Source organism: Acidimicrobiales bacterium (assembly GCA_036491125.1).
Classification (GTDB): domain Bacteria; phylum Actinomycetota; class Acidimicrobiia; order Acidimicrobiales; family AC-9; genus AC-9.
The window spans coordinates 55,888-112,039 of record DASXCO010000181.1 but is presented as its reverse complement, the minus strand read 5'-3'; the positions used below and the strand labels follow the sequence as shown (position 1 = coordinate 112,039).

The following is a 56,152-nucleotide window of genomic DNA, read 5'->3' as shown; positions in this document are numbered from 1 at the left end:
GGCCGGACTCCACGAGCGTCGCCGCGTGGCTGAGCGCGGTGAGGATCTTGAGCTGATCGGCGTCGTGCATGGCGCCGCACGGCCCGTTGGATTCGTCGGCCAGGTGCAGCAACTGGCTGTCGCGAATATGCACCATCACATGCCCTGCGCAGTGGCCCTGACTGCGCACCACGTTCACGGCCCCGTCGCAGAACGACCACCCCGTCAGCGAGAGTGGCCCGATATCAAGCCGCTCGATGGGTTCATCTTCAAAGGTGGTGGTTGTCGCACCGAACGGTTGGAGCGGCTCGAAGATCGAGACGAGTTGGGCCGCCATCTCCTCGGGGTGGTCGTAGCCAGGTAGCACGCCAACGAGGCGACGCAAGGACGTAGTCCAGTAGGCGAGTGGATCGCGCATCTGGGCAAGTTCTTTGGCCGGCACGAGATGTTGCACCGTGGCGCGGTGGTCGTCTGCCAGCTGATCGGCCAGGTCATTGTTGCCGATGTGATCGACATGGCCGTGGGTGGTCAACACCACGAGATGTCTCCAGGCGCCGATGTCCTGAGCCGCGGCGCTCAGGACATCGCGGAAGGCTCTTGTGGCTCCCGTGTCGATGAGGAAGAGCGTGTCACCCGTCAGGTGAAGAATTGAATTGGCGACGTCAGGCTGCCCCTTGGGCGCAATCAACTCCTGGCCCTGGACCAACAACGTCGCCTGATCGATCTCGACTACCTCACCTAATGCCACGAGAGGCTCCTTTCGTCGGGCGCCATGTCCCTGCCCACTCAACGATTCGTACCTGAACGATAGAAGCCGCGAGAGGAGCACGCCGGCAGGTCCGGCGGTAGCGCCGCTGTCGTCGAGCTGACCGGACTACGTAGATTCGATTGGTGGCGCACCCACATGGCACCTTCCGTCAGCAGCCCTGGCGCAGGAAGATCGCTTTGGCCAATGCCCCCCACTCGTAGGCGACCCCATAGAGGACACTCTTTAGGTCTCGGGCGGGGACGACAAGCAGCTGACCCGTGTAACAGCGCTCGAACAGCAGGCGGGCCCTCGTGGCTTGAGTAGTGGTAGGCACGATCATGATGCGGCGCCAATTGCGCTCGGCTGCCAGGTGCCCCACGTAGCGGGCCTCTCCTTGAGTTGTAAGCGGATCAGGCCGGAAGCAGAGAATGTCGATTCCTGGTTCCGGCTGAGGGCACGGAACTTCGTGGGGAACGGTGGTAGATACGACGACCACTCTGGAGTAGCCGGCTCGTGCCAGGGCCAGCGCCTTGTCCCGACGGGGGATACTCGTAGCCAACGCCACGATGGCGTCCACGCGACCTGGCGGGTCAGTTGCAGGCCAGACAAAGAGCCTGAGGCTTGCTCCAACGATCGCCACGACGGCGCCCAGAATGACCACGACTGCCGCACGTCGCCATCGTCTGACGTTAGCGAAGCGCATCACCTGCTATCCCAGGACGGGCTGCCCACCGGTGCCTCTCTGCGTCGATCGCTCGATGGAGTCAAAGAAGCTGCAGCGGCTCCCCTCGACTGCCGCGCAGTACCGGGCGATGATAGGTCGGGTTTTCCCGCTTGAGCATCGACTCGGCCCGAGCGTGGATCACCTCGTCGGTCTGTGTGCTCTGCGGCAGGATCCAGAAGTCATCGGCCTCGACCGCGGCGACAACCTGCCCGGCGACCTCAGCTGGCTCGGTGTAGCGGACCTCGATGCCTGCCGCCTCCATCTGGGCCTCGAGGTCCTCGATAGCCAGATAGGGCGCATTTCGCGGCTTCTCCTTGGCCAGATCCGCCGGGCGATTGCGCCATGAGCTGAAGATCCCTGTTCGCAAGATGTGGGGCCCCGGAAACAGCACCGAGACGCCGATGGGTGCGCCGGCCTCCTTGAGTTGGGCGTAGAGGCACTCGGTGAGGGTCGCGACGGCCGCCTTCGTCACGGCGTACTGGGGGGTGCCGGGAAGCGGTGAGACCCCACCGTTTCCCGACGAGGTGTTCACGACGTGGCCCTCCTCACCGCCAGCGATCATGGCGGGGACGAAGGCGTTGATGCCGTGGATCACGCCGTAGACGTTGACCCCGAAAGCCCAGTGCCAATCATTGAGCTCGTGCTCCCAGAGTGCCCCTTCGGCGCCGACACCGACTCCCGCATTGTTGCAGAGCAGATGGATCGCCCCGTATCGCTCGAGGGTGCCATCTCGCAGTGCCTCGACCGACTCGTAGCTCGCCACGTTGGTCATCACCCCAGTCACCTCGAGCGATTGCGAGCGCAGCGCCTCTACGGCATGGTCGAGAGCGCCCTGCTCCACGTCGGCGAGCACGACCCGCATCCCCTCCCGCGCGAAGCGCTCCCCCATGGCCCGACCGATCCCTGCGGCCCCGCCGGTGACAACCGCGACCCTGCCCGTCAAGCTCTTCATCCGGACCTACTCCTCGCGCTCGGACAAGAGCTCGTCATAGCGCTCGTGGACGAACGGGCAGTGCGACTCTCTAGGCACCGTACCGTCGATCTCTCCCGGCTGGACACCGCGACCTCTGGAGGACGACCTGGCCCGACTCACGGACGAACAGGTCCACCATCGGATCGAGTCGGGACGCGCGCACGATTGACCTCTTGCTCTTTCGACTCTCTCGAGCCTAACGATTCTCACGTCCAGCCGCTTGCTGGTGGTCGCTAACGGGCTGAAGCAAGTACATCCTCTGCCATGCCTGAGTAGACCTGGTGGGCTCGACGGAGTTCGTCATGAGATATGCCCTATTCGACTACTAGCGGCCCGCTCGGGATGAACGTCTGATCCGACCCTGGAGCGAACACAGGATCCACCCTCAAGGGTGATGTTCGTCCAGCCGCTGCTCTCTACGGTTCAGAGAAACGCACTCGACGTCGTCGCCGTCCCATGATCGAACTACCCCGGCGTGAGGCCATCGCGAGAAGGCTGAGACTCTCTCCGAACATGGTCAGAACCCACGAGCAGAACGTGCAGGTGAGGCTCGGCGTCCGTTCGGACGTCGCTCCTGTGTCGGTGGCGCTCGAAGCTCGCCCGCGCCCCGGATACCGGCGGCGTGAACTGTGAGCAGGGCCGGCTTGAAACCCAGTCTGACCTACGCCATATCAGGCACACCGGGCAGAAGGGCAGAGGCCCGGCTGCGGTCGCTCGCGAGGCAGATCGAGCTCAGAGTCTCGTGCTTCGCTCGGCGGCGAGATGCCCTCAAGGCAGCAACCGATGGAGCCGGGTGGGCATTCGCTCTTCTCGTCGCATCCATCGTGCGGTTCAACTTCGAGCCGAGTGGTGACCAGCTCGAACGTGTGGCGCTGTTTCTTCCCTTCGTCGTACTGACGCAAGTGCTCGTTGGTACCGCTTGTGGGCTCTACAGCGGGCGGTGGTGGTTCGCCAGCTTCGAGGAGGTCGCGGCCCTGTCGAGCACGGTCGCGTTGACCTCGGCCGCAGTTGCTGGGCTGGACCTGTTGTGTGGCCTGGGAGGTGGCCCGCGTCTGGTGCCCGTGAGCACGATCATCGGGGGCGGCTTCGTCGCCGTCGTCTGGATGTGCGCCGTGCGTTATCTCTGGCGGCTCCGCCGTGACAGCGGATACCGTCCGGACGGGAAGGGCAGCACGCGGGTTCTCGTGTTCGGCGCCGGGGAGGGCGGCTCGGAGGTGATCCGGGCGATGATGCGGGATCACCGGGGGCGCTATCTGCCTGTGGCCATCTTGGACGACGATCCGGCGAAGGGAAACCTCCGGATCATGGGCATTTCCGTCGTGGGTGGGCGGCTTGCATTGCAGGACGCGGTGCAGCGGCTTGGCGCACGCGTAGTGCTCATTGCCATACCGAGCGCTGGCAGCCGGCTCGTTGCCGAGATCAACCGGTTGGCCTCCGAGTGTGGGGCTCAGGTCAAGGTGCTTCCCAGAGTCAGCGAGCTCGTCTATTGCAGCATCGGGCTCGCCGACATCAGAGACCTGACCGAGGCCGACTTGTTGGGACGGGAAGAGGTTCATACCGACGTCCCCGCCATCGCTGCCTACATCACCGGCAAGAGAGTGCTTGTATCGGGTGCCGGGGGATCGATCGGCACCGAGCTGTGCAGGCAGCTCCATCAGCTGGCTCCGGCCGAGTTGATCATGGCCGACCAGGATGGGTCTGCACTGCACGCCGTGCAGCTCTCTGTCGATGGGATCGGCTTGCTGGACTCACCTGATCTCGCCGTCCTCGACATCCGCGACAGGCGTCGAGTGCATCAGTTGCTCGAGCAGCGTCGTCCCCAGGTCATCTTCCACGCTGCCGCTCTGAAGCATCTGACGCTGCTCGAGCGCTATCCAGACGAAGCGCTCAAGACGAACGTGTTGGGGAGTCTCAATCTGCTCGAGGAGGCAGCTGCGTTCGGGGTGGAGCGATTCGTCAATATATCCACCGACAAGGCGGCGGACCCGATCAGCGTCCTGGGCTACTCGAAGCGACTGGCCGAGCGCCTGACTGCTCACGTAGCGGCGGTCGCCACAGGCACCTACCTGAGCGTGCGATTCGGCAACGTTCTGGGCACGCGGGGCTCAGTACTGACGGCCTTCGAGGCCCAGATCGCAGCAGGGAAACCTATTACCGTCACTCACCCCGAGGTGACCCGCTACTTCATGACGGTGGAGGAGGCAGTCCAACTGGTCATCCAGGCTGGAGCCATTGGCCGTCCCGGCGAGTCATTGGTGCTCGACATGGGAGAACCCGTCCGGATCGCCGATGTCGCTCGCAGGCTGGCAGAACGAGCCGATCACCAGGTCGACATCGTCTTCACTGGGCTCCGGCCCGGGGAGAAGTTGCACGAGGTCCTGTTCGGCCAAAGGGAAGAGGCGAGCGGTGGGGCTTTCCATCCACTGATCTCGCATGTCCCCGTTCCCCCATTGGATCCCGAAGCCGTGCGCCATCTCGACGCACATGTTGACTCGGGCGCGCTGATCTACACCCTACGAGAGATGTGCGGCCATCCTGCCGCAAACGAGATCGGGCTGGAACACCAGGTCCAGCTCACCCTGGCTGGCGCAACAGAGGTCGAGGAGGGAGCCACGCGTGGTGTCCACTGAGCGACTCAGCAGACATCTCCCAGCCACAGACGGCGGATTCCTCCACGCTCCCGCCATCTATCGCGGAAAGCGCGCTTTTGATTGGAGCGTGCTGATCAGCGTCAGTCTTCCGGGCCTCATGCTCGGTCTGATCTGCGGGCTAGCAGTCCGACTGACTTCTCGTGGTCCCGTCCTCTTCCGCCAGGAACGTGTGGGCCTGAGGGGGTCCTCTTTCCGCGTCTACAAGTTCCGAACGATGTGCCACCGCCCCGAAGGCAACTCCTTGTTCCCTCGAGAGGATGACATCACCCCGGTCGGTCGGTGGCTGCGCCGCCTCTCACTTGACGAGCTGCCCCAGCTGCTGAACGTCGCCCACGGTGACATGAGCATTGTCGGGCCCCGACCAGCTCTCTCCTTTCAAGTTGAGCGCTTCACCGAGCGACAACGACGACGCCTCGCAAGCCGCCCCGGACTCACCGGGCTGGCTCAGGTTAGGGGCCGAAATGCGCTGGCTTGGTCGGAGCGAATCGAGCTGGACCTCGAGTACATCGATCGGCAGTCCCTTGCACTTGACCTGTCGATCCTGACCTCCACGGTCCCGACTGTATTGCGAGGTTCTGGAGTTGGGGGCCATCCAGTCGATGATCCCTTTGCACATAGCGACACGGCGAAGTCGGGACCATGACTCTTGCGCATCGCAATCGACCACCAGGACTGCGGAGAGCGCTGAAGTGATCAGGCCGATTGAGATTCAAGATCCGGAATGGGATCTCGTGGCTGGTGACTTGCCTCCGGAGCCGTATTGTGACCGGACCTATCTGGCGGCGGTAGCGGCGGCGGACGGTACTCGCCCGCTATTGATCCAGGCTCAGGGCTCGGACTGGTCGGCTGTCTACGTGATCGTACTCTGCCCACTGTCGAACGGAACGCTCATGGCTCGGACTCCCGAGTACGGCGGCCCGTACATTCGCAGCCACGGACCAGTGGGGAAGGCGGCGGCGGAGCTTCGTCGACAGCTGGACGAGCACATACCCTCGCTCGGAGCAATCGAGGAAGTGGTTCTCCTGAGTCCGTGGCTCCCGGACCGTAGGGCGATCGCGGAGGCGTGGTCCTGCAAGCCAGAGAAGGAGATCTGCCTGGTTCGGCTTCGCGAGCTGCCGAAGCTCTGGGAGGCGATGCAAAGGCGGCGCCGTCGCTATATCCGTCACATTCGGCGACAGGTCCCGACCTCCGTATCCGACTTCACGTTGGACGGTGCGGCCCGCTTCTCCGTCAGATACACCGCAGCGATGGACCGCCTCGACGCCAGCCCGCGGTGGCGCTTTGGGCCCGAGTACTTCGATAGCCTCGCAACCCGCGCTGGTGGCCACTTCATGCTGGTCGAGGTCGAGGGAGAGGCTGGCGGTGCAGCCGGGCTCTTTCTTGTTGTTGGAACACGGGCCGCTCACTATCTGGCCGCGCGCTGGGGCGCAGAGGCGGGGGCATCGAATTTCGCGCTTTGGCACGGACTCGAGCGACTGCGCGACGCGGGTGTCGATGAGGTGCTTCTGGGCGGCGGCCTGACCAGCAGGCCTAACGATTCATTGCTGGGTTACAAGGTCAACTTCGGCAGCTATACGACATGGCTACACCTCGGCGGGAGAATCTACAGCGCCACCTCCCTTCGTGAGGCCATCGACAATGGCCAAGTCCGTCCGCCCCCAAAGTCATCGCTGACTCTATGAGACGGATCCATCTATCCCCTCAACACGTCGGCGACGAGGAATGGCGCCTCGTCTTCGATGCTTTCGTCGACCTGGGTAGCGGTCCCGCCTCCGGTGAGGTGGGGCTTCGAGGGTCGCGAGCCCAGCTTGACGGTCCAAAGAATCGACTAAGGAGTCACTACCTTGGCCACTGACCCAACAACGGCACAATCACAATTGGCCGGCTGCATGCGCGTGTTGAGGCGAAGGAAGCTGTTGATCGCGCTGGTGGTCGTGCTCGGTGTGGCGGGCACGCTGGCCGTCTCGTTCCTGCAGACACCCAAGTACACGAGCACCGCCCAAGTTCTCATCCAGCCGAGCGGCACACCCCAGGCACTGAGCCCCAACAACACGATCCAGCTCCAGCCGTCCGACATCGACACCCAGGTTCAGCTCATCACGAGTGCTCCGGTCCGGGCCGCGGTGACCCGGCAGGTGGGTCCCGTCCCGACGCCGTCAGTACAGGCTGTGGGCCAGACGGACGTCATCAGCATTGCCTCCACGAGCACCGACCCACGCCGCGCCTCCGCCGTGGCGAACGCCTTTGCAACTAGTTACGTGGGTGTCCGACGTACCCAGGCCGTGGACGCCCAGCTCGCGGCGGCGGCGGAGATCCAGGGCAGGATCAGTGACCTGGGTCGGCAGATGGCGGCACTTTCGCCCCAGGACCCCGCGCAGAGTGCGCTTGCCGACCAGCAGGCTGCGTTCAGAACCCAGTTGGGGCAGCTTCAGGTCAACAGCGCAGTCGAGACGGGTGGCGCCCAAGTGGCGTCTCCGGCCTCGGTTCCAACGTCTCCCAGCTCGCCGCGAATCTTGGTGAATGCCTTGATCGGCCTCGTTGTCTCGCTGATCGTCGGAATCGGGCTGGCCTTTCTCCGTAACAGTCTCGACGACTCGATCCAGACAAAGGAGGATCTCGAACGCGCCGCCGCCCGCGTTCCCGTCTTGGGACTCATTCCGAGGGTCGCTGGCTGGAGGAAGAAGTCCCAGGCCGGGACTATCTCCCTGAACGACCCGCACGCGCCTGCGGCCGAGGCCTACCGAAACCTGCGCACCGCTATTCAATTCCTGCATCCCGACAGCCCGATACGCACCCTGCAGATCACCAGCTCCAGCGCTTCAGAGGGCAAGTCCACGACAGTCGCCAATCTCGCCGTCACGATTGCGCGTGCTAGTCAGCGGGTCATCATCGTCTGCTGCGACCTGCGCGCTCCCCGTATCCACGAATTCCTTGGTTTGACGAACGAGTTCGGCTTCACGTCCGTGTTCCTGGGCGAGCGTCAGCTCGAGAACGCCCTTCAGCCCGTCCCCGGTGAGAATGGTGTGTCGCTGCTCGCGGCTGGCCCGATGCCGCCGAACCCGGCGGAGCTTCTCGCCTCGGAGCGCACCACGGACCTGCTGATGAGTGCCAAATGCCAAGCAGACGTAGTTCTTCTCGACTGCCCTCCGGTACTGCCTATGACCGACGCCGCTGTCCTGTCGCGCTCTGCCGACGCCACCCTTGTCGTCGCATCTTCGGGCAAGACGAGGGCCAAGGAGGTCGGACGGGCGCTCGAGGTGCTGCACCAAGTAGATAGCCCAGTGGTCGGCACCATTCTCAACAAGGTTGTCGGGCAGGCCGCCCACGGATATGGGAGCACCTACGGGTACCACCGACCCCCGCTACACGAGGTGAGCAACGGATCCAGCGACGGGCATTCCGTTCCCGGGCCGGTGTTCAGGAATACCTCGTCCTCTCCCAACTATTCATTCAGCCCGACCTCACCACGAGGCGAGTGACCCGAAGATGGCTACCGACATCTTTCCCGAAAAGGTGGCGTACCGGGGAAAGCGCGCCCTTGACTGGACGGTGCTGATCGGCGTCGGCCTGCCCGCCCTGCTGCTCGGTGGGGTGTGCGCGCTCGCAGTGCGACTGTCGTCGCCCGGACCGATACTGTTCCGTCAGGAGCGTGTGGGCCTCGGCGGGCGGTCGTTTCGCCTCTACAAGCTCCGCACAATGTTCGATCGTCCCGACAATTCGCTATTCCCCACGCCAGACGAGATCACGCCGGTCGGCCGGCTCCTGCGTCGCCTTTCCCTTGACGAGCTACCTCAGCTGCTGAACATCGCCCGCGGCGATATGAGCATCGTCGGGCCGCGACCGGCACTGGCTCTTCAGGTCCGCTGCTACACCCAGCGGCAACGAGGACGCCTTGCGAGCCGCCCCGGCCTCACCGGGCTGGCACAAGTACGGGGCCGGAACACGCTGGATTGGTCGGAGCGAATCAGGTTGGACCTCGAATACATCGATCGGCAGTCCATCGCACTCGATCTGTCGATCCTGGCCTCCACGGCCTCGGCAGTTTTGCGGGGCTCTGGTCTCGAGGCCACCAACCTCGATGATCCTCTGGCAACGGGCGATGTTGCGAATCCGGGGTGAGGCAGCGATGGCACGCGTCCCGCACCGGAGGCAATCAGGGCGGCGATCATCGGTGATCCTGTGACGCGCATCTACCTCTCTCCGCCGCATCTCGGGGACGAGGAAGGCCGCCTCGTCTTCGATGCCCTCGCCTCGAACTGGGTGGCGCCGCTCGGTCCGCACGTCGACGCTTTCGAAACCGAGTTTGCCGACACCGTTGGAACTGATCACGCTTTGGCGCTGTCGAGCGGTACGGCTGCTTTGCACCTTGCCCTCTTGGTCGCGGGCGTCGGGCCTGGGGACGAGGTCGTTGTGCCGACCTTGACCTTCGTCGCCACCGCCAACGCGGTCCGCTACGTGGGGGCCCAACCAGTGTTCATCGACAGCAGTCCGGATACTTGGACTCTCGATCCCACCTTGCTCGCAGAAGAGCTTGCCGCGAGGGCAAGGCGCGGTCGACAGCCCAAAGCTGTGCTGTCGGTCGACCTGTACGGACAATGCGCCGATTATGACGCAATACGCTCATGCTGCGAACCATACGGTGTTGCGATCATCGAAGACGCTGCCGAAGCCCTAGGGGCAACGTACAGAAATCGGCCGGCTGGCAAGTTGGGCGACCTGGCCGCGTTCTCCTTCAATGGCAACAAGATCATCACCACAAGTAGTGGGGGGATGCTCGTATCCGACGACGAGGTACCAATGGCGCGTGCGCGACACCTGTCAAACCAGGCCCGCCTGCCTGCGTTGCACTTCGAGCATAACGAGGTCGGATACAACTATCGCATGAGCAATATCCTGGCCGCCCTCGGTCGCGCGCAGTTGAAGACACTCGCGAAGCGGGTTGCCCGCCGGCGGGCGATCAATGCCGAATATCGTGCCGCCCTGGATGAGCTCCCCGGCGTCCACTTCATGCCGGACGCTCACTATGGCATCCCCACGTCGTGGCTGACCTGCCTAATGATCGATCCCGCTGTCTTTGGCGCGTCTCGCGACGACGTCATCGACTTTCTGGCTGGCGACGACATCGAGGCCCGTCCCATCCTCAAGCCGATGCACCTGCAGCCGCTCTACGCGGGATCTTCCGCCAGAGGAGGCGAGGTGGCATCACGGATCTTCTCGAAGGGGCTCTGCTTGCCGAGCGGCTCGAACATGTCAGATAGCGACATAGAGCGCGTCGTCGACGCCATTCTCCATCTGGCTCCACAGATGTCCTCCAAGAGGCTTGCGTGATGAGGACCGTAAGCCCGCAGTGGGTGCCCGGTACGAACTACCGGCGGAGTCGGCGAAGATGACCCCCGCCATTGCCTTAGCGATCCTCGGCGCCTTCCTGACCGTCGCATCGGCCGCCGTCCTCCGTCGGTGGCTTCATCCCGTGGTCATGTACTTCGCGTTGTGGACCGTCATCTTGCTGTCCCTCGTACCGAACCTTCTCCATCTGCGACCCCTGACCGCACGGGGAGCTGGGCTCCTCGCCCTGGGACTCGGGGCGGTCTTCCTGGGATGCTTGGGGGGGCAAGAGCTTGCCCGGCGACTGCGCTCCAACGAGGACCACAACCCCACTCACCCCGATTCCTCCACAGTCCGCCTGACGGTCTTTCTGCTCATAGCGACGATCCTCTTCGTCTATGGCGTCTTCATCTTCCGCAACTCGATCAGCGCTGCAGCCGGTGGAGGGTCAGGGTTCTCTTCACTCGAGCCCCAGCAGGTCCTCTATTTGAGCGAGCACGGAAACGCAAATTCTAGTCTCTCAGGTATATTCGTCAGTCTCGCGCCAGTCATCGCCTGTGGGGGCGTCATTCTTGGTCGGCGTATCGTATGGGGCTACGCGTTCACGATCCTGGCATTGGTGCTGATAACCACCGATCCGGCTCGGACCTTGACCTACATCACGGCTGTTGCAGCGCTAATTACCTGGTTGTACACATCGCGCCGAGGTCGGCGCCGGTACAGCGTCTGGCGAGTCACGATCGCTGCCCTGGCGGCAATCGGTGGCCTACTCTACTTCCATCACCAGGAAGTGGTACTGAACAAGACACAGCACATAGCGACGCTGGACGCATCACCGCTTCCGAGCTCCCTGGTGCCGACGACTCTCTTCTTCACTGGCGCTCCCGTTGCTCTCAGTCAGGCGTTGGACAGCCACCGAGACCCCGCCGCAGGCCCAAGTCTGCGCACCATCTGGATCGTCCCCCGGGTCGCGCAACTTGTCGATTCACGGGTGCAAGTTCCGAACACCGTTGCTCAGTTCGTGCAGATACCGTACAGCTACAACGTCTATACGTGGGTGGGCGATGCCTATTACGACTTCGGCGTCGCCGGCATCATTGGCGAGGGAATTTTGCTCGGTGCCGTCTCAGTGGTCCTAGATGCTCTTGCCCGCAAGCGCCGTACTGCTCTGTGGACGTCGTTGGGAGCGGTCTGGGTAGGAGTCCTTTTCAGCAGCATCTTCACGTTCCAGGTGTTTTGGCTCGGGACGGCTACATGGATTCTCGCCAGCCTTGTCATCTTCTCGAGACAATCGCCCAACTTGCTGTCGCGTTCACCTGGAGCGCCAGCCGCCGAACAGCAACAGCAGCCTGACACAATGCGGGTCACGGGATGATGTCCGTCACGAGCCCCTTACCGCATGTTGAGCGGGAGCCTTCGGTCGACATCGTCATCGTCAACTGGAACGCCGGACGATACCTCCTCCGGTGCCTGGAGTCGATTGAACAGATCGACGATTCCGATGCCGACGTCACCACCGTCGTCGTCGTGGACAATGCGTCGACAGACGACTCGCTGGCGAGGTTGGACACCTTGGCCCTACCCCTCAAGGTGTTACGAAACTCTGAGAACCGTGGGTTCGCGGCCGCGTGCAATCAAGGTGCGGCTGGGAGCCACGCTGACTACGTCCTGTTCCTCAACCCCGATACGCAACTGTCCGAGCAGTCCTTGGCGACGGCTGTGCGGTTCATGCAGAGCGAGAAGGCCACGAGAGTCGGGATTTGCGGCGGCCACATGACGGAAGAAGATGACAGCCCCGGGAACTCGTGCTCACGCTTTCCATCACTCAGGTGTGCATTCGCCAAGATGATCGGGCTGAACCTCCTCCTGCCACGGTGGTTCCCCAGCCAAGAGCTCTCTCCGGCGGAGACCGTCCTCAGTCGTCCCGTTGACCAGGTGATCGGAGCGTTCTTCCTTGTGCGGCGCTCACTCCTCTCGCGGCTGGGTGGGTTCGACGAGCGATATTTCCTGTACTACGAGGACGTTGACTTCTCGTTCCGTGCTAGCCAACTCGGATACAGCTCGTATTTCTTGGCTAACGTCCACGTCTATCACAAGGGGAACGTGAGCTCGGACCAGGTGCGAGCCAAGCGCCTCTTCTACAGCTTGCGCAGTCGCGACGCCTACGCTGCTCGATACTGGCCGCGCTGGAAGGCAAGACTCTTGGTCGCCCTCAACCTTGCTGTTGAGTTGCCGGCACGATGCCTCAAGGCTGGGTTGTCAGGGAATTGGCGCGAGCTGAGACACACCGTCGAGGGCTACCGCTGCTACACGGCTCAACTGCTGACAGCGCGTCGGCATGGTGACGACGATGGCACGCGATAGGTACGGGCTTCAGCGCTGGCGTGCGGTTCGTCAGCCAGGCACCGAGTGCAGCCGTGTAGAAGAAGGCGGGAACGGGTCGAGCATCACCAGGGGTCGGGTCGCTCAGCGTGCGCCGCTCCTGACGCGTATTGGCTACAGCGGAGTCTCGCAGCTGTTTCCGTTGCTTGCCACCTTCATCCTCACACCCTTCCTGATCGCGAGGCTCGGACTCGACCGGTTCGGCATCTGGTCGCTCGCCCTCGTCCTCCTGGCGACACTGACTGCACTCGACGGTGGCATGATCCCCTCGTTGGCGCGGTTCTTCGCGCTCTATGGGGCCCGTCACGACCGGGCAAGTGCAGGCCGACTCCTTGTCGGATCTTCGGCGCTGTTCCTCCTGTTGGGCGTGCTGGCGGGGGTCATCGCGCTGTTGCTCGGGTCACAGATCATAGGCCTGGCGAGCATCCCCCGACCGTTTCAACACGACGCTGTACAGGCGATTCGCTTCCTCGGCCCATTGCTGGCCCTCGCCCTCATAAGTGACGGCGTCACCGCATTGCTGCAAGCCAATCAGCGCTTCGCCCCGCTGGCCGCGGTCTCAGCATGCTCTGCCGTGGGCTACGTCGTGACAGCTATGGTGCTCGTGGCGGGGGGTGGAGGTTTCGGTGCCCTGATCGCAGCCCTCTCGGTCAGGTACGGCGTGGTGATCGTCATAGGGCTCTTCATCGGCGGTCGGCACATGAGACTGAGTCGCCCAGTGATGCCAGACGTGGCGATGCGACGCGACATCTGGAGCTTTGCGCTCCCAATGCAGATCTCGGGCGTCGTCACCTTCGTCGCCGGGGAGACGGACGCCCTAGTCATTGCCCTGTTGCTACCGGTGCGCTATGTCGGGCTGTATTCGGTCGGATACCAAGCCGCGGTCGCCCTGAGGAGTCTCCCCACCTACGCGTTTCCACCGCTCCTCACGAGGATGACCGAGGTCTTCGCGACTCGAGGTCGGGACGGCGCCGTTGCCGAGTTCCGCGTTCTGGGAAGCCAGTGGCTCCAGGCGGTTCTCGGATATGGCGCCGTGGCTACCGCCGCCGTTGGCTTCGGTGTGCGCGCGTGGCTAGGCAACGGCTTTGCAGTCAGTGAGCTCGTTGCCGTGGTGCTCATGGCCGGCTTCACGCTCCACGTAGGTATCACCGGCATGCGTACCTGCTTCGTGCGAGCTGTCGGCCGACCCGGCCTCGAGACCAGGTACTCCGTGGTGGCCATGATCATCAACGTGGTCCTCACTGTGCCGTTGGCGCTCTTCTTCGGTGTCACCGGCGTAGTTGTCGGGACCGCCGTCGGTCTCACTGGTGGTTCCCTCTACTTTGTCCGCCTCTGCGGATCCGCCAAGCTGCGCGAACGAACGCCCAGACCGGGATTTGCCCTCGTTGTGCTTCTCGTGGTCGCACTCACGATCATCAGCGAGGTGCCCTTGGCGGCCACCGGCTGGCACGGACTGCTGCCTCTGCTATTGGCCTGCGTACCGCCCCTCACCGCGCTGGCCTTGATTGCCAACCATCTTCGCTCGGAGGGCGACCCGGGCCTCTCGACCTCCCGCCGTATGGGAGACGGGCACTCGAAGGCCGATCGGCTCCACGTCGCCGGCCGTCGAGTGTGTTTTGCCGCCGCGAGACTGATCACACCGGTTCGGGAATGAACACCATATCGGAGGGACGTGACATGCAAGATTGCCTCGCTCGGGCTGAGCAGCAGAACGTGGTGGTGGTGGGCCAAGGCTACGTAGGCCTTCCACTGGCCATGCGGGCGGTGGAGGTCGGGCATCGTGTGGTGGGCCTCGACACTGATCAGGCCCGAGTGAAGCGCCTGGCCGCAGGCGAATCGTACGTGGAGGACGTGTCCGACAAGACACTCGCCGCGGCGGTCGCGTCCGGCCGATACCAGCCGGCGACCAAGCCCAAGGCCTGCGCAGGGTTCGATGTGGCCATTATCACCGTCCCAACACCACTGCGAGAAGGCAACCCTGACCTGTCCTACATCGAGTCATCTGCTGCCACCTTGGCCCGCTACCTGCGCCCAGGCGCGACGGTGATTCTCGAGTCGACGACCTACCCCGGTACCACCGAGGAGCTCGTAGGGCCGATCCTGGAGGAGGGGTCCGGCCTCCTTGCCGGCGCTGACTTCCATCTCGGGTACAGCCCCGAACGAATCGACCCCGGTAACTCCAGTTGGGACCTGGTGAACACCCCCAAAGTGGTCTCCGGCGTCGACGTCGCCTCGCTCGCCGCCGTGCGGCGCTTCTATGACACGATCGTCGAGTCGACAGTGCCCACGTCCGGGGTTCGAGAGGCCGAGCTATCGAAGCTCCTCGAGAACACCTTCCGCCATGTGAACATCGCACTTGTCAACGAGCTCGCCATGTTCGCCAACGATCTCGACATCGACGTATGGAAGGCCATGGACGCGGCCGCCACCAAGCCCTTCGGTTTCATGCGATTCTCTCCTGGGCCTGGGGTGGGAGGTCATTGCCTACCTATCGATCCCAGCTACCTCTCGTGGCGGGTACGGCGGACGCTTGGCCGGTCGTTCCGGTTTGTCGAGTTGGCCAACGACATCAACGACCACATGCCCGAGTACATCGTGAGCCGCCTCGTTGTCGCTCTCAATCGGGAGCGGAAGACCCTGAACGGGAGCCGCATCCTCCTCCTCGGCCTGGCCTATAAGCGCAACACCGGTGACGCCCGAGAGTCACCAGCGATGATGATCGCTCGCCGGCTGCTCGCCCTCGGGGCGGACGTGGTGGCCGCCGACCCGCACGTGGTCGAGGAGCACGTCGTCGACTCCCGCGTGGTGAAGGTCGAGGCCAGCTCGGAGGAGGTGGCCGCGGCCGACGCCGTGGTGCTTCTGACGAACCACGACAGTTTCGACTTCGACTCGATAGCAGCCTCCGCCCACTTGGTGCTCGATACGAGGAGACACCTCGAGGGCGAGAGAGTCGAGCACCTGTGAGGGCGAGCCTGTGATGCTCGGAGTGAAGCTCGCTGTGATAACTGATCAGGGCCAGGTCCCGAGGTTTGGCCTTGAAGCTCTGAATTCGGTCACGAGTTGCGACGAGATCACGGTTCTCTCCTGCTCCAACAGCCGCAGAACGCGTCCGCCACGACAGCACGCTGCCCATCACGCCTTGAGCCGGTTGACCATGCGCAACCCGATGACGGCACGTGTGCCCGTTACCACGGGCACCAAGCGGATCGCTCGAACGATCACGTTCGAGTCCCAGCATGAAGGTGCTCGGCAGTCGTTTCCTGCCACGGTCCTGACGGACCTTTCGACCGCCGGCTTCGATGTGGTCGTCAAGCTCGGGATGGGCCTGTTGACATTGCCCCAGGAACCAAAGCTGCCGCCCATCATCTCCTATCACTACAGTGGCCCGGAACGCCACCCCGGCGCGTCTGAGGGATTTTGGGAAGTGGTCCACGGCGAATCAACCATGGGCCAGATGGTCAGGGTCCTCACGAATAATGCGGATGACGCAACATGCGCCGCTTTTGCCGAAACCCGTGTGTATGCTCACTCACTACGGGCGACTCTCATAGAGGCCTACCGACACTCGCCCTTCCTTCTCCAAGAAGCGGTCGAGAATGTCTGTTTCGGCAGATCAGTCCCAGCCACCATCCCTAGAGAGAATTGCGCCCTCCCGTCGAACACGGCCGTCGTGAGCCTGCTGTTCATGATGGCCTTCAGCCTCCTCAAGCGCCTCTGCTACGGGGCGTTCGTCGAGAAGAGGTGGAATGTCTCTCTGGCGAACTGCTCGCCCGATCGAGTCGAAGCAGTAATCACGGGTCGACCCTTCCCGTCCCCGCGCGATTGGAGGACGCTACCAGTCACACGGTCCCAACTCTTCTTCGCCGACCCCTTCTTCAGCGAGGGGCTAGGCGGGGTCGTCGTTGAAGCCGTAAATAGGCGAACGGGCTTGGGAGAAATCCTGCTCGTGTCAGACGACGGGCAGCGTCGTCTATCAAACAACAGCGGGGCGCACTACTCCTATCCTTGCACTATCAGCCTACGTGGGTCCGAGTTCATTCTTCCGGAAGTTGCCAGCTGGTCCTCGCCAATCATCTACGGCCTCGAGGACAAGCGCATGGTCGAGCAGAAGGAGCTGTCGATAGCAGGCTCGACGCCCGTTGTGGATCCTACGCTGGCCGAGCACGAGGGGAGGTTCTATCTCTTCGGAAATATCCCGTCCGTCGGGAACGGCGCCCTTTTCCTATGGTCCTCGAGCTCCATTGATGGACACTTCGATCTTCACCCAGCCAGCCCAGTCAGAATTTCTCCGCAAGGGTCTCGAATGGGTGGTGGTCTGCTAAAGCTTGACAAGCGGCTTATCAGATTCGGGCAAACATCCACATCCGGCTATGGAGACGGACTGATCGCCTTCGAAGTCCATGTCCTGACCCCAGATCGTTACAGTGAGGTCCTTCTCGGCGAGATACGTCTGGGGCACCAGCGCGGTCCACATACTCTGAATTTTTATCGAGACCAGCTTGTGTTCGATTCGTATCGCAACCGAGTATCGGTGCTTGCTGGAGTACGCAGGCTCCGCGCTCTGCATCAGAGAAGGCGCAGGCGAGCTACCACTACCGGGCCTCGCATGACGAGATGGTCTCGAGCTGCGTCATGAAGTCGCTCGTTACCGGAGGTGCTGGGTTCATCGGCAGCCACTTGGTGCGTGCCATGCTCGACTCTGGCCACGAGGTCCGGGTGCTGGATGACCTGTCCTCTGGACACCTGGAAAACGTCGATGGTCGAGCTACGTTCGTCAAGGGCGACGTCGCCGACATGGGCATCGTCTCAGACGTCGTAGACGGTATCGACGTCGTGTTCCACCAAGCCGCACACCGTGCTGTGCTCCAGTCAGTTGAGGACCCGCTCAGCACTGACGTCGCGAACATCCACGGGACGTTGACTGTGCTCAAGGCCTCGTTGGATGCCGAAGTCAGTCGAGTCGTGGCTGCGTCTTCGAGCAGCGTCTACGGGGGTGCGAACCAGCTTCCGACCCCCGAATCGGCGGGGCTTCATCCTCGGTCCCCGTATGCCGCGTCCAAGCTGGGTGGAGAGCTGTACTGCCGTGTCTTCGCGGAGCAATACGGTCTCGCTACCGTCTCACTCCGCTACTTCAATGTGTACGGCCCGCGCCAACGTCCTGACTCTCGCTATGCGGCCGTCATCCCTCTCTTCATTGATGCACTTCGGTCTCAGGTACCGCCGGTGGTACACGGCGACGGCAAGCAGACCCGCGACTTCACATTCGTGGAAGACGTCGTGGCAGCGAACCTCGCCGCGGCAATGGCGCCCAGAGAGAAGTGCAGTGGTGCCGCCTTCAACATCGCCTGCGGCGACCCTCATAGCTTGATCGAGCTCTTGGAGTCACTTCGTCAGATCATGGGGGCCGACACGAGTCCGCAATATGCAGGCCCCAGAGCGGGGGATGTTCGGCACTCCTATGCCGACATCTCGGAGGCCAGCAGGTGTCTCGGATTCACCCCGAGCGTAGGCCTCGAGGAAGGACTGCGGCGCACGGTCGCCTGGTTTACTACTGAGTCTGCCGCAGCGGCGCAGGGCATCATGAGATGAAGAACGACCGCGGGCCGATTCTCCATGTCACAGCCATCGAGATCACGGCGCGCACCCTGCTCTTGCCGCAGCTCCAAGCGCTGAGGGACAAGGGCTATCGAGTGACACTCGCCTGTGCGCCGGAGGGGCGGAGCTTTCACCCGTCTCTGGATGTCTTTGAGCCGCATCCGATACGGTTCCCTCGAAAGTTCGAGCCCGGCAGCCTCATGTCCGCCATGTGGGAGCTCAAGCGATTGATTCGCACCTGCCGCCCTCGTGTCGTTCACTTTCACACGCCGGCAGCGTCGATTCCGGGCCGAGCCGCATTGGCGCTGGGCTCGAGTGGTTGGCCACGAGTGGTGTTCACGGCCCACGGCCTGTCGTACCAAGCGGACTCATCCGGCCGTTCAGATCGATACCTTGCTCACATCGAACGGCTTCTATCACGCCGAACGGACCTACTGCTCTTCCAGTCCAGGGAGGACCTTGATCACGCTCGTGAAAGTGGGTATTGCGGCCGTCTCCGCTACCTCGGCAACGGAGTCGAAGACGGGTGGTTCACGGGAGAGGATCGACGCGTTCGCCGTCGAGGGCGGCTTCGAGCGGTGTACGTGGGCCGGCTTACGAGGGCGAAGGGGCTGCTGGATCTGCTTACGGCGCTCCGAGAAGTCGACTCCGTGGATCTCACGGTCGTCGGATCCGAGCTACCGTCGGATCGCGGCGGGGTCATGGCCAAAACGCATGACATCGCAGCGGGCCTAGGTGACCGCGTCCGCTTCACCGGATCGTTGGACGCTGCTGCCATTCGTCGCCTACTTGCAAGTGCCGACGTCTTCGTATTGCCCAGTTGGCGGGAGGGCTTGCCGAGATCGATCATCGAGGCCATGGCCGCGGGTCTTCCCGTGTTGGCCAGTGGCATTCGTGGTTGTCGAGAGCTGGTCGAACCCGGAGTCAACGGGTGGTCGTTTCCTCCACGTAATCCTAGTGGTCTCTCCTCCACGCTTCGACAGGCTGCTGAGACTCCCACGCTCGAACTAGCCCGGATGGGCCGAGCCAGCTTCGATCGCGCCAGCACCCATCATCGCGAAGCGGCCGTATTCCGGCGATTGTTTGCTGCATACGATGAGCTCGGTGTAGGGCCGTGAGTGACGTTGCCCTTCGCTCGGGCACTCTGGTCGATCCGGTGTCGCCACGCCGGAGGAGGCTATGACACCCTCCCCGATCTCATTCGTGACTCCATACGGTCCGGACGCTCCCAGTACGCGCATCCGCGTCCACGAGTGGATCAGCCGGATGGGCCTCGATGTTCGGCCCACAGATTACCTGGGTTATGCGTCCGCGCGGCCCAGCCTCCTGGCGCGCCATCCTCTCGCAGTTCTTCAGGCTGAACGGCGCCTACGCCGGCTTGCCGGGTCGCGCTCCCGTTTACTGTTCCTGCAGCGCCAAGCCTCTCCGTTCGGCAACGGAAGGCTCGAAAGTCGGCTCCTGCGAAGTGCAGAGTTTTCTGTCTACGACTTCGATGATGCCCTGATGTGGGACCGGGGAGAGGGTAGTTTGGTGCGCCGCCTCGCCCCACCCGCACCGCGAGCGCGCGCGGCCGTGAAGACCGCTGATCGCGTCATTGCGGGCAATAGGATCCTGGGGCAATGGGCCGCAACGCTCAACGACGACGTTGTTGTCATCCCAAGTTGCGTCGACCTCGATGACTACGAGCCGAAGGTGAACTTCGACTTATCTGATCCTCCCACATTGGGGTGGATAGGCTCGGCATCGAGCATCTCCTCCTTGCGGAGCTTCACGGGTGCTCTTCTCGAGATCCACAGGCGGACTGGCGCTCGATTGCGCGTTCTCGGTCCTAGCCCGGTGTCGCTCGGTCCGCTTGACACGATGGCGAACCAGTCCTTGTGGTCACCTCGAGCGCAAAGGGCCTTACTGCGTACTTTCGACGTTGGGATCATGCCCTTGCCAGCTGATGCAGACTCTTCGGGGAAGTGCGGCTACAAACTGCTCCAGTACTGCGCCGCCGGCGTCCCCTCAGTAGCGACAGCCATCGGAGTCAATCAGGAGATTCTCGAGGCGGTAGGCATGCCGACGCCCGTTACCGAGGGAGAGTGGATGGAGGCCGTTCTCGAGCTCTTGTCACTGCCGGGTGAGTCCCGGAGCAAGATGGGCGCCTACGCCCGCGTTGTTGCTGACGCAGAATACTCGTTCGCCGCATGGCGGTCCACGTGGGAGCGAACTGTGCTAGGACCTCTCGGACAGACGCCATGATGCTCGAAAGCGGCCACAGTGACGAACAGCTCCTCGACCACGGCTCATCCCTCTCCTGTGTAGTTGCCTATGTCCGTATAGTCCGCATGGACGTTGGACAGCGCGTCGCTGAACTGGTTGCCAATCAGGCACCATGACGACTCCGAGGCGTTGCTCGCCCCGCGGATCGCTGCTGGTCCTGTCGTCGGGCTGACGGAGTGGATGTAGTTGCCGGTGAATCTCGTGAACGCGTTGTCTCCGACCATCTGGACGCCGAACTTCTGCCAGAAGTCGATGGTATTGTGCATGATTTGAGTACGCGGGGTGCCGCTGATCCTCATGCCCAGGGACTGTACCGGTAGGTCGGTATGCGTGCGGATCACGCAGTTGGCGATCTTGATGTGGTCTGACGAAGTGATATCGACAGCGGGATAGGCCACTCCTCCGATGCTGACAGGACAAGTCAGGTAGCTGTTGTTCACCGTGCCCGTCACGGTGTTCGCCACGTTGAGAGGGCGATAGCAGTAATCGATCATGCTGTCGGCGACGTTGAAGTAGTCCCATTTCACGATCTTGATCCCATAACCGCAGCCAAGCATGGTGGCGTCGTTGACGAAGAGGCCCGCGTCGTAGCTGGTGCCAGTCCCCTCGCAGTCAACCGCCGCTGTGCAGTTCTTGAACTGGGAGCCCATGACGTGGGAGTTGACTGTCGCCACTATGTAGATGCCCGTGCAGGTCTCGAAGTAACAGTCTCGGATAGTGACCTCACGGGCGCCGGTGAGGGTCAGGCCGTTCTTCGAGCTGGGGAGCACGAAGGACACGTCGCTCAACGACACGTCGTAGGACTGGCTGTCGGATGGCGGCATCTTCCACAGGATGCCGTGACCCGCCCCTGTGAACACGCCACCGAGGACCGTCAGCCTCTTGCGGGCCGTGGTTTGCTGGAGGGCATAGTGGCCCGCGTTCATGCTGTCGATCGTCGCGCCTCGCAGGTCCAGTGTAAGGGCCTTGTCACCGATCTCGACTGCATCGAACCCGTAGGTCTGTCCGGGGGCAAGTACTACCAGCCCGCCGTCAGGAGCGTCACCCACTGCCGCTTGGATGCCCGCGCTCGAGGTGTCCGTGACGAAGGTTCGCCCGGTCACGGCCAGCGAGTCAGCGTACCCCTTTGTCGTCGGCCGGTACTCCGCCATCGCCAGCGAGGCACCAGCTGAGCCAATGGCGGCGGCCCCGGCCAGAGTGAACAGCTGGCGCCGGGAAGTGGGCCGGCGTCGGTCAACACGACTCTCCGGGGACGCGGCACTGTCCGAGTCGCCCATCTGATTCACGACCCGCGTGTGGCTCGAGGACCGGCGTACAGTGTCCGGCCCCTCGCAGGGTTCCCTGCGGCCAGGCTGTTCGACGCGATGTCACCGAAAGCGATCGCGCCCGCGGCGAGCTTCGACCACTCGCCTATGCGCTTTCCGACGGTCAACACCGAGCCTGTACCCAGGAACGCTCCCTCGCCGACCACGCTGTGGCCATTCAGGGTTGCGTACGGCGAGAGAACTGCGAAATTGCCCACCACCGCGTCATGGCCGACACCTGCGTAGATGTTGAGTGCCACATGAGCACCCACCTGGGCACCGGGGCCGACATAGGCGAACGGTGCCACAACGCACCCTGGCCCCAGCATGGCGCGAGCCGAAACGGAAGCGGTGGGGTGAATCACTGTCCACCACCGGGCGCTCGGATCGAATTGGCCTCGTAGCGCGTGGCGGATCTGCGGGTCACCCGCTGCGATGACGACACCGTCGTCTGGCCCAACGTCCGCGGTGCCGATCGTGCCTAGAACGGGGGCAGGCAGGTCCCGGGATGCAGCGCTCTCGTCGTCGTCGAGAAACCCCGCCAACCGAGGCCCGCCATGGAGGGACGCCGCCTCGACGATCTCCGCAACTTCGATACCGAATCCGCCCGCTCCGACGACCACGACGCGCGAAGGTGCGGTGCTCATGAGTTTGCTGGTGCGGCTCGGTGAACGTCGAGGACCTGGACTCGTCGGCTGAAGGCTTGTAGCAAGTCGTACCCATCCCAGTAGCGGCTGAATGTCATCGCTTGTCCGACCGGGACCAAGCGGTCGATCCCGCGCCCGTTGAGTGCCGCCACCAGCTCGACGAGGTCAGCTCGTTCAAACCCAAAGTGCGTCAGCGTTTGATCTTTCCGCGCCACGAAGTCGACGAGGTCCAGAAGCGTGTCGACTCGCACATCGAGGAAGAATCCTCCACCGGGGCTCGTGCGGCGCACCGCTGACAGGTCGCAGAGCTCCACCACGGTTGCTTCGTTGGAGAAATACCGAATGCTGGTCGCGGACCCTTCGGCGGCGAGGTTGAAGGCGAAGCCGAGCTTGGCGAGATGGGCGCTCAGTGGTGTCTCGTAGCCCCGCTCGTCACACGCCCTGACGACAGCTTGGTACACGCGATCTCGAGCAACGATGCACTGTTCCGCCTCACCACGCCAGATCACGAGCCGCGGTGACGAGCAGCCGAGTTGGTTGAACCAGTAAACGTCGTTGTACAGGGCGCGTCCGACCCAGTTGACATCCGAGTCTCCGAGTCTCGTGACCGTTGGGGCATCGAATGCGACGAGGGAGAACCGATCCGGAAAGGTCATCTCAACGGTTGCCGGGCTCAGTGGGAGCCTTCGGATCCGGGATACCGTCTCGTCGCCACCCCATACGACGCGGACGTCGGCAAGCTTCGATAGCGCCGCGGTCACATCATCATCGTGCCCGTAGCGCACAAAGGCAGCGGTGGGCCGTAGTGACGTGAACTCGTCGCTCTCCAGCACAGAACCGAGCACCTCGCAGATCACGTTCACCTGATCCGTGGCAGTCGACGGGAGGCGGACGACGTTCGTGTTCCCAACCAGCGCGGACAGGGCCCACGAGTAGATGAACACCGTGTCGACGTTACCGGGAGGAACGTGGAAGGCGAGCCCGCGGGGTACCAGCACGCTGAAGTCATCGGCCAGACGGTCCCACTCACGGTGTAGTTCGTTGATCCACGCAGGCCTGATCGAGAAGGCCAGCGCCTGCACCTCTGGGTAAGCCTTTGCCGCCGGATGAGCGCGTAGTCGCTTGGAGAATTCCCTTAGGAGGGAGCGAGTGACCTCGGAGAAGGGACCAGTTGGGGCGGCGCTGCGCAGGCGGCCGGCAAGGACCTCCACTTCCACCGGCTCTCCAGACGACACCACCTGATCGAGCATCAGGCCGCCGACAACATGGACGCGTACGTGTCGCTGCAGCCTCGCAAGTCCGCCTGGGGAACCCGACCCACGACTCGAAAGGCCTTGCCGAGATGGGCAGTCGCCGAAGAGTCGATCGCCTCCACGACGCCGAGATCTTCAGTAAGGACCGAGTGCCCGGGGTAGCTCGTCGGGAGTACTGACACAACCTGAAGCACCCCCTCTTCTCCGACGGGCTGCTCCTTCCACGTGCGAGGATGACGAACGATGACATCCCCAAAGGCTGGGGGATGAAGCAGTCCGTCGTCGCCTTCGATGAACACACCTCCCACCTGCTCGACCATGCCGTAGAAGTTGTAGACGTGTCTGATGCCGAACCCTTCGGCGAGAACTCGCCTGAACTCCCCGTTGTCCACGCGTTCCTCCTCGAGCTTTTTCCAGCCGCCACTGTGCACCAGGACAGCGTTGCTCAGGTCGAGAGGAGTTGCCGCCAGATCCTTGATCAGGTGCCGCCACACCATGAAGGTGAACCCGAAAATGAAGATCGCCTCACCTCGGTGTTTCGTAGCGAACTCTTCCAATCTGTCCGCGTCCGGGCGAAAGGCGCTGTCGAGTAGATAGGTGTGGTTTCGACCGAAGTTCATCAGGCCGACAATTCCGGCGCCGCGAGCACTGAACTGCTTGCGATCTCTGAGAATCGACGACGAGTCGATGATCAGCATCGGTCGCCGCTCGACGCCAAGGATGTGCCGCATCACCGACGCCAGCGCTCGCGTCTGACGTTGCGCTGTCGGACGATCGAGCAAGATTCGGCTCACCTCGGATCCGGTCGTGCCACTCGACGTCAGCGTCTTGAAGATCGCCGACTCGGGCACGCTTCCTAGCGACCGTTGTTTGAACATGGAGATTGGAATGAAGGGAACCGCGCCCAATCCAGAGCCGCTTTCCCAACCCGGGTAGGCGGCGCCAACCATGCGGCCATAATCAGGGCAGTTGCCTGCGTGGTGGCGCGTGAGGTCGTGAAGCGCCGGAGCGAGAGCAGCCTCCTTGTGATCTTGTCGAATGCCATATGTCGATCGCTCCAAGAAGCTGTCGCTCAGCTCAGAGACGGTCTCGTAGCTCGCCATAAGCCACCTTGCCATTGAGTCTCCGCGGGATCCTCTCCACACGCCGGAAATCGAAGGCCTTCGGGTTCGTGCCCAACTCACGAGCCAGTGCGCGACGGACGACCGAGAAGCGCTCCCCCTCTCCCCACTCGCAATAGAGGATGATCTGATCGCCGGCATCAACAACGGCGGTCGGGCCTTCCTCGACGAGCAAGTCCTCGACGTCGTCAAGGCTCACGCGTTCGCCGAAGAGCTTCGCGATCCGCTTTGTGCGCCCGACGATCCAGAGGCGGCCTGCCAGGTCAAGCCTCCCGAGGTCACCGGTTTCGAGAACGCCACATAGCTCATCGCCCTTGTTGAGGTCATCTCGTGTCTCCGCGTAGCCCAACATGATGTTGGGACCGCAGTAGATGACCTCGCCGGTACCGTCGTCGGCGGCGTTGCGGATCTCGAACTTGCCGTCACGTAGGGGAGTCCCAACGGAGCCCACGTACTCGGGGAGGTCATTGGGGTCGAGCACCGACATGCGAGCCGTGGCTTCGGTCTGACCGTACATCACGTACATCCGGCCACCGCGCGCCGTGATGCCGGCCTGGAATTCGAGGATGCGTTCGGGCGCCATGCGTCCGCCCGCCTGCGTGAGAGTGCACAGAGCTGGAAGCGGGCGTTCCAACAGCCCAACGCGCCGGTACAAGTCGTATGAGTAGGGCACTCCCGCCAGTGTTGTTACGCCATGTTCGGCCATGATCTCCCAGAACTCGGGCTGCAGCACGCTTGTCTCCGTGAGCACAACGGTCGCGCCAGCGGCGAGATGGCTGTTGAGCACGGAGAGGCCGTACGAGTAGTGAAGTGGCAGGTTGGCGATGGCCACGTCAGAATCGCTGATGGCGAGACACTCGCGGATCCCATGAGCATTGGCGAGCAATGCCTCGGAGCTCAGGCGAACGAGCTTAGGGCTGCCGGTGCTGCCCGAAGTGGGTAGGAGAACGGCAGTATCCGCGTTCAGATCATCCGTTCCCTGGCGCACCCACAGGCGACGGTCGATAGCACTCTCAGGTTCGAGCAGGTACGGGTCATGACTAGTGGGCGGTCGCACCAACAGATCTGGGCTATACGCAGCTTCGAGCCGAGCTCCATGGGTGTTGTACTGCTCTGGGTCTAGGAGCGCGACAGTGCAGCCCGCATCGAGCGCCGCCAAGTAGAGAAGGACGTCTTCGAAGCGAGCCCGTATTGGGAGAAAGAGCAGCTGGCCGGGGCGAATGCCGTTGTGGGCGAGCCTGGTCTTCTCCACCTCAGCGGCGAGTGCCCGGTAGGTCAACGATCGCCCTGAATCGGCGTCGAAGAGAGCTGTGCGGTCTCGGGCGGTCTCGTTCAGCACCATAACGTCAGATTGCCATCCCGCCATCGACGCCTAGCACCTGGCCAGTGACATAGGACGCGAGGTCACTGGCCAGGAACGCGGCGCAGGTTGCCACCTCGCGAGCAGTACCCGGTCTGTCCAGGGGGATCGACCTGAGACGGTCCTCGTGCACATTAGTAGGGAGGTGGCTGATCATCTTCGTGTCGATGTATCCGGGCGCAAGAGCGTTTACTCGGATGCCATGACGCGCCAACTCCTTAGCAGCAGACCGGACTACGCCGATGATGCCGGCCTTCGACGCCGCGTAGACGACCTGTCCCTCATTGCCCCGGACACCGATGATCGAGCTCATTGCGATGATTGAACCACTCTTGCCCCGTGTCATTAGGCGTGCTGCCGATTGAATGTGGCGGATGGCTCCGCACAGGTTGGTCTGGAGCGTGTCGTCGAGCATCTCCTCTGCGATCATGCCAATGCGGCCGTCACCGAGCACACCAGCGTTGGCCACCAGGACATCCAGTCGCCGGTGCATCGAGTGCACGTTCCGGTACAGCTCAGTCACCTCGCCTGGGCTACGAGCGTCGGCACCGATCGCTCTCACGGGTTGCTTGGATACGACCGACAGCTGCTCAGCTCGCTCGTGTAACCGCTCGTCGCTTTTCCGTCCGTTAAGCACTACCGTCGCCCCGCACTCTGCGAGCATTTGAGCAGTGGCCCACCCGATGCCATCTGTGGCCCCAGTCACAACAGCCACCTTCGACTCAAGAAGTGAAATCAACGCCCAACTTCTCTAGGATCTTCACAGCCATTTTGAGGTCCGACATGTTCAAGACATCGTCGGTGTCGAGCATGACGTCGAACTGCTCCTCGAGCTCGCCGACGAGGACCATGTGCGCAAGGGAGTCCCACGTTTCGACCTCGGCGAAGCGGATCGAGTACAGGTCGACGTCTGGCGGCAGGTCGAGGACTTCAAGGAATATCGACTTGGTTTTGTCGAGGTTCAAAGTGTCTCCGCTGATGATGAGTGACAACAACCGAGAGATCCTTGCGACCATGCCGGTGTCGCATTTCGCACCGGGTCGAGCCGAGGCGAGCGTCCGCTCGGCTGGCGGCGCTGCCTGGCCCGAGGGCTCGACATGCTCTACCTCCTCGATCGCGACGCTGGCCGCACCCACCGCTCGACCTAGGAAAGACTAGAACCGCAGCGGATAGGCAAACATCACCTGTGAGAGTGGATCGTATGTTCGGTCCGGGGTAGGATCAGACATTCAAGCCGAGCAAGCGACCTTTGGTCGAAATACCACATAGCGCCTGGCAGGTCTCGACTCACGTTTGCTCGTTGTCCTCGAGAATTGTCAGGCCCACTTCTCGGCCTCCTTGATCTAGACGAGAACTTCTCGATGCGATCACCGCTCGAGTAAGCCCATTCTTCGGCCTCGCTCTATCGCCTCAGCCCTCGAGCTCGCCCCAAGCTTCCTGTAGACCAACTTCAGATGGGACTTCACTGTGTTCGTGGATACAAGGAGATCTCGTGCGGTGTCAGAGACTGACCGGAAGGTGGTCAACTCCTGTAGGACCCGAAGTTCTGATGGAGTGAGTGCGGGACCGTGCCCGGTCTCAGCCCCTACCCTTCTCCGAAGTTCGTCGATCCACTCCACAAGAAGGCCAGCGTCTGGCAGCTTCCCAGCCGCAAGAGCCGCCTCTCGTTGCAAGGCTCTAGCTTTCTTGATCTCTTCGATCTCTACGGCCGACCAAGCCATGATGGTGGCCACGAGCGCCGCGATCCACGGGTAGGGTGCCAGCCCAGCGAGCATTTGCCCAACGAGATCAAGGTTGGTATGTGCTGAATCCACGTCGCCCCTGTGACTCTCCACCAGGGCGACCATCGCATAGACACAGGCAATTAAGCTCAGATTCGAGAGCTTGTGTTGCTCCACGACCCTTTGTGCGACGGTAGCCAGCTTCGCCGCCTCATCCCACTGGTCGCACTGAGCGGCGATGAGGGCCAGCAGTCCGAGGGATCCCACTCGGGCACTTGGCTCACCTTCGCGACCCAGCGCCGCCGCCTCCTCGAGCAACGTCCGCGCCCCAGAGATGTCACGTTCACTAAGGAGCCGACCAGCTCCCGCCAGGCATGCAGCGGTGGCCTCCAAGGCGCCTCCAACCGAACGCTCGAGCTGGTAGGCGGCCTCGGCGTCACCGTGCAGTGCGCCCACACCTCGTTGTCCGAGGAGGGCGCGAAGCGTGAGCAGGGCCGAGCCGAACGTGGCCGCACCTTCGAGCGACGGAGCCTGTGGATCACCCCGTTCTGCGGCCGCAAGTCTCGTAGCCGCCGTCTGGGAATGCCCCAGTGCTGCGGCGAACCAGGCCCCTGCCAGCGCCAACTGCGGGTATGCGAGGATCTGCTCCTCGTCAAAGGCGCTGAACCATCGCAGCACTGTCTCGGTCCGTCCACCCATCGCCCAGGTCCGGAAGTGGCGAGCCACAAGTTCCCCAGCCTGTTCTACGTCGCCTGCCGCCAGCCAATGCTCAAAGGCGTCCTCGGGCATACCCTTCGACCGATACCAGGCTGCTGCCTTTCGATGGAGCTCGGGGATGGCCTCCGGCGAGTCCCGTTCGAGCTGGGTCCGGAGCCACTCGGCGAAGAGCGAGTGGTATCGGTACCACTTCCCTCTCTCGTCGAGTCTGGTGAGGAAGACGTTTGACCGCTCGAGCTCTGCGAGGATCTCGCCCGAGCCACGATGGCCCATGACCGCGTTGCACGACTCAGTGCTCAGCCGCTCCAGCACCGAGGTTCGAAGAAGGAAGCGCTTGATCCGGAGCGGCAGACCGGCCAGTACCTCATGGGCTAGGTAGTCCGGGATGTGGCCCACGCCGCCGTGCAAGTCGGCCAGGGCAGCGGGATCGCCGCGATTCTGCAGATAGAGCATCGCCAGCTGGAGTCCGGCCGCCCACCCCTCGGTTCGGGCCAGGAGCATCCTCAACGCCGTCTCCTCGAGGTGGAGGCCGCCCTCGGCCAGCATGCTCTCGGCTTCCCCGTTCCGAAAGGCAAGGTCTGCAGAGCGCACCTCGACCAGGCGCCCATTGGTTGCCATCCTTCCGAGCGATACCGGAGGGTCGACCCTGCCTCCGAGCGCGATCTGTGAGCTTGGTGGGAGATGCTCCACCAAGAACTGCACGATCGACCACGAACTCTCTCCGGTCAGCACGTGGGTGTCGTCCAGAACAAAGAGGAATGGATCAGCTGCAGAAAGGTCGTTGGCCAGAGTGGGAAGGATGAGGTCGCTCATGGGCGGAGTCCTGGTGATCAACCATTCATCAATCTTCGGATCGAGCTCAGCCACCTGCCGCAGGGCCAGCACGACATAGGCCATCAGCGTCACGGTGTCGTTGTCGTGTTCGTCGAGCTGGAGCCAGGCGACAGGCCGGGGGTCGCGTGCGGCCCACTGGGCCAGGATGGTCGTCTTGCCGTAGCCCGCCGGGGCCGCGACGATAACGACGGAGGATTTTCTCTGCCTCTCCAGGATGTGGATCATCCTTGAGCGATCGATCACACCGTGCCCAAAGACGGGAGAACGGAGCTTGGAGAGTAGAGGCACACAGGGTCGATTGCTCTCGATCCTTCGCTCAGTCGCCCCGTGCACAATGGCCGAGTTCACGACGACCCCGTCGGACGTAGCCCCTCAGCCGTGTCGCGGAGTTCGTCTATCGCCTCGCCAATCGTCTTGGCAGTCCCGAAGATGGATTGTTCCCCTTGGCGAACCTCGTCGGCCCGTTCCGTAGCCCGATCAGCAGCGACTGCTGGGGGAGATCCAGTAGCAACAATGCGCGAACCAAACGAGGGAGGGGGCGTGAATGCGACAGGCCGTAGACCCGGCGGCCGACTCGTGGGCCACGGACACAGACGAACACGGCCACCTGGTGCTTGGGGCTGAATTGACATCGCTCCTGCTTCTCACTGGACGTTGTCCGTGAGGCCGGTTTCGCGACTGGCTCGTCCTCGAGGGCTCCCGCGACCACAACACCCCGAGGAGTCAACGCCTCCCCACAACAGCTACGGCGCGGACATTAGGCCAACAGCCGTAGGAAGTCAACGTGGCCCTGCGCGAAATGAGGCGCTCCGCCATGGCGACGCCAAGACAACCCAGGACTGGGGCCCGCTGGCAGCCATCCTCGACCTATTGGTCGCCGCTTTGAGTGTTCCCCGAACCGCCTGAGTCGCTCAGTTCTCTCGATTCTTCGCCCCGAAGAAGCGGGCCAGCAGGCACGGCCGCGTGGATACCGGCGGGCGAGATGGCTAGAGAGTGCTCACCGCGCCTTCGAACGATGCTGATGAAGGCTCCCTCAACTCGACCGTGCACGACGGCACCAGACACGAGAAAGGCCTTCAGCTCCTCCGGCTGAGGCGGCACCTCAACTAGAACCAACGACAAGGGGCCACCGGGAGTGGCAGCAACGGCTTCGACCGTCAGCCTTCGACGGGCGGCAAGACAGCCCGGTCCGAGATCCCGACGGTTACATCATCGAGGTCGGGCAAACCACGGACCCACAAGGAGACTGGCGGCCCGCCGGCTGGCCATCGATCAACCCCGGAGGGCAATCCGACTGAGCCCCGTCTCCTCGGTGTCACGAGACGGCCATCGCACCTGACACGGACGGCAGCGCCGAACTCACGATGACCGGCGTCGTCTGTGTGCCGTACTTCCCCCTCGGGTCCGCATTCCCCGGCTTGGACTAGCGTTCTGGATCGTTGATCTGGTTCTCGTGCCTGGTCCCGATACCGCGGGCAGGTCTCACCCTCCCATGTTCACGGCGTTGACCCGCGTAGTCTGAACAGCCACGCGACATCTTGACTCCCCCGGTCCGTCGTGCCCGCGCAGGTCCGCGCCGTATTTGGAACCGACCCTGTCGGCGAGGCTGTAGTCGGGATCCGCCTCGACGACGGCGTCGCCTCGCAGCTCTAGATAGCGATACGGGTTGGCCAGGTCGAGGATGAAGAGATTGCAAGCCGGGTTTCGCAACAGGTTCTTCGTCTTCTGCCGGCTGGAGTTCAACGACAGACGGACCGTGTCCCTATCAGCGAGGAACCACACCTCGGACAACTGCGGTCGCCCGTCCGGGCCGACGGTGCCGAGGGTGGCCACCTGGCTGTCCAGCAGATCTCGGTGAGAATCGGGAATGTTCACACCCGCTTCTTACTCCAAAACGCGCGCGGTCGCAGGGGCAGGACGCCGGCGGCTGACCTGGAGGCAACGTTGGAGCCACCACCATGGCGATCCGCCATCCTCGGGGAGGCCGATCTGCGCGATGGCTTCGCTTTGCTTGCGAGACCATTTGCTGATCCAAAGGGTTGAGCGCTCCCTTCGCCGGATCCTTAAGCTCACGCGATGTGCTGCGACCTGCCCGAAGCCGCTCTCGTCCCACCTCGGGTGGCAGAGATGTTGGCCGAGTACCGACGGCTCCAGGCAGCGACGCCTGTCGACTGGGGTGGAGAGAACCCGGCTTTGCCGGGCGAGGACTACGGCCGGTACCTGAACCTGCGCCGGCTGTGGTCGACGGCTGCCGAGACCGGGAATTGGCCCGAGGCGGTACGCCGATGCCTGCCCGAGGCGCTTCCATGTGGCCTCGTCGTGGCCACCGTGGAGGCCACGGGGCTGACGATCGCCGCTGGTCCGCCGCCGTGGGTGCTCCCCGACACGACGACCGAGGTCGGGGTGCTTCTCGATTCTCGTGTCGAGGAGGAAGCCGAGATGATCGTCGGGGAGGCCACCCACAAGGTGGCGCCAGGGGCTGTCGCACTGGTAATGGTCGCCGTCACCCACGATCGGCCGGAGTGCGTCATCGGCCATGACACGGTGCCCCTGGCCGCCCCGGCAGAGGCCGCCCGCCTCCGTCTCCGCTCAGGGTCGGTGTCCCGCTGGTCGGTCACCGACGACCGGGGTGAGGGCTGGTTCCCCGGTGACCGGCTGCGGAAGTGGGACTTCCACCGCCGTCCGTTCTTCCACGGCAACGATGTCGCCCTCGAGGTGCCCGCCACCGCCCTCCGCGTTTCCTGCACTCGGGGGATGGAATTCGACCAGGCCACGACAACCGTCACCTGCGAGTCGGGAGAAGAGGCGCTGGTCGAGCTCCATCCGACGCGCATCTACGACGCCGCCGCCCGGGGCTGGTACGGCGGAGACCTCCACGTGCACATGAACTATTCAGGGGACTTGGTATGCGGACCACACGACGCGGCGCTCATGCAGCGCGGCGAGGGGCTGCATCTGATGAACCTGGTGGCGGGCAACCTGCTCGGCGCCCGCATCTACGACCGAGAGGCCTTCGAGCACTTCGCCGGCCAGGACCTACCTTGGACGATCGAGGGCCAGGTCGCCCGCTGGGGGGTTGAGTTCCGAAACGACATGCTCGGCCACTTCCATGCCCTCTCACCAAGCGGTCCGCCGATCCGCTACCAGACCGGCCACCACGGCTCCGAGCACCCCGAGGACTGGCCCCCCAACGCCAGCGCCTGTGAGGAGTTCCGCCACCTGGGGGCCACCGTCGGCTACACGCACCCGGTCTTCTCACCATTGGCGGACGGGACGCCAGCGGGGGCCTTCGCCAACCCCCGCTCGGTGGAGGCACGGGAGCTGGTGGCCGACGCCGCTCTGGGCCTGGTCGACTCGGTCGATCTCCTCGGCCCCAACGACGCGGCCGGCACCGCCGTGCTCTACCACCATCTGCTCAACTGCGGCCTGCGCCTCGCCGCCACCGTCGGTACGGACGTGTTCCTGTCCCACTCAAGGGCTGCGAACTTCTCCAACCCCCCTGGATGGGCCCGAGCCTATGCCGACCTGAGTGGCGAGCACCTCTCGGTGGATGCTTGGCAATCGGCCGTGCAAGGGGGTCGGACCTTCGCCACCAACGGGCCGTGGCTGGAACTCGACGTGGGCGGACACGGACCGGGCGACGTCGTGGCTGTCGAGGCGGGTACGACCTTGCCAGTCTCCGCTCGGGTCCAGGGTCCGGGGGTCGAGGTGCTCGAGGTGCTCGGCCCCGGCGGCGTGGCGGCGGAAACTAGTGGCGGCGATCTCGTGAGCGAGCTGACGGTTTCGAAGTCGCTCTGGATCGCTGCCCAGGCCCGCGGTCCTCGCCATCCCGCTGTTCTCGGGCCCTCGGTGTTCGCCCACACCAGCCCGGTCTACGTGGAGGTCGATGGGGCTTCCGTCGCCCGAGCCGAGAGCGCCGGCTGGTGCCTCGACTGGCTCGATCGCGTCGAAGGACTCGCTCGCGCCCACGGTCATTTCACGAGCGAGGCGCAACTGGATGACCTCCTTGCCGTTCTGAGAGATGCCCGCGATTTCTACCAGCGAATCGCGGCACTTCCTGGTGGTCCGGAGCGGCGCCCTTGACGTTCAGGACCCTTGGGCCACCGTTGCGACGGTCAAGAACCAACGGCTGCTGTACGGCGGGATCCTTTTCCTGGCCTCCCTCGCTGCTCTTGAGTTGCCGCCGTTCGTTGCGGTGAGGCCGCTGCTGTCGTTGTGACTCCGAGCCGTCGGCGGACGATGACCCTGGCCATGTCGAGCGCCGCTGGGTCTCCACGGAGGACGAAGTTGGTGTTGGCGGCGAGGATGACGCCGCTGAGCTCGAACGTCAGCGCGTCGGGGTCCTCGTCGGCGGGAAGTTCGTGGTGTTCGACGGCGGTGACGATGAACTGGCGGATCAGCGAGGTGAATCCACTCTGAAAATCGGCGATCTGTTCCTTCACGGGTCCCGGACGCGTGCCCATCTCCAGGGCAGCCCCGGCGAAGAAGCAGCCCCCGGGCAAGGTGCGCCGCACGAGATGGTCGAAGAACCCGTCGCAGATTGCGACGAGCTGGCCGATCCCGGGAGCGGCGGCGAGCGCCGGTTCGATGACCTCGGCGTCGAAGATCCGCCTCGCTTCGTCCACGGTGGCGAGCTGGAGCTCCTGCTTCGAGCCGAAGTGAGCGTAGATACCGCTCTTGCTCATGTCGAGGGCGTCGGCGAGGTTGCCGATCGAGAGCCCTTCCAGGCCGTCGAGGGTCGCGAGCGAGACGGCTTCGCGGACGATTGCTTCGCGGGTGCGTTCTCCGTCCGCCCGAGGCTTCCGGGATTGATGCATGTTGACAAGATAGCACGAACGGTCGTACATTGCTAGTAGCACGACCGATCGTGCTTTTTTGCTAGAGGTCCGGAAGGAGCAGCCCTCATGCACGCCGTTCATCACTCCCCCAGCCCGGTCCCCGCCGAAGGGGTCATCGAGGAGGAGGCGCTCCCCAGTGACCCTTCCCCTAGCGAGAGCCGTCACCTGTTGACAATCAAGGTGGCTGCCAAGACCGTGTTGCGTCCCCAGCGAGTGCTCCAGGCCGCCCGCGACTTTTCGGACCGGCGTGCTGGCGTGTGGCCGAACGTGACAGCAAGGCACCTCGAGGTCCACGAGCGGGGTGAGAACTTCGCCGAGGTAGACGAGGGCACCTGGGTCGTCGGCCTGTTCTGGGAGCGGAACCGCTACGAGTGGTCGCAACCGGGATCGGTCAAGGCAACAGTGATCGACTCCAACATTTTTCAGCCTGGCAGCACATGGGAGCTCCGGGCCACCCCCCGCGACGGCGGAAGCGAGGTGGAAATGATCCTGAACCGCGGCTTCCGCAGCGGTCCGAAGGGCAGGATCGCAAGCGCCGTACACCACACAGTCGGCAAATTGCTGTGGGGCTGGTTTCTCAGGAGGGCCCTCGCGGCTGTCGAGAAGCAGACTGCCTAGGCCTCTCCGCCCTCGGCCGAAAGCCATCGGCGGAAGTCAACGATCAACTCGCGCGTTCGATGGTCGCGACCAATCACGAGCCGCTGACCACCGGAGGAGGAACGATGACCGTACTTTACGAGAAGGACGACACTGCAACGTTCGACAGAACGACCGAAGCCACTGTGACCCCCGTCGCCGCCGTCTCGCCCCAGGGCTTCTGCGTCGAAGTCAACGAGGTGTCCCGGCGCGTTCATGTCCGCGGCCGGGGCGAGGTCACCCTGCTGGACGCCGTGTCGTTCTCCGTCGCGGCTGGTGAGCTCGTGGCCATCGTCGGCCTCAGCGGTGCGGGCAAGACGACACTGCTGGACGCGATGGCCGGCGTCGCCCCGACCTCCGCGGGATCGGTGCGCTTCGATGGCATCGACCTGCAGGTCAACCTGGGGAAATTCCGCGGCGTGATCGGCTACGTGCCCCAGGACGACATCATCCACGCCGACCTACCCCTGCAACGCACGCTCCGTTACGCAGCGCGGCTCCGGCTCCCCTCGTCCATCACCTCGGCCGAGGTCGACCACGCGGTGCGTGCCGCGATCGACACCGTAGGCCTGACCGAACACGCCCACGTCCGTGTCGGCTCCTTGAGCGGTGGGCAGCGAAAGCGAGCCAGCATTGCCGTCGAGCTGCTTACCGAGCCGCGCGCGTTCTTCCTGGATGAGCCGACGTCTGGCCTCGACCCAGCCACCAGCGCGGAGCTGAGCGCCCACCTGCGGGAGCTTGCCGACCGGTCGGCCACCGTCGTGTTCACGACCCACTCGGCCGAAGACCTCGCCCTATGCGATCGCATCGTGTTCATGGCACCGGGTGGACGAGTCGCCTTCGTCGGCACCGTCGACGAAGCGCTCGAGCAGTTCGGCGTTAGCTCGGTCCCAGAGCTCTACCGTCGCCTGGCCAAAGTGGACACCACCACCTACGCCGCGGGCACGGCAGGCGCCGTGCCGATACCCGCCGCCGGCACCCACGACGTGAAAAGGCGTCCTGTGGCGAGCGGGCTCACGCAATGGGGTGTCCTTACACGCCGGGCGCTCGAGACATTCGTGCGCAACCCCTTGACGCTCGCGATCCTTGTGGCGTCACCGGCGCTGGTCGTCGGCATGTTCGCCATCCTCTTCCGACCCGGCGCGTTCGACTTCCAGGACCCGAGCCCGAGCTCGATGGTGATGATCGGCTTCTGGATCGTCTTTGCCGCCTTCTTCTTCGGGCTCACCTACGGATTGCTCCAGATTTGCACCGAGCGCGCGATCCTGCGCCGCGAACGCCTCGTCGGCCTTCGACTGGGCGCGTACGTGGCGTCAAAGGTGACAGTCCTTGTGCCGTTCCTCCTCGTCGTGGTTGTGGCAATGCTGGCTGTGCTTCGTCTGCTGGACCGCCTGCCCAGTCGCCCCCTGGCAACATACGCCTCGATGGCGGTCGGCCTCTTGTTGTGCGCCTTGGCGGCTCTTGGCCTCGGTCTGCTCACCTCGGCCCTGGTCAGAAACGTGGCGCAAGCGACGCTTGCCCTGCCGATGTTGTGCTTTCCCGCCGTGTTGTTCGCAGGCGCGATCCTCCCGGTCAACCTCATGGCGAGGGCCGGCGCGGTTCTCAGCATGATGATGCCGTCGCGCTGGGCCTTCGAGGCAGTCGGTCATGACCTCGGGGCGCGGCAGATCCTCGGTCATGGCGGCTCAACACTCGGGCCTCCGCTCCTGGCGTCCTTCGGCGACGCCGGCACAGCATCCACCGGCACCTACTGGCTGATTCTCGCTGCGTTCGCGGTCCTGTTCCTGGTCGCCACCTGGGGTGTCCTCGTACGCAACACATCGACCTCGATGCGCTGAACACCCCGCAGGTGCACTACTGGTGGGACGAAGCTACAACGAATCCAAGACGCCGTTCGCTGGGAAGAGCGGGGACGAGATCCGGCACTTCTGGGACGACGTGATGGTGGCCGACCGCCCTCGGCGGGGGATCAGCCGCCTCATCCCAAACAGGGTCAACTTTCTCGATCATCTGGTCCACAACCAGGACATGCGCCGTCCGACCGGCCATTCGCGCCAGGTCCCCGAGGAGAGGCTGCGCCGTGCCCTGGAGCTCGTCCGCACCGAGGGCACGCCGATGTTCAGCCCAAAGAAGAATGTGGCTGGCCTCAAGCTTGTGGCCACCGACATCGACTGGTCTGGCGGCGACGGGCCAGGCATAGAGGGGGCAGCGGAGGCTCTTGTCCTCGCCGCATCAGGGCGTATGGCGGCACTGGCCGACCTGAGCGGGGAAGGAGTGAAGACCTTGAGCGGCCGTCTGGCCTGAAGTCGCGCCGTTTGCTCGACCCCAGCTGCCATGGGAACGCTCGGATATCCCGAAATCCCGCCGAGGGAACCTTGCCGGGCTCCCCAACAGGCGGGAACATGGGTTCCGTCGTGATCAGCGAGGAGGTGGCCGATGAGTGAGCCTGTAGGTGCGGTCGCTGCCCTCTGGAGGTTCCCCGTCAAGTCCATGCTGGGCGAACAGGTTGCCACAGCCGACTTGACGTTGAGCGGCGTGGTCGGTGACCGTGCATACGCGCTCATCGATTCCAAAACGGGCAAAGTGGTCAGTGCCAAGAACCCAAAGTTGTGGCCGGACATGTTCGCCTGTCACGCCGTTTTCGTCGAGCCACCCCGGCGAGGTGAGGATACGCCCCCTGTTCGAATCACATTCCCCGATGCGACATGGGTGACGAGTGATGAGCCAGACGTCGGAGCTCGCCTCTCGCGGTTCTTCGGGCGCGAGGTCAGGCTCGCCCAGGCTGCTCCTGAGGACTTCACGATTGATCAGTACCACCCTGACGTCGAGGAGCTGGACCCGGAGGGACATCGCGACACCGTCGCCGAGTCGAAGCTCGGGTCGGCGTTCTTCGCTGAAGCCGGACTCCCTTCTGCCGTCCCGGTCGGCTCGTTCTTCGACCTCTTCCCTGTCTCTCTCCTGACGAGCTCCACACTCGACCGGCTGAACGGTCTGCGTTCCGAGAGCCGGTTCGACGCGCGCCGGTTCCGCATGAACGTCATTGTGGCCACCGAGAAGGAGGGATTCCTCGAGAACGAGTGGTTCGGTCGGGAGCTGTCGATCGGTGGCGATGTGCGGCTCAGGGCCTCGATCCCTGACCCCCGGTGCGTGATGACCACACTGGCACAGGATGACCTTCCGAAGGACGCCGAGGTTCTCCGCACGCTCGTCCAGAACAACAGACTCGAGGTCCCCGGCGCTGGGCGCTATCCGTGTGCCGGGGTCTACGCGGTCGCGGAGTCCGCTGGCACGATGCAAGAAGGTGACGCAGTTTCGCTCGTCTGACTCCTACTGCTTGACTTGTGAAAGGGAGTGAGCGCAGCAGAGGCGGCATTGTCCGGGATAGGCGCGAAGCGAAGTCACACTGGCGAGGCCGCCCGCTGGTAACGGGCGAGCACGGCGGTGCTCGATACCTCGATCGACGTGAGCTGCAGGTCCACGGGCGCAACGAAGAGCTTCTCCCCCGCGCCAAGCGCGGTCGGGAACACGAGCAAGCGATATTCGTCGACGGCGTCGGCGGCCGCCAGCGCGTGCACCACACTCATGCTACCGACGACGACCACGTCCCGATCGCGCCTCAAGCTGCTCACGCCCTCGACGAGCTCGCCCTCGAGCGGTGACGTGTTGCTCCAGGCATCGAAGATTGGCGCCGAGCGCGAGACGACGACTTTCTGGATGCGGTTCATGGCGTTGGCGAACTCGCCGGTGCGGTTCGGCCAGATGCGGGAGAAAAGCTCCCACGTCGAGCGCCCGACCAGAAGCACGCCAGTGTCAAAGATCGGGCCGAGCTTGAACTTGTCGCCGGCCACCGCGTCGGGACCGAAGCGGAACGCCCAGCCGCCTCCGGGCGTGCCACCCGAGCCGTCTGGGTCCTCGACGATGCCGTCCAGCGTGACGAACTCGATGACGATGACCTTGCCCATAGCGGTTCCTCCCGGTCGCGGCCCCAGCCGGAGCGCTGGTCCACCACTACATACCGGCGACACCCCGCCAGCTCATCGGTCGAGGGAGAAGAGATCGAACACCGCCTCGTCCTGGTAGACAGTGGTGCGGGTCACCCGCCCTTCAGCCACCGTCAGGATCTGGACGCTGTGGAGCACCCCGGCCGCGTATGCGGCGAAACCGGCCTCGCCGTTCGCCCACAGAGGCACGGTCCTCCAGGCGGCACCCCTTAGGCGGAACACCCGCCGCATGAATCCGCGGTAGGGCTCGATGCCGGCGTACCAGTTCCACATCGGTGGCATCTCGAGCACCACGTTGTCGGCCAGCAGCGCGGTGAGGCCGGCGACGTCAGTCCGCTCGAACGCGGCGACGTAGCGGTCGACGACGGCCCGTTGCTTGGCCGCAGGCTCGGCCTGCGCATCTGGGTCGACGCCGGCATGGGCCAGGCCGGCCCGGGCCCGCTGTAGAGCGCTGTTGACGCTCGCAGTCGTAGTGCTGAGCAGTTCGGCGACCTCGGCAGCGGGCACTTCGAACACCTCGCGGAGGATGAGCGCGGCCCGCTGGCGTGGCGGGAGCAACTGCAAGGCAGCCACGAACGCGAGCCGGAGCCGGCTTCGTTCGACCGCAGACGCCGCTGGATCGGCGGGGATCGGCTCGAGCCACGGTACTTCGACGCCAGGAACGAACGCAGCCTCGGGGTCTTCGAACAGTGCGCCCACCGCCGACGGCAACGGGCGCCGCGCCCGGCTCGCGAGCGCGTTCAGGCAGGCGTTCGTCGCGATCCTGTAGAGCCACGTGCGGACCGATGCCCGTTCGGGATCGTACCGGTCGTAGGCCCGCCAGGCCCGCAACATGGTCTCCTGCACAAGGTCATCGGCGTCGTGCACAGATCCCAACATCCGGTAGCAGTGGACCCGGAGCTCATGGCGGTGCGGTTCGGTCACTGCGTCGAATTCGTCCGTGGGCATCCGTCAATCAGATCAGAACAGCCGAACTACCCGGCGTCGTCCAAGATCCCCGAACTCACCGAGCGCTCAGAACCCCTCTGCCTGTCATCCCAAGATGATGTCGAGCACGGCGTCGGTATCCGATATCTCCTCCATGAAGGCGTCGGCCTCCTCGGCGGCCCCGTCCGGAAGGCCCCATCCAGTTCCCACGAGCAGGCAGTGAGCGCCGCTCTTCTTCGCGCAAGCGAGGTCGTTCTCGCTGTCGCCGATGACCCACACCTCCCCACGGTGGTAGATCCGGTTGCGGAGCTTGGCAAGCCGTTCGAGAGCAACCGGCACCAACTCGTGACGCTGACGGGCGTCTTCCCCGTAGGCTCCTACCTCCAGGTCCAGCCACGGATCGAGTCCCAGGACGCTGACCTTTAGGATGGCGTTGGCCCGCAAGTTGCCCGTCAGCAGCGTTTCGCGTACTCCCCGCTCCTTATCAAGGGCGGCCAGAGCATCGGTGACCCCAGGGAGAACCCAACCGCGCTCGGCGATGTCCTCCCTGGCCGCCTCGAGCTCTTCCACACAGGCGGCGAGCACCGGTTGCAGATGGACCTCCGGGTCAGCCTTCATTGATTCCAGGTAGGCGAGGGCAATGTCCGAGTCGAGCATGCCCGCGAAGCGCACCGTCTCAGCAGGGGCTACGCCCACCACCCGTTCGAGCGCCCGGTGCATGGCTGCGACGCCGATTCCTGGCGTCCTCAGCAATGTCCCGTCCACGTCCCAGAGCACCAAGCGGCCCACAAGGGCACAGTAACCGAGCCGCGGGACCCACCGCTGGAGCGTCAGTTGCCGCACCGAGCCGGCGTTCGGTGGCGCCCAAGGTGGATGTCGACCTAAGCGGCACCGAGGTCGAGCGCGGATCATGTCCGCTCGGCGTTCCGTTCCCTGTGCCTCCTGGAGATCGGCGGTGGCGCCGGTCATCCCTCGCCGGGACCGGCGGCGTTGGTGGACCGGCTGGCCCGAGCGCGCTCGGACAGGAGGGTGCGCTCCTGTCCGTTGGTCGCTAATGCTGCCGCTCGCTCGAACTCTGCTGCCGCCTCATCGTGGCGGCCCAACCGGTCGAGCAGATCGCCCCGCACGCTGTAGAGCAGGTGGTAGCGCTCGAGCGTGGCGGTGCCGACGAGGACGTCCACCAGGGCCAGGGCTTCGGCCGGCCCCGAGGCCCGCGATACCGCGACGGCGCGGTTGAGCTCGACGATCGGCGACGGTGTGGCGCGGGCGAGCGCGGTGTAGAGAGCGACGAGCTCGTCCCAGTCGGTCTCCTCGGGCCGGAAGGAGCGGGCGTGGCAGGCGGCGATGGCGGCCTGCAGGGTGTAGGGGCCCCGGGTATTGGCGAGCTCGTCAGCCCGGGCCAGCGCTGTCTCGCCGCGCCCGATGTGGAGCCGGTCCCACGTGCGGCGGTCCTGGTCGAGCAGCAGAACGGGCGCGCCGGTGGGGCCGGTGCGGGCGCGCAGGCGGGAGGACTGGATCTCCATGAGGGCGACGAGGCCGTGCACCTCGGGCTCGTCGGGCACGAGCGCGGCGAGCACGCGGCCGAGGCGAAGCGCCTCGCTGCAAAGCTCGGGCCGCACCCAGTCCTCGCCCGTGGTGGCCGAGTAGCCCTCGTTGAAGACGAGGTAGATGACTTCGAGCACGGCGCCCAGGCGCGACAAGCGATCCTCACCGACCGGGACCTCGAACGGGACGCCAGCTCGGGCGATGGCCTTCTTGGCCCGCACGATGCGCTGGGCGACTGTTGCCTCGGGGACGACGTAGGCCCGGGCGATCTCGGGCACCGTGAGCCCACCCACGAGGCGCAAGGTCAACGCTACCCGGACGGGCAGCGCCAGGACGGGGTGGCAGGCGACGAAGATCAGCCGGACGCGGTCGTCGTCGATCTCCTCGCTCGACACCGCGTCGAGCGTCGCGTCGTCCCCGTCGCCGAGGGCCGAATGGGCCTGCAGCTCGCGTCCGATCTGGGCGTACTTGGTCGCCAACGTACGCTGTCGGCGGAAGGCGTCGATCGCTTTGCGCTTCCCCACGGCGGTGAGCCATGCACCAGGGTTGTGCGGGGTCCCGTCGCGAGGCCACTGGAGCAGCGCGTCCGCGAGCGCGTCCTGAGCAAGGTCCTCGGCAAGAGCGATGTCGCCGGTGAAGCTGGCCAGCACCGCGACCACCTTTGGGAACTCGACCCGGTAGGCGGCCTCGATCGTGGCGGTTGAATCGGTATCCGGCACGCCACCGATTCAACCACCACGTCGTGCCTTCGGCAGGAGAGGGGGCGCCGCTGCGTCAGCCCGAGACGGGGCGGACGCGCACCTCGCCCTCGCCAAGGACGCCGAGGAACCGCTTGGACCACTCGACGGCTTCGGGCAGGTCCCGGCACTCCAGGAGCGCCCAGCCACCCACCAGCTCCTTGGCCTCGGCGAAAGGCCCGTCGACGACGGTGTACTCGCCACTCTTCAGACTGATCCGGGCGCCCTCGGATGTGGGGGCGATTCCACCGGTGGCGACGATGATGCCGGCCTTGGTCGCCTCCTCGACGAACCGCCCCATCTTCTCGTACAGATCGGGGGACGGGGCCTCGGTCGGGGCCTCTGCCTCGTTGGCAAGGGTGTATCCCAGGAATCGCATGGTCTGCTCCATTTCTCCTCTGCGTGGGCAGCTCTTGCCTCACTCTGGCAGAGCGTCGAGCGGGTTCCGGTCGGATCGACACCTCGACGGAGAAAATCCGGGGGAGTTCAGCCGCTCCGCCTGGGCCTCCAGATATCGCCGCTCGGGGAGGCTTGTGCTCGACCGGGCGGCGTCGAGGAAGCTCGACCGCGCCGCATCGTGTTCGCCAGCGAGGTCGAACAGGTGGGCGCGGACGGCGGTGACGCGGTAGTGGGCGGCCAGGCGCTCGTCCTTGTCCAGGGTCGCGAGCAGGTCGAGCCCGGCCTCCGGCCCGTCGACCATGGCGACGGCGACGGCCCGGTTCAGCCGCACGACGGGGCTGGGCGAGAGCCGCTCGAGCACCTCGTAGAGCGCGGTGATCTGAGCCCAGTCGGTGTCCATGGCCTCGGGCGCCTCGGCGTGCACGGCGGCGATCGCCGCCTGCAGCTGGTACGGCCCGAGCGGCGAACCTTTCAGGGCCACAGTCACAAGCTCGATGCCCTCCTCGATGAGCCCGAGGTCCCACCGCGAGCGGTCTTGCTTGGCCAGCGGGACGAGTGTGCCGTCGGGCCCGGTGCGCGCCCGGCGCCGGCTGTCGTTCAGCAACATGAGCGCGAGTAGGCCGGCCACCTCGCCGTCGTCAGGGCGGAGGTCGTGAACGAGACGAGTGAGTCGGATCGCTTCTGCGGTGAGCTCGACACGAGTCACCTCGGTGCCCGATGTGGCGGCGTAGCCCTCGTTGAACACCAGGTAGAGGACGTGGAGGACAACGGCGAGCCGCGCCTGGGCATCAGAAGGCGGCGGGGGCTCGAAGCGGGCGCCGGCGCGTTGGACGCGCTGCTTGGCGCGGCTGATCCGTTGCGCCATCGTGGGCTCCGGGACGAGGAAGGCCCGGGCGATCTCAGCCGTGGTGAGGCCGCCCACGGCCCGCAGGGTCAGGGCGGTCTGCGACGCAGGAGTGAGCTCTGGGTGGCAGCACATCAGGAGCAGGGTCAGCGTGTCGTCTTCGTCGGCGACCTCGACGTCGCCCCGTGGGACCGAGAAGGCGAAGGCGTCCTCCCGGCGCCGGCGCGACTCGTTGCTACGGAGCTGATCGGTGAGCCGGCGCGACGCCACGGTGATGAGCCAACCGGCAGGGTCGTCGGGGATGCCGCGCTCCGGCCACTGCAGGTTGGCAGCAAGGAGCGCCTCTTGGACGGCGTCCTCGCAGGCGTCGAAGCGTCCGTGACGGCGGATCAGCGCGGCGAGGGCCCGCGGCGCGGCCTCCCGGAGCAGGCCCTCGACGGGAGCAGAGCTCACATCTCGACCCCATTCGGGCTCAGGATCGGCCGGACCTCCATGCCCCACAGCCTGGCCTCGGGCCACCTCGTGGCGATCTCCACGGCCCGTTGCATGGTCTCGCAGTCGACGATGCAGTAACCGACCATCTGCTCCTTCGCCTCGGCGAAGGGCCCGTCGGTGATGGCGGCGAGGCCGTCGCGGACCCGGACCGAGCGGGCAGTCGATGGGTCGGCGAGCGCCTCGCCGCCGATCCACTCGCCGGTCTCCACCAGCTCGTCCATGATCGTTCCCGCCTCTCCCATCAGTGCTTCCATCTCCGGCTGCGGCAGCGCCTGGCGAGCTGCGGGGTTCTGGTAGATCAGCAGTAGGTACTTCATGAGGCCGTTCCTCCTCGGGTCGGGCGGCGGTGGCGCCGTGTGCCTCAAGGTCGGTGCCGGCCGCTCCGCCTCGACATCACTCTTCCACAAGCTCTTCACACAAGCATGTCGAGATCCCGTGGATGGCTTCGACGTCCCTGGTGCGAGGCGAGATACGTCCCCTCAGAGAGGAGTACAAAATGCCGAAAGTGCGGGTGCACAGCTTTTCGCTCTCGCTCGACGGGTACGGAGCCGGACCCGACCAGGGCCTGGACCACCCGCTCGGCGTGGGCGGCCAGGAATTGCACAGGTGGGCATTCGCAACCCGAACCTACCGGCAGATGTCCCACATGGAGGGCGGCGATGAAGCTATTGACGATGGCTTCGCCGCACAGGGCGACGTCGGTATCGGCGCGACCATCATGGGCCGCAACATGTTCGGACCGATTCGTGGCTCATGGGGTGACGAGGACTGGAGGGGCTGGTGGGGCGATAACCCGCCCTTTCACCACCCGGTGTTTGTGCTCACCCACCAACCGCGGGCATCGATAACGATGGAAGGTGGGACGACGTTCCACTTTGTCACCGACGGTATCAACGCGGCCCTCGAGCGAGCGCTCGAGGCAGCCCAGGGCAGCGACGTGAGGATTGGTGGTGGCGCCGCCACGATCCAGCAGTATCTGCGCGCCGGCCTTATCCACGAGATGCACCTGGCCATCGTCCCCATACTTCTTGGGTGCGGAGAGCGACTCTTCGACCACCTCAACCGCCCGCTCGCCTACAAGTGTGTCGAATTCGTCAGCTCGTCCTCGGTCGTGCACGCCCGTCTCGTTCGGAACGGGAGTACGGGCTGCTCATAAGGTAGCCAGTTCGGCGAGGTGGGCCAGGGAGTTGCCCAGATGCTCCGGAGGGAACGGCGGGAAGCCGATGTGCTCCCGGATGGAGTCCGGGACTGCTGACCAGTCATAGGAGAGAGTGACTGTGGTGCCCGAGGGTCCAGCTGGCGTGAGGTCGTAGCGCCAGGTCCAGCCGCCGAAGCCCAGAGTACCGTCGCCGGCGTCGTAGCCTGGCTCCCAGGAGATGGTGCTCGGCGGGTCGAACTTCTGGACCCGGTTGGCCATCTGGTAGTTACCGTCTGGGTGGTTCGGGTGGTACATGGACATCGGGAATATCTGCCCGGCGGCGGTCAACGGCGTGGTGTCGAGGGTTTCACGGACCCAGCCGGTGCCATCGATCGCGGCGTGCTTTGCCGGATCGGCAAGGACTACGAAGATGGCCTCCGCCGGGGCGTTGATGACCGTGGTCGCGCTGACACTGTCGTCGGTCACGTGGCTACCTCCTCGTGAGCTGAGCTTGTCACTGGTTCTGACGCTCGCCAAGTCCGAAACCAATCGCTGACCGCTGCGACGTAGGGCTGCTCGCTTGGTGGCAGCGGATCACGTACGCCACCACGGCCTGGCGGATCTCGATTCAGCCGCTGCGCGGAGCGCCGAAAAGCATGCCGGCCGACACGATCGTCCTGCTGAACGGCCGGGCCAGGGCGCGCAGCTCTGAGCAGCGTTCGTCACCGAGGGCCGCATAGGGGTGGAGGGCCAGGTGATCGGTAGCATCCTCCACCTGTTGGCGATGGGCCCGGCCGGCCTCCGAGAGCGACAGCTCCTCTCCGGCGGACAGCCAGCCCCGTGAGCGGACGGCCTCGACGCCCTCGTTCCACTGCTCATGTGACCAGGACCGCGTCACGCGCAGCGCTTCAGCCGGGACCTCGCCGGTCGCCGCATGCAGCACCAGCGCCTCGATGCCGGTGAGTCCGGCTCCGGTGAGGATGGCTACATGCCCGTCACCGCGATACTCCCGCAGGAGCGCCTGGGCCTGCCAGAGGACGAGGTGTGGTTCGCTCGGCCAGGGCAGCTTGGAGTGCCCGGCGAAGAGGGGCCGTCCCTCGGGACGCTCCGAGGCAGCCTCGGCAGCGATGCGGGCGAGCTCCGCGGCCCGAGCCATCTCGGGTGAGCCAGCCGCGTCGCCCAGCACCCGGCGGAGGGCCATGTCAGCACCGGCAAGCCTCGCCTCGAGGATCTCCCCGCAAGTCGCCTTCTCCCAAGCGACCGGGATGGCGCTCCCGACGAGGTCGGGATTGAAGTTGAAGAACGTGGCGATGACGACCTCGACGCCGACCGGGCCCATGGGAGCGGAGCGCGACGCGAAATAGCCCATCTGGCCATCGAGGCCCAGGGCGACGTATCGCTCCGCCGCTTCGGGAGCGAAGTAGATCATGGCGTGTACGGGTTCGACAGATCGCCAGGTCTTACGGGCTATCACCGGCTGGAGCGAGCTCACCAGACCGCAGCATAACGAGATGCTCGACCATCAGCCCAGTCCTACCCCACCCAGTCCTGAGCCCTCGCCCTCGACACCCGCCGGTGGGAGGATGTCGGCATGGAGCTCTTCGAGGCCATCCGTACGACCAGGGCGATGCGTCGGCTCGACCCTGAGCGCCCAGTCGGTCATCGGGATCTGCTCGCCATCGTCGAGGCGGCCAGCAAGGCGCCCTCTGGTGGCAACCTCCAACCGACCCGATGGCTCATCGTCACTGATGAGAACAAGCGTCGGCGGCTCGGCGACATCTACCGGGCGTGCTGGAAGCGGGCGCGGGTGAGCTACCAGTCGGCGGTCGACTCGGGTGACGAGGACGCGGCAGCGACGCGGTTGCTCCGTTCGGCCGATCATCTGGGTGAGCACATGGGCCAGGCGCCAGCCATCGTCATTCCTTGCGCCAGGGGCCATGCTGATGCGTCCGTGTGGCCTGCTGTGCAGAACCTCCTGCTCGCAGCCCGGGCTCTGGGCTTGGGTACCACACTGACCACGGTCCATCGCCTTCGCGAGGCCGATGTCAAAGAGGTGCTCGACGTGCCCGAGGCGTTTACACCTTTCGCAATGATCCCGGTCGGTTACCCGCTTGGCAAGTGGAGCGAGGCGCCCCGTCGTCCGACGACCGACATCGCCTACTGGAACGCCTGGAAGCAACCTCCGCCCACACTGACATAGCAGCCCGTTTCCTGGCCCGGTCGTGGCTCGGGTCCCTCAAGCTCGCGGCTGATCTCGCGCTAACGTTGACATCGTGGACACGTACTCCCTTGGCGCCTTCACCGTGCACCGCATCGGCTTCGGCGCTATGCAGCTTCCCGGCCCCGGCGTCATTGGGCCGCCGCGCAATCACGACGAGGCTGTTGCCGTGTTGCGGCGTGCGGTCGAGCTCGGCGTCAACCACATCGACACGGCCCAGTACTACGGGCCCGACGTCTCGAACGACCTGATCCGCGAGGCGCTGCACCCCTACTTCGACGACCTGGTGCTGGTGTCCAAGGTCGGCGCCTTCCGCGACGAGCAGGGCGGCTGGCTCCCTGGCCAGCGGCCCGAGCAGTTGCGCTCGGCGGTCGAGGACAATCTGCGGAGCCTGGCCACCGACCGGCTCGGGGCCGTAAACCTGCGGCTGATGGAGCAACACGAGCTCCCCGTCGACCAGCGGGTGCCGCTCGACGAGCAGCTGGCCGAGATGGTCTCGCTACGCGACGAGGGCAAGATCGCTGGCGTTGGCATCTCGACCGCTTCCCGGGCCCAGGTCGAGCAGGCCGTCGCGCAGGCTGACATCGTGTGCGTGCAGAACGCTTTCAGCCTGGTCGAGCAAAAAGACACCGATGTGCTGGACCTCTGCCACAGCTCCGGCATCGCCTACGTGCCGTACTTCCCGCTCGGGTCCGCGTTCCCTGGCATGCCGAAGGTCACTGAAAGCGCCGCTGTCCGGGCCGTTGCCGAACGCGTCGGCGCTTCGACCGCGCAGGTTGGTCTGGCCTGGCTCCTCGCGCACCGCGACAACGTGCTGCTGATCCCCGGTACGTCGAGCCTCGCCCACCTGGAAGAGAACATGAAGGTCGCCAGCGTAACCCTCACCGACGCCGATGTCGCCGAGCTTGAGAAGGGCGTCTAACCTTCGGTGGGACACCGAGGGCGTCACTCAGCCTTGGACCGTCTCCTGCGCGAGGTTGCGCCGCCACAGCTCCAATGTCCGCTGGAAAGAATGCTCGGCTGCCCGCTCGTCGTAGACCGGCAGGTCAGCCATGGCGAAGCCGTGCGAGGCGCCCGGCAGCCGCTCGACCTCCCCTCGGACGCCCTGTCTCTCTAGCTCGGCGCGGAAGCGGTCGACGACCTCCGCCGTGGCGGACTGGTCAATCTCGGCGAAAGCAAAGTAGAGCTCGCCGCGCACGTTGGCGAGGTCGTGGTGGGGAGAATCGGGCGCGTCGGTTGCGAGCGCGGCGGGATGGATGCCGGCGGCGGCCACGAACTCCTCCGGCAGGGCGGACGCCACGTGCAGGGCCATCCGCGCGCCCATGCAGTAGCCAACGCACACCTTCGGTCCGGCTGCGGCGGCGGGGTTCTCGGCAACCGCGGCGAGCAGCGCTCGGGTGTCGGCGGCGACCATCTGGGGCTTCAAGCCGCCCACGAGGCGCATCACGCGCTCACGGACGCCTGGGTCTCCCATCTGGGAGAAATCGATAGTGATGTTGTCGCCGAAGCGGTAGAACAGGTCCGGGGCCACACAGAAATAGCCATCCGCGGCGAAACGGCGGGCGTTCGCCTTCACCTGCTCGCGGTAGCCGACACCGTCCATGTACAGCACGGCGACCGGGAAGGGCCCTTCACTGTCGGGGTAAACGACGAACGCCTTCATCCTCCCGTCGTCGGTCTCGACGGTGATCTCCTTCTCGGTCATAGCGTCACCCTTCGTCAGTAGTCGCGAGATCCAGCGGTCGATCAAACGGCGAATGTCTTCCCCAGGTGGGCCGACAGGTTGGAAATGGTGATGTTTCCTGTTCGGTATCCGACATAGCCATCTGGCCGGATGACGTACCCGCACCCGCCTCTGGCGTCGTAGGAGGCGAAGAACTCTCCCGAAGCGTCTTGAACTGTAGGCAGCGTCAGACCGGCGGCGTCGACGCCCGGAGCCAGGACAACATACGTCCGCAAGTGGCCGGCGGCTCGTTCGGTCGCCTCGGTGGCCAGCTTGTCGAGACCGGCGGCCTGCTCGTCATCCTCGGCGTAGGTGAGGAGCGTGTGTTCGCCCGCGCCCAGCAACTCGAATAGCCGCACCGGGAAAGTGACGGAGCTGCGTCGCAGCCCTCGGCAGTCGGGGGCGCGCTGGCCGGGGAGCGGCCCCTCGGCCAACTGCTGGCCCTCGACGTCCTCGCCAACGAGGGGGCTGTCCGGGTAACCGACCAGGAGCTGGGCCTCTCGAAGTATCACTGTCGACGGATCAGCGGGATCGCCCTCGACGCCGCCGCGGGCGTGGCGCACCGTGCGGCCCACCACCTCCTCGCCGACGGGATGCCGCTCGGCGTGGTAGGTGTCGAGGAGCCCGTCAACGGCAACACCCTGCAGGGTGAGAGCGAGCTTCCAGCCCAGGTTGTAGGCGTCTTGGATCCCGGTGTTCATGCCCTGGGCTCCCGTGGGAGGGTGGATGTGGGCGGCATCCCCGGCCAGGAAGACCCTGCCGGCTCCGTAGCGATCGACGATCCGGTGGCTGATACGGAAGACCGACGACCAGCGCAGGTTCGAGGCCTGCGTGGCCTCCGGCGCCAGACGGTCGAGGACGGCCTGGATGTGGCCCAACTCAGGGGCCTGAGCGGCCTCCATCCCGTGGGCTACCTCGCCCTCGCTGGGCGGCTTCGTCGCCAGCTCCGGGGGGACCAGCATCGACACGCGGTAACGATTTCGTCCCGGCAACGGTATGCAGATCAGGACATCGTCGACGGTCCCGTTCGTCTGGTGCATGGCCCGGATGGCGAGACCGGGGGGCATGGACCAGTCGACCTCGACGTCGCCCAGCATGTACTCCTCTGGGAAGGCATCGCCGGCGAACTGGACGCCTAGGCCCTTTCGGGTGGCGCTGTGGGCTCCGTCGCATCCGACCAGGAACTGCGCCCGGACCGTCTCCTGGCCCCCGGGTCCGACGAGCTCTGCACTCACTCCCTCCGGGTCCTGGTTGAACGAGGTGAGCTCCACCCCCCTCTCGATGGAGGTGTCCAGACGCCCGAGGTGCTTGGTGAGAATCCGCTCCGTCTCGTACTGGGGCAGCGAGACGAACTCGAACGGCACCGACGGCGGGAGCTCCAGCATCATCTCGGATGTCTCCTCGCCATTGACAAAGACTTTCTGGCCCCGCATCGGAGTGCTCGCATCAAGGGCCTCGGGCAGCAGCCCAGTGGCCTCCCAGACCTCCATGGTCCGAGGCTGGATCCCAACCGCCTTGGCAATACCCGCCGGGGCCGCCAACCGATCGATGATGCGACAGCCGAGACCATGTCGCCGGAGCTCGCTTGCCGCGGTCAACCCGACGGGCCCGGCTCCTACGACGAGCACATCGACATCAGTCATGTTCTCCCCCCATTCTGCGTCCTCGACCTGCTGGCTCGGGGACGGAGCCAACGTTAGCAACACATTGGATCCCAGACGCCTTGGTGGAGTCCCGACCAGGAGCTGGTCGTCGGCGCTGCTCGCCAGCGCGCGGGCCGCCTGCGCTCGACGGGGTGTCGTCTGAGCTCGAGCCGCCTAGGATGAGCAATGGTTTCGGGTCGGGGGTGCTGGCGTTGTTACTAGGGCGGAGCAGCGAATGCGAGGTCTTGGAACGGCTGCTCAACCAGGCGCGTAGTGGGCACAGTGCCGCTGTGGTCGTGCGGGGCGAGGCCGGAGTAGGAAAGACCGCACTCTTGGACTATTCGGTCAGATCAGCGGCGGATCTGAGGGTAGTGAGGGCAGTGGGGGTGGAGTCGGAGATGGAGCTCCCTTTCGCTGCGCTTCACCAGCTGTGCGGGCCTCTGCTCGACCGCCTCGAGCGTCTCCCGGCCCCGCAGCGGGACGCGCTCGGAGTTGCCTTAGGCCTCATGGTGGGCCCCGCACCAGACCTTTTTCTCGTTGCGCTGGCCGCGCTCAGCCTCTTGGCCGAGGTCTCTGAGCACCAGCCACTGTTGTGCGTCGTCGATGACGCACAGTGGCTCGACCGGGCCTCGGCTCAGGTACTCGGGTTCGTCGGCCGCCGGCTGCTGGGGGAGTCGATAGCACTTGTGCTGGCGGCGCGAACGCCAGGTAGCTCGCCCGATGACTTTGGACAGCTCCCCGAGCTCAGATTGCACGGATTGGACGAAGAGTCAGCTTGCGCCGTGCTGGCGACGGTCTCCCGCGGTCCGCTTGACGAGAACGTCCGGGCTCGGATCATCGAAGAGACGCATGGCAATCCTCTGGCCCTACTCGAGCTCGGCAGAAGCTCAGGCGCAAGCGAGCTCCTCGGTGGATTCGCGCCTCCCGAGGCCCTGCCGCGACGCATCGAGGATGAATACGTGGAACGCCTCCGTCAGTTGCCTATCGAGACTCGGCGGTGGATGCTGCTCGCCGCGGCCGAACCGCTTGGAGACACGGCACTACTGCTGCGGGCTGCTCAGGTACTCGGACTGGACCTCGGATCAGTGAAGCTGGCGACCGACACCGGCTTGCTGAAGATTGGTGAGCACGTCCGTTTTCGCCATCCTCTCGTGCGCTCGGCCGTCTATCGGTCCGCCAGCGCAGAGGATCGGCGAGCCGCTCATGGGGCGCTAGCGGCTGCCACTGATCCGGCGGTCGACCCCGACCGTCGAGCCTGGCATGGCGCCCAGGCAGCCAGCGGCCCCGACGAGGCCGTGGCCACCGATCTGATCAACTGTGCAAGTCGTGCCGAAAGCCGAGGAGGGGTCGCCGCCGCTGCCGCCTTCTGGGAGAAAGCAGTGTCACTGACGCCGGATCCCAGCCAGCAAGCCTCACGGGCTCTGGTGGCAGCCGAGGCGAAATATGCCGCGGCGGACTTCGAGGCTGCGCAGGCGCTCTTGGCAGTGGCCGATATTGGACCCGTGAGCGAGCTCGACCATGCGCACGTACAGCGGATGCGCGCCCAGATAACGTTTGCGCTGAGGCGGGGTAGGGATGCGCCGCCGCTCTTGCTTCGAGCTGCGCAGCGTCTACAGACCCTCGATGCCGACCTTGCTCGGCAGACCTATCTCGAAGCCATCGTCGCCGCGATCTACGCCGGTCGGCTGGCGTACGAAGGAGACGTAGAAGAGATCTCGCTCCAAGCGAAAACCGCGCCCCTCGGACCCGAGCCCCTTGCGCACTCGGATCTGCTGGTCCGCGGCCTGGCGGTGCGGATGTCCGATGGCTACGCGGCTGCCGCACCCGGCCTCCGGAAGGCGCTTCGCGACTACCGGGCCCAGCCGGAGGAGCTGGACTGGTTGTGTGTCTCGTACAACCTGATCGCCATGGACCAGTGGAACGACGAGGCCTGGTTCGAGCTCGCAGTCGGCCAGGTCCGGTTGGCGCGGGCCAGCGGCACCCTCAGCTGGCTCCCGTTTGCCCTGGACTATCTCGCCGAGTACCACATTCAGGCGGGGGACCTGTCCCAGGCGGCGGCGTTGCTGGCCGAGCGTGAGCAGATCGATCCGGGGATCCGAGCGGCCACGCTGCCCTACGTGCCACTCCTTCTTGCGGCCTGGCGTGGGGAGGCATCGACTGTCACCGAACTGACCCGGGTGATGACGCGAGGCGCGTCCGCCCGGGGTGAGGGCGCAGCCTTGGCCTACGCCGAGTACGCCCAGGCGGTGCTCTACAACGGCCTCGGCGACTACGGACGCGCCGCCGACGCGGCACGTGCAGCCACCGTCGTCGACGAGCTTGTCATCTCGCCCTGGTCGCTGTACGAGCTCGTGGAAGCGGCCGCACGAAGCGGCCAGCCCCAGCAGGCCACCGGCGCACTGCGCCAGCTCTCGGACATGGCACAGGCCAGCGGCAGTGACTGGGCACTGGGAATCGAGGCGTCTTCACAGGCGCTGTTGAGCCAAGGCCAGGCCGCCGAGTCCTGGTACCGGGAGGCGCTCGACCGCCTCCGGCGGACCCGCGTGCGCACGGCATTGGCGCGAGCTCATCTGCTCTACGGGGAGTGGCTGCGGCGAGAGAATCGCCGGCTGGACGCTCGGGATCAGCTACGAACCGCCCACAAGATGACGACAACGATGGGCACGCAGGGGTTCGCTGAGCGTGCCAGGCATGAGCTCCTCGCCACTGGCGAGACTGTGCGCAAGCGCACGGTCGAGACCTCTGATGAGCTCACGCCCCAGGAGGCGCAGATCGCTGGGCTCGCTGCTGACAGGCGCACCAACGCGGAGATCGCCGCACAACTTTTCATCAGCACCCGGACGGTTGAGTGGCACCTACGCAAGATCTTCACGAAACTGGGGGTCAGCTCCCGCAAGGACCTCCGCGGCGCGTTGCCAGACCACTCGCGGATGGCGCCCCGACCATAACCGGGCATCAGACCTCACCGCCGGCGAAGGAGAACGGGGCCACCAACCAGTGTCTTCCACGGGCGCGACCCCCTCCTCGAGAGGCAAGAATGAAGCGTTATGGAGTATCTCGTGAATATGACCACCCACGTTCCCGATGGAACAGCCCAAGAAGCCGTCGACGACATCCGAAGCCGCGAAGCCCAGCACTCTGGAGAGCTGGCGGCGGAGGGACACCTACTCCGCCTTTGGCGTCCACCGCTGCAACCAGGCGAATGGCGCACGCTGGGACTGTTCTCCGCCGATGACCGCGGCCAGCTCGAGAAAGTCCTGGCTTCCATGCCCCTGCGCGTGTGGCGAACAGATGAGGTCACCCCCCTCATGCCTCACCCGAACAACCCCCGGAAAGAAGCCCGGGAGGCAGCCCCGGAATTTCTGACCGCCTTCACGGTCACCGTGCCGGAGGGAACATCGAGCCAGGACATCGACGGCGCTGAGAGGCGCGAGGCACAACGTACCCATGAGCTGGCCGAGCAAGGACACCTTGTCCGCCTCTGGACCCTGACAGCGAGGCAGGGAGAGTCTCGGGCGTTGGGCCTGTGGCGAGCGCTGGACGCCGCCGAGATGCAGGCGATTCTCGAGTCGCTGCCGCTGGACGCCTGGATGACCGTGGAGACCACGCCCCTGGCCCGGCACCCAAGTGACCCCATGTTCCCCTACAACTGAATGCCTCAACCGGCCAGCGCCGTGCGCCACCAAGCCCCTCTCAACGTGATTCTCGCTCGGCGCCGTCAGGCCTGCACTTCCTCACGGCCCTTCCCCACGAGCGAGAGCAAGACCATGAGCGATCAGGACCAGAAAGTGGCCATCATCACCGGAGGCTCTCAGGGCATTGGTGCCGGCCTCGTCTCCGCCTACCGCCGGCTCGGCTGGGCGGTAGTTGCCAACGCCCGGACGATCGCGCCTTCCGAGGACCAAGACGTGCTGACGGTCGACGGGGACATCATCCAGCCCCTCACGACCGAGCGAATCATCACGGAAGCACTCGGACGATTCGGACGGATCGATACCTTGATCAACAACGCCGGTCTGTTCATCTCCAAGGCCTTCACGGACTACACCGCCGAAGACTATGCAGCCATCGTCGGGGTGAACCTCACTGGCTTCTTCACTCTCACTCAACGCGCCATCGCCGAGATGCTGAAGGGGGGCGCTGGCCACGTGCTCAACATCACGACGACGCTCGTCGACTACGCGAACTCCGAAGAGCCATCGGTGTTGACCTCGCTCACCAAGGGTGGCCTCGCTTCGGCCACGAAGTCGCTGGCGATCGAGTACGCCTCCCGTTGCATTCGGGTCAATGCTGTCTCGCCAGGCGTCATTCGGACACCGACGTACCCTCCCGAAGCCTACGATGCAGTCGCCGGACGCCAACCAATCGGGCACGTAGGCCAAGTCAGCGACATCGTCAACGCCATCATCTTCCTGGAGACATCGCCCTTCATCACCGGTGAGATTCTGCACGTCGACGGTGGCCAGATCGCCGGTCACTGAACTCAGGCAACGTACGCCTTGACGTGTACTTGCCCGTTCGACACGTCGACCGTTCCCGATGCCCAGATTTGAATCGGGTTCACCCACAAGAGCTCCGGGTGGTTGGTCGTCAGCGTCACGTTCTCGCGGAGCTGAAACACGGGTGACTCTTCGTACGGTATTGCCACGCCATCAGCAGCCAGGGCGACGCTCTTTCCGTCCTCGGTCGCGATCCGTGCGTGAATGTGGAGCTGGGCGCGCCCATCGGCCCGGATGTAGAGATAGTCCACGCCCTTGACCGTCCCCGTCAGCCTCGGCCCGGTGACGGGCCCCTCCAAGTAGAGGTCGAACCGCGCCCCCTCTGGTGGTGGCGGCGTACGCCGTGAGAGCACAGCCTCTGCTGACGCGCCGTACTCCACCACCTGGACAACCCGCGGCCTGTACTCGTAGATCAGCTCCCACGGCGCCCGTGATTCCAGATCGCCAGAGTCGCCCATGTTCGGCCGAGGGAAATCAACAGAACTCATGCCCGTTCCCCTCTCATGCCCACCCGGTGCCCGGCCAGCAAGCCTAATGCAGTCCTTGGCACCGTGAACGATTCGGCGTCAGCCCGTCGAGACCGAAGCCCTCGCATGAGACGTGATCAGCCCGACCATGCGATCCCAGTACTGGGGTGGATAGTCGTGTCCCATGCCCTCCACTATCTCCAGACGGGCGCCGGGGATGGCAGCGGCTGTCGCCCGCCCGGCTTCGAGGGGGACCAGCCGGTCCGCGTCGCCGTGTACCACCAGGGTCGGCACCTCGAGCGATCCGAGCTCGGCCTCTCTCGACGGCGACGACCCGATCGCCATGGCCTGGCGGGCCCTGCCCTCAGGATCCCAGCAGCGATCATAGGCAGCGTGCGCATCGGCGGTGATGCGGTCGACGTCGAAATAGGCCGGGCTCCCCC

48 protein-coding genes (1 of these 48 cut by a window edge) are annotated in these 56,152 nt (G+C 64.8%); 22 read left to right on the top strand and 26 right to left on the bottom strand.

Translation table 11 applies throughout. The annotated features are described in order from the left end of the window. The 3 genes from VGF64_14870 to VGF64_14860 all read right to left on the bottom strand — a co-directional run. Positions 1 to 727, bottom strand: a 727-nt coding sequence (locus VGF64_14870; GenBank protein HEY1636045.1) for an MBL fold metallo-hydrolase, incomplete at its 3' end; no start/stop codon positions are given. Between the two features lie 169 nt (positions 728 to 896). After that, positions 897 to 1,106: a hypothetical protein gene (locus tag VGF64_14865; protein ID HEY1636044.1), complete on the bottom strand. Its 210-nt coding sequence runs from the start codon at positions 1,104 to 1,106 to the stop codon at positions 897 to 899. 385 nt (positions 1,107 to 1,491) lie between these two features. Next, positions 1,492 to 2,403: an SDR family NAD(P)-dependent oxidoreductase gene (locus VGF64_14860; GenBank protein ID HEY1636043.1), complete on the bottom strand. Its 912-nt coding sequence runs from the start codon at positions 2,401 to 2,403 to the stop codon at positions 1,492 to 1,494. An 845-nt stretch (positions 2,404 to 3,248) separates the two neighbouring features. Here VGF64_14860 and VGF64_14855 point away from each other — a divergent pair. The 11 genes from VGF64_14855 (at position 3,249) to VGF64_14805 (ending at position 18,371) form a co-directional block, all read left to right on the top strand. Next, on the top strand, positions 3,249 to 5,054 hold the full coding sequence (locus VGF64_14855; GenBank protein ID HEY1636042.1) for a nucleoside-diphosphate sugar epimerase/dehydratase: 1,806 nt from the start codon (positions 3,249 to 3,251) through the stop codon (positions 5,052 to 5,054). A 1,268-nt stretch (positions 5,055 to 6,322) separates the two neighbouring features. Beyond that, a complete protein-coding gene (locus tag VGF64_14850) occupies positions 6,323 to 6,757 on the top strand; it encodes a hypothetical protein (protein HEY1636041.1) in 435 nt (144 codons plus the stop codon). Between the two features lie 207 nt (positions 6,758 to 6,964). Then, positions 6,965 to 8,554: a polysaccharide biosynthesis tyrosine autokinase gene (locus VGF64_14845; GenBank protein ID HEY1636040.1), complete on the top strand. Its 1,590-nt coding sequence runs from the start codon at positions 6,965 to 6,967 to the stop codon at positions 8,552 to 8,554. A gap of 7 nt (positions 8,555 to 8,561) precedes the next feature. Then, positions 8,562 to 9,194, top strand: coding sequence for a sugar transferase (locus VGF64_14840; GenBank protein HEY1636039.1), 633 nt, complete (start codon positions 8,562 to 8,564; stop codon positions 9,192 to 9,194). 60 nt (positions 9,195 to 9,254) lie between these two features. Further along, complete coding sequence (locus VGF64_14835; GenBank protein ID HEY1636038.1) at positions 9,255 to 10,403, top strand: aminotransferase class I/II-fold pyridoxal phosphate-dependent enzyme; 1,149 nt, start codon at positions 9,255 to 9,257, stop codon at positions 10,401 to 10,403. Beyond that, positions 10,396 to 11,775, top strand: coding sequence for an O-antigen polymerase (locus tag VGF64_14830; GenBank protein ID HEY1636037.1), 1,380 nt, complete (start codon positions 10,396 to 10,398; stop codon positions 11,773 to 11,775). Before VGF64_14835 ends, VGF64_14830 begins: the two co-directional genes overlap by 8 nt. Continuing rightward, complete coding sequence (locus VGF64_14825) at positions 11,772 to 12,764, top strand: glycosyltransferase family 2 protein (GenBank protein ID HEY1636036.1); 993 nt, start codon at positions 11,772 to 11,774, stop codon at positions 12,762 to 12,764. Before VGF64_14830 ends, VGF64_14825 begins: the two co-directional genes overlap by 4 nt. Continuing rightward, positions 12,751 to 14,436 carry an oligosaccharide flippase family protein gene (locus tag VGF64_14820; GenBank protein HEY1636035.1) on the top strand — a complete coding sequence of 562 codons (1,686 nt, stop codon included), beginning with the start codon at positions 12,751 to 12,753 and terminating at the stop codon, positions 14,434 to 14,436. The genes VGF64_14825 and VGF64_14820 overlap by 14 nt, the downstream gene beginning before the upstream one ends. A 23-nt stretch (positions 14,437 to 14,459) precedes the next feature. Then, entirely contained in the window at positions 14,460 to 15,746 is a 1,287-nt protein-coding gene (locus tag VGF64_14815; GenBank protein ID HEY1636034.1) for a nucleotide sugar dehydrogenase, read from the top strand. A 202-nt stretch (positions 15,747 to 15,948) separates the two neighbouring features. Continuing rightward, positions 15,949 to 17,418, top strand: coding sequence for a hypothetical protein (locus VGF64_14810; protein HEY1636033.1), 1,470 nt, complete (start codon positions 15,949 to 15,951; stop codon positions 17,416 to 17,418). Further along, positions 17,415 to 18,371, top strand: coding sequence for an NAD-dependent epimerase/dehydratase family protein (locus VGF64_14805; protein ID HEY1636032.1), 957 nt, complete (start codon positions 17,415 to 17,417; stop codon positions 18,369 to 18,371). The genes VGF64_14810 and VGF64_14805 overlap by 4 nt, the downstream gene beginning before the upstream one ends. Positions 18,372 to 20,665: 2,294 nt before the next feature. Here the strand turns inward: VGF64_14805 and VGF64_14800 are convergent. The 9 genes from VGF64_14800 to VGF64_14760 form a co-directional block, all read right to left on the bottom strand. Continuing rightward, positions 20,666 to 21,745: a hypothetical protein gene (locus tag VGF64_14800; GenBank protein HEY1636031.1), complete on the bottom strand. Its 1,080-nt coding sequence runs from the start codon at positions 21,743 to 21,745 to the stop codon at positions 20,666 to 20,668. A gap of 179 nt (positions 21,746 to 21,924) precedes the next feature. Then, positions 21,925 to 22,593 (bottom strand): acetyltransferase, encoded by a 669-nt coding sequence (locus VGF64_14795; GenBank protein ID HEY1636030.1) that lies wholly within the window; start codon positions 22,591 to 22,593, stop codon positions 21,925 to 21,927. Continuing rightward, positions 22,590 to 23,810 (bottom strand): acyl-CoA reductase, encoded by a 1,221-nt coding sequence (locus VGF64_14790; GenBank protein ID HEY1636029.1) that lies wholly within the window; start codon positions 23,808 to 23,810, stop codon positions 22,590 to 22,592. Before VGF64_14790 ends, VGF64_14795 begins: the two co-directional genes overlap by 4 nt. Positions 23,811 to 23,842: 32 nt before the next feature. Then, positions 23,843 to 24,949, bottom strand: a complete 1,107-nt coding sequence (locus VGF64_14785; protein HEY1636028.1) for a hypothetical protein — start codon at positions 24,947 to 24,949, stop codon at positions 23,843 to 23,845. Beyond that, positions 24,924 to 26,309 carry an AMP-binding protein gene (locus VGF64_14780; GenBank protein HEY1636027.1) on the bottom strand — a complete coding sequence of 462 codons (1,386 nt, stop codon included), beginning with the start codon at positions 26,307 to 26,309 and terminating at the stop codon, positions 24,924 to 24,926. The genes VGF64_14785 and VGF64_14780 overlap by 26 nt, the downstream gene beginning before the upstream one ends. A gap of 4 nt (positions 26,310 to 26,313) precedes the next feature. Beyond that, positions 26,314 to 27,033: an SDR family oxidoreductase gene (locus VGF64_14775; GenBank protein ID HEY1636026.1), complete on the bottom strand. Its 720-nt coding sequence runs from the start codon at positions 27,031 to 27,033 to the stop codon at positions 26,314 to 26,316. Between the two features lie 16 nt (positions 27,034 to 27,049). Continuing rightward, entirely contained in the window at positions 27,050 to 27,463 is a 414-nt protein-coding gene (locus VGF64_14770; protein HEY1636025.1) for an acyl carrier protein, read from the bottom strand. 231 nt (positions 27,464 to 27,694) lie between these two features. After that, positions 27,695 to 29,824 carry a LuxR C-terminal-related transcriptional regulator gene (locus tag VGF64_14765; GenBank protein HEY1636024.1) on the bottom strand — a complete coding sequence of 710 codons (2,130 nt, stop codon included), beginning with the start codon at positions 29,822 to 29,824 and terminating at the stop codon, positions 27,695 to 27,697. A gap of 1,257 nt (positions 29,825 to 31,081) precedes the next feature. Beyond that, a complete protein-coding gene (locus tag VGF64_14760) occupies positions 31,082 to 31,474 on the bottom strand; it encodes a PPOX class F420-dependent oxidoreductase (GenBank protein HEY1636023.1) in 393 nt (130 codons plus the stop codon). 252 nt (positions 31,475 to 31,726) lie between these two features. On the opposite strand from VGF64_14760, the gene VGF64_14755 reads away from it, so the two are divergent. Further along, positions 31,727 to 33,682, top strand: coding sequence for a CehA/McbA family metallohydrolase (locus VGF64_14755; protein HEY1636022.1), 1,956 nt, complete (start codon positions 31,727 to 31,729; stop codon positions 33,680 to 33,682). 32 nt (positions 33,683 to 33,714) lie between these two features. Here VGF64_14755 and VGF64_14750 read toward each other — a convergent pair whose 3' ends face one another. Then, a complete protein-coding gene (locus tag VGF64_14750) occupies positions 33,715 to 34,731 on the bottom strand; it encodes a TetR/AcrR family transcriptional regulator (GenBank protein HEY1636021.1) in 1,017 nt (338 codons plus the stop codon). Here VGF64_14750 and VGF64_14745 point away from each other — a divergent pair. The 4 genes from VGF64_14745 (at position 34,705) to VGF64_14730 (ending at position 38,397) form a co-directional block, all read left to right on the top strand. Next, positions 34,705 to 35,055, top strand: a complete 351-nt coding sequence (locus VGF64_14745) for a hypothetical protein (protein HEY1636020.1) — start codon at positions 34,705 to 34,707, stop codon at positions 35,053 to 35,055. The two genes, VGF64_14750 and VGF64_14745, sit on opposite strands and share 27 nt — an antisense overlap. Before the next feature lie 104 nt (positions 35,056 to 35,159). Continuing rightward, positions 35,160 to 36,911 (top strand): ATP-binding cassette domain-containing protein, encoded by a 1,752-nt coding sequence (locus VGF64_14740; protein ID HEY1636019.1) that lies wholly within the window; start codon positions 35,160 to 35,162, stop codon positions 36,909 to 36,911. A gap of 22 nt (positions 36,912 to 36,933) precedes the next feature. Beyond that, a complete protein-coding gene (locus tag VGF64_14735; protein ID HEY1636018.1) occupies positions 36,934 to 37,377 on the top strand; it encodes a hypothetical protein in 444 nt (147 codons plus the stop codon). A gap of 405 nt (positions 37,378 to 37,782) precedes the next feature. Further along, positions 37,783 to 38,397, top strand: a complete 615-nt coding sequence (locus VGF64_14730) for an MOSC domain-containing protein (GenBank protein HEY1636017.1) — start codon at positions 37,783 to 37,785, stop codon at positions 38,395 to 38,397. A gap of 74 nt (positions 38,398 to 38,471) precedes the next feature. Here VGF64_14730 and VGF64_14725 read toward each other — a convergent pair whose 3' ends face one another. The 7 genes from VGF64_14725 to VGF64_14695 form a co-directional block, all read right to left on the bottom strand. Further along, the gene (locus tag VGF64_14725) at positions 38,472 to 39,035 is read right to left on the bottom strand and encodes a dihydrofolate reductase family protein (GenBank protein HEY1636016.1); all 564 of its coding nucleotides are present in this window, start codon (positions 39,033 to 39,035) and stop codon (positions 38,472 to 38,474) included. Positions 39,036 to 39,107: 72 nt separating this feature from the next. Beyond that, positions 39,108 to 40,022 (bottom strand): RNA polymerase subunit sigma-70, encoded by a 915-nt coding sequence (locus VGF64_14720; GenBank protein ID HEY1636015.1) that lies wholly within the window; start codon positions 40,020 to 40,022, stop codon positions 39,108 to 39,110. A gap of 84 nt (positions 40,023 to 40,106) precedes the next feature. Then, positions 40,107 to 40,790, bottom strand: a complete 684-nt coding sequence (locus VGF64_14715) for a haloacid dehalogenase-like hydrolase (protein HEY1636014.1) — start codon at positions 40,788 to 40,790, stop codon at positions 40,107 to 40,109. Between the two features lie 176 nt (positions 40,791 to 40,966). Further along, entirely contained in the window at positions 40,967 to 42,265 is a 1,299-nt protein-coding gene (locus VGF64_14710) for an RNA polymerase sigma factor (GenBank protein ID HEY1636013.1), read from the bottom strand. Between the two features lie 55 nt (positions 42,266 to 42,320). Further along, positions 42,321 to 42,662 (bottom strand): YciI family protein, encoded by a 342-nt coding sequence (locus VGF64_14705; protein ID HEY1636012.1) that lies wholly within the window; start codon positions 42,660 to 42,662, stop codon positions 42,321 to 42,323. A gap of 39 nt (positions 42,663 to 42,701) precedes the next feature. Next, positions 42,702 to 43,979, bottom strand: coding sequence for a DUF6596 domain-containing protein (locus tag VGF64_14700; protein HEY1636011.1), 1,278 nt, complete (start codon positions 43,977 to 43,979; stop codon positions 42,702 to 42,704). After that, entirely contained in the window at positions 43,976 to 44,338 is a 363-nt protein-coding gene (locus VGF64_14695) for a YciI family protein (protein HEY1636010.1), read from the bottom strand. The genes VGF64_14700 and VGF64_14695 overlap by 4 nt, the downstream gene beginning before the upstream one ends. Positions 44,339 to 44,517: 179 nt before the next feature. Here VGF64_14695 and VGF64_14690 point away from each other — a divergent pair, with 179 nt between their 5' ends. Continuing rightward, positions 44,518 to 45,177, top strand: coding sequence for a dihydrofolate reductase family protein (locus VGF64_14690; GenBank protein HEY1636009.1), 660 nt, complete (start codon positions 44,518 to 44,520; stop codon positions 45,175 to 45,177). Here VGF64_14690 and VGF64_14685 read toward each other — a convergent pair. Both VGF64_14685 and VGF64_14680 read right to left on the bottom strand, forming a co-directional pair. Beyond that, entirely contained in the window at positions 45,172 to 45,645 is a 474-nt protein-coding gene (locus VGF64_14685; GenBank protein HEY1636008.1) for an SRPBCC family protein, read from the bottom strand. The genes VGF64_14690 and VGF64_14685 overlap by 6 nt on opposite strands. Before the next feature lie 142 nt (positions 45,646 to 45,787). Then, positions 45,788 to 46,651, bottom strand: coding sequence for a hypothetical protein (locus tag VGF64_14680; protein HEY1636007.1), 864 nt, complete (start codon positions 46,649 to 46,651; stop codon positions 45,788 to 45,790). 99 nt (positions 46,652 to 46,750) lie between these two features. Between VGF64_14680 and VGF64_14675 the strand changes: the two genes are divergently transcribed. After that, the gene (locus tag VGF64_14675) at positions 46,751 to 47,359 is read left to right on the top strand and encodes a nitroreductase family protein (GenBank protein ID HEY1636006.1); all 609 of its coding nucleotides are present in this window, start codon (positions 46,751 to 46,753) and stop codon (positions 47,357 to 47,359) included. Between the two features lie 73 nt (positions 47,360 to 47,432). Beyond that, positions 47,433 to 48,299, top strand: coding sequence for an oxidoreductase (locus VGF64_14670; protein ID HEY1636005.1), 867 nt, complete (start codon positions 47,433 to 47,435; stop codon positions 48,297 to 48,299). Between the two features lie 27 nt (positions 48,300 to 48,326). Here the strand turns inward: VGF64_14670 and VGF64_14665 are convergent, their stop codons facing one another. Together VGF64_14665 and VGF64_14660 are read right to left on the bottom strand one after the other, a co-directional pair. Beyond that, complete coding sequence (locus VGF64_14665) at positions 48,327 to 49,082, bottom strand: dienelactone hydrolase family protein (protein ID HEY1636004.1); 756 nt, start codon at positions 49,080 to 49,082, stop codon at positions 48,327 to 48,329. A gap of 41 nt (positions 49,083 to 49,123) precedes the next feature. Then, entirely contained in the window at positions 49,124 to 50,743 is a 1,620-nt protein-coding gene (locus VGF64_14660) for an FAD-dependent monooxygenase (GenBank protein ID HEY1636003.1), read from the bottom strand. Between the two features lie 179 nt (positions 50,744 to 50,922). Here VGF64_14660 and VGF64_14655 point away from each other — a divergent pair, with 179 nt between their 5' ends. The 3 genes from VGF64_14655 (at position 50,923) to VGF64_14645 (ending at position 55,224) form a co-directional block, all read left to right on the top strand. Further along, entirely contained in the window at positions 50,923 to 53,691 is a 2,769-nt protein-coding gene (locus VGF64_14655) for an AAA family ATPase (protein ID HEY1636002.1), read from the top strand. Between the two features lie 99 nt (positions 53,692 to 53,790). After that, positions 53,791 to 54,396 (top strand): muconolactone Delta-isomerase family protein, encoded by a 606-nt coding sequence (locus VGF64_14650; protein HEY1636001.1) that lies wholly within the window; start codon positions 53,791 to 53,793, stop codon positions 54,394 to 54,396. A gap of 114 nt (positions 54,397 to 54,510) precedes the next feature. After that, positions 54,511 to 55,224 carry an SDR family oxidoreductase gene (locus VGF64_14645; protein ID HEY1636000.1) on the top strand — a complete coding sequence of 238 codons (714 nt, stop codon included), beginning with the start codon at positions 54,511 to 54,513 and terminating at the stop codon, positions 55,222 to 55,224. A gap of 2 nt (positions 55,225 to 55,226) precedes the next feature. Here VGF64_14645 and VGF64_14640 read toward each other — a convergent pair whose 3' ends face one another. Both VGF64_14640 and VGF64_14635 read right to left on the bottom strand, forming a co-directional pair. Then, positions 55,227 to 55,730 (bottom strand): DUF3237 family protein, encoded by a 504-nt coding sequence (locus VGF64_14640; protein HEY1635999.1) that lies wholly within the window; start codon positions 55,728 to 55,730, stop codon positions 55,227 to 55,229. Positions 55,731 to 55,808: 78 nt separating this feature from the next. After that, positions 55,809 to 56,152 carry the final stretch of an alpha/beta fold hydrolase gene (locus tag VGF64_14635; GenBank protein ID HEY1635998.1) on the bottom strand. The gene runs 487 nt beyond the window's last position, so the window shows 344 of its 831 coding nt (coding positions 488–831); its start codon lies beyond the right edge, outside the window; its stop codon occupies positions 55,809 to 55,811.

Excerpts from the sequence above, each read along its gene's own strand:
- VGF64_14850 (HEY1636041.1), top strand. The coding sequence starts at position 6,323 with ATGGACCGCCTCGACGCCAGCCCGCGGTGGCGCTTTGGGCCCGAGTAC.
- VGF64_14795 (HEY1636030.1), bottom strand. The coding sequence starts at position 22,593 with ATGAGCACCGCACCTTCGCGCGTCGTGGTCGTCGGAGCGGGCGGATTC.
- VGF64_14640 (HEY1635999.1), bottom strand. The coding sequence starts at position 55,730 with ATGAGTTCTGTTGATTTCCCTCGGCCGAACATGGGCGACTCTGGCGAT.
- VGF64_14765 (HEY1636024.1), bottom strand. The coding sequence starts at position 29,824 with ATGATCCACATCCTGGAGAGGCAGAGAAAATCCTCCGTCGTTATCGTC.
- VGF64_14755 (HEY1636022.1), top strand. The coding sequence starts at position 31,727 with ATGTTGGCCGAGTACCGACGGCTCCAGGCAGCGACGCCTGTCGACTGG.
- VGF64_14660 (HEY1636003.1), bottom strand. The coding sequence starts at position 50,743 with ATGACTGATGTCGATGTGCTCGTCGTAGGAGCCGGGCCCGTCGGGTTG.
- VGF64_14780 (HEY1636027.1), bottom strand. The coding sequence starts at position 26,309 with ATGGTGCTGAACGAGACCGCCCGAGACCGCACAGCTCTCTTCGACGCC.
- VGF64_14720 (HEY1636015.1), bottom strand. The coding sequence starts at position 40,022 with ATGCCCACGGACGAATTCGACGCAGTGACCGAACCGCACCGCCATGAG.
- VGF64_14645 (HEY1636000.1), top strand. The coding sequence starts at position 54,511 with ATGAGCGATCAGGACCAGAAAGTGGCCATCATCACCGGAGGCTCTCAG.
- VGF64_14820 (HEY1636035.1), top strand. The coding sequence starts at position 12,751 with ATGGCACGCGATAGGTACGGGCTTCAGCGCTGGCGTGCGGTTCGTCAG.
- VGF64_14815 (HEY1636034.1), top strand. The coding sequence starts at position 14,460 with ATGCAAGATTGCCTCGCTCGGGCTGAGCAGCAGAACGTGGTGGTGGTG.
- VGF64_14840 (HEY1636039.1), top strand. The coding sequence starts at position 8,562 with ATGGCTACCGACATCTTTCCCGAAAAGGTGGCGTACCGGGGAAAGCGC.
- VGF64_14845 (HEY1636040.1), top strand. The coding sequence starts at position 6,965 with ATGCGCGTGTTGAGGCGAAGGAAGCTGTTGATCGCGCTGGTGGTCGTG.
- VGF64_14675 (HEY1636006.1), top strand. The coding sequence starts at position 46,751 with ATGGAGCTCTTCGAGGCCATCCGTACGACCAGGGCGATGCGTCGGCTC.
- VGF64_14655 (HEY1636002.1), top strand. The coding sequence starts at position 50,923 with ATGAGCAATGGTTTCGGGTCGGGGGTGCTGGCGTTGTTACTAGGGCGG.
- VGF64_14650 (HEY1636001.1), top strand. The coding sequence starts at position 53,791 with ATGGAGTATCTCGTGAATATGACCACCCACGTTCCCGATGGAACAGCC.
- VGF64_14825 (HEY1636036.1), top strand. The coding sequence starts at position 11,772 with ATGATGTCCGTCACGAGCCCCTTACCGCATGTTGAGCGGGAGCCTTCG.
- VGF64_14805 (HEY1636032.1), top strand. The coding sequence starts at position 17,415 with ATGAAGTCGCTCGTTACCGGAGGTGCTGGGTTCATCGGCAGCCACTTG.
- VGF64_14725 (HEY1636016.1), bottom strand. The coding sequence starts at position 39,035 with ATGGGCAAGGTCATCGTCATCGAGTTCGTCACGCTGGACGGCATCGTC.
- VGF64_14810 (HEY1636033.1), top strand. The coding sequence starts at position 15,949 with ATGACGGCACGTGTGCCCGTTACCACGGGCACCAAGCGGATCGCTCGA.
- VGF64_14860 (HEY1636043.1), bottom strand. The coding sequence starts at position 2,403 with ATGAAGAGCTTGACGGGCAGGGTCGCGGTTGTCACCGGCGGGGCCGCA.
- VGF64_14695 (HEY1636010.1), bottom strand. The coding sequence starts at position 44,338 with ATGAAGTACCTACTGCTGATCTACCAGAACCCCGCAGCTCGCCAGGCG.
- VGF64_14690 (HEY1636009.1), top strand. The coding sequence starts at position 44,518 with ATGCCGAAAGTGCGGGTGCACAGCTTTTCGCTCTCGCTCGACGGGTAC.
- VGF64_14665 (HEY1636004.1), bottom strand. The coding sequence starts at position 49,082 with ATGACCGAGAAGGAGATCACCGTCGAGACCGACGACGGGAGGATGAAG.
- VGF64_14740 (HEY1636019.1), top strand. The coding sequence starts at position 35,160 with ATGACCGTACTTTACGAGAAGGACGACACTGCAACGTTCGACAGAACG.
- VGF64_14705 (HEY1636012.1), bottom strand. The coding sequence starts at position 42,662 with ATGCGATTCCTGGGATACACCCTTGCCAACGAGGCAGAGGCCCCGACC.
- VGF64_14785 (HEY1636028.1), bottom strand. The coding sequence starts at position 24,949 with ATGGCGAGCTACGAGACCGTCTCTGAGCTGAGCGACAGCTTCTTGGAG.